Genomic DNA, 53,820 nt, shown 5'->3' on the forward strand with positions numbered 1-53,820 from the left:
GCCCGCCCGTCTGAAACCAGAACGGACAGTCTCACCGAAACCGGCTCAAGGGGGTCAAAGTTGGACGCCGATCCCCCGCCTCAAGGGGTCAAACTTGCACGCCGAAACACATCCTCCCTAGTTTGATCCGCATGAACGCACCATTCGGATTATCGTTCGGGAGAAGTTCGCGGCGCTACTGAAGTCGAATGCTTTATCTGGCGGATGTCCGCTCGCCTTGCCCGCCTCGACGCGCAGGATGGCCCTGAGAAACCGAGGCGCACACATTGGACGCAACCCACGCAACGAACCGAGTTGCCAGCGGACGGCCGGATGAATCGTTCTTGGAACCGTGTGCGCCCCAGTGAAGTTGGCTGCGGATCAAAGGGAGATCCGGCTATGCCGTTCGAGCACGTCACTACGCCGAAGCCAGCAAAGCCCGCCAACGACCGAGGCGCTCAACGGATCACCTCCATTGATGAGTATGAGGCTGCGACGCAACGTGTGCGTGAACTGGCGGACTACCCAGAAGGCTCGCCGCAGGCCGCTGAATTAGCTGCGCTCGTGCAGGTCATCACGCAGTGGGACGAAGCCCACGACGACGCAACCGCTTGGAAGTAGCCGCCGGAAAACTGCCTCATGCCGACCTATCGCTTTATCACTGACAACGGCGGCTCCCACTACGTCGACTTTGATCTACCAAACGACAAGTCTGCCAGAGCCGAGGGATGAAAGGCGTTCTCAGAAGCTGCTCATGACGCGCTCGCTGATGGAGACCACGGAGAGTTGACCTTCGAGGTCCAACAAGCAGAACGCATCATTTATCGGGGGGCACATAACATTTCAGAGCAAGGACGTTGAACCGCCCGTGGATGACGGTGAAAGTGAAGATTGAGGCCTGATGCGGGGAAGCCTACACTTTGCTTTCCAGGGCGAACGCTTGGCTCGACAAGCCATATAGGCCGACTGCGAGCGAGCGGATAATGCCTTGAGCGCGCTATCGAATGGCGCAAAGCTTTGACGTGCGATCGAGTAGCGCTCGCTCGATCTGCGGCTTGGCCTACTGCCGGCAGCGTGGTCAAGGCGCTGCCGCCGGTGGCAATCCTTCAGCTGGCAATCGCCCCCATATGGGGGGAGTCAGACTTCAACGTCTGAACCAGAATGTACCGAGCTGGAACTAATCGACATCTCGGGCCGTTGACGGCTCAGCTTTCGAAAGGTCGCAAGCACATGGCGCAGGTTTTGACGGTCTGCCGTCTTGGCTCGGAATGGGCGGTGCGAGATGCGACAGGCGAGCATTATGGCCACTCCCCTATCATCGACGAAGCCATTGAGACCGCACATCGGCTGTCGCGCCGGAATGGCAGTTCAGTCGTCATAAGTGCGGAAGCCGTCTTGCACATTCAAACTTCAGCAGGTTTGACGCACCACGACAGTGCCACAGCAAGCGCTCAGCACCCTACCTGCTGAGCTGTCACAGATCCCGGCCTCCAACGCGTCGCTTGTTCAATCGAAACCGGCGAGGGGATCCTGCCCGTCAAAGCATCATTTGACCAAGTGCGCGAAACCAACCTCTGATAGGAGCCGTATCACATGGGGGAGGCGCGATCCGAGGAGCCCTCCATGGCTCGCTACTATTTCGACTCGATGGTTTCCGGGGCTCTCGTAGAGGACGAGGAAGGGAAAGAACTGGCCGAGTTCGCGCTGGTGCGACACTATGCATTGGACGGGCTCGCGGACATCGCGCGGCACACAATCCCGCAAGGGGCCCCCTATGTCGCAATACACGTCAGAAGCGAGGCCGGTGAAATCGTCTACAGCGTTGCTGTATCGGTGACGGAAGAGACCGCCAGGCCGTGAGAGGTGACCATGGACATCTTTGCGCGCAAGCTGCGGAGCCTCTCCGATATCCGGGATAGCGATTTGGCCCCGCTACGCGATGCAGCGCGTGACCGTAAGACGATCACCCCAGGTGCGGACATCATCACCGAAGGGGAAGAACCCGAGGATGTCCATCTGATCCTGAGCGGCTTCGCATATCGCTACAAGCTGACGGAGGACGGCTTACGCCAAATCTTCGCCTATCTGCTGCCGGGCGACTTCTGCGACCTCCATGTCGCGTTGCTCAATTACATGGACCACAGCATCGGCACGGTCAGCCCCTGTGAGGTAGCGCTGATACCGCGGCGCAAGATTTTGGCGCTTATTGAAGACCATCCTCGTATCGCCAGGGCGCTATGGCTCTGCAATCTCGTGGATGCCGCCGTGCTCCGCGAATGGCTTCTCAACGTGGGGCGACGGTCCGCCGATACTCGCATCGCGCATCTGTTCTGCGAGATACATGAGCGGCTGGTTGTGGTTGGCATGGCTGAGCCTGACAGCTTTGAACTGCCTATCCCTCAAGCCGCTCTAGCAGATACCGTCGGACTCTCAGACGTTCACGTGAACAGGAGCCTGCGAGCACTGCGCGAAGCCGGGGTTGCGACTTTCCGCAATCACACGGTCAGCATTCCCAACATTGCAGCGCTGCGAGCCTACGCGGGGTTCGAAAGCTCTTACCTGCACTTACGCGCCCAACCCGTCGACTAGCGCCGAATTCCCATCAAAAGTTAACGCACCTCCGTTCGCGACATGCTCAATTGACTTCGCAGTTGTCTCCATGCCGCTTTTGGAAATGACCGCTGGCTGCGCACATTGACGCCGCCCAGGCGGAGACACGTTATGCATACCGGTAAGGGCCATCTGATCCTGCGCGACGGGCGCAGGCTTCCTCTCACGTTCCAGTTCGGTAGCGACTACGACGATATGCGCGCGGGCTACCTTTTGTGCGATACCTCTGGGCTGGATGCTGGAGCGCTGCTGGATCGCCTGAAAGTGTGCTGTGACGACGGAACGGACATCATCGTCGCGGTCATGCACTCCAGCGATCGATATCTAGCCGTCACGGGCCGGCTTCTGCCTGTTGCAGCCTGATCGAGGCCCAAGGACTTGGCTACCTCCATTCCCCAAACACGGAATGCGTTTCACGCGGAACTCCAGTCCGATTGTGTTGTTGCGTGCGATTGGGAACCAGGATCCGCCAATGTCGCAAACACTCAAGATCGATCGCGTCGGCGCCGAATGGGCCGCCCGCGATGCGACGGGGACGAGCTATGGAAAATCTCCCAACCTGTTCGAGGCAATAGAGGCTGCGGAACGTTTGGCGAGGCGGCTCGGGGCAAGAGTGGAACTCAGTCGCGAGGCTCAGAACCATCTTCTAACTCTGGGTTCGCGGAAGCCTCCGAGGGGTTAGAACCAGCCCCCTCGGGTATTGACGCCTCGCGCGGCGTTCGTTCTTTATCGTCCCAGTTGCCGATTTTTGGCGTGGATGGGCCATTAGCGGACGGCTGGTAAGAGATGAAACCGACTGTCGAGAATTATACGGTTGCGCTGCCGTGGTACGAGCGCGAGCACTTCGAACAGCTCTGGCAACTTGCCAACGACCAGAAGGAAATGCCCCGCGATTATGAAGTGTGGCACGCCGCCGCGCTAAAAGTGATCGATGAGTGGCTTGCCCGCGGCAAAGCGCTTCAGATCGTTACGATACGCCCCGACGAGTTCATCGCATGGTTGGCTGAACGACAGCTCTCGAACACAGCCGCGACACGCCGACAGTACGTTGAAGAGCGGGCTAGCGGGATAGCTGGGGTGGGCGGCGTGGCGGTCAACACTGGTAATGCCCGTTAGCGGAACCGGAATATCCCCGCGCTGTTGAATCTGCGTCAGTGCGTTGCGTGAGGTGTTTCCATGGTTGCCCTCAGAAAGCCGGCCGAGCAGCAGCCCTGTCGCCATAGCGCGGTGAAGCACGAGCTATACCGAGAGCGATGCAAGGACGAAGACGACAACCGCTATACGGTTATCGTCTGGCGGGATTATCCAGGCACCAACTTGACCTCGTACACGCTCGAAGACGGTACGCCCGTCCACTATGAGGACGAGTGCTATTTCCTGATCGAACCGACCCGTCAAATGCTAACGCGGTGCGACGATTGAAGTGCTCCATTCTATGGAATGAAAACGACACTAGAGCGAGCGTTTGAGCTGGCGGGCTCAGGAAACTACGTGACGATCAAAGAGTTGCAACGGGCGCTCGCAGCGGAAGGATATGCCCTTCACCAACTGACAGGTCCCCTCCTTTTCGAGCAGCTTCGCAAGCTCATGAAATCCGCTAAGGCCTCAAACGCGTAAAATGGCGCACGGGCATTTGGTCCATGGTCTTCGAACCTCTATGAGGCGCCATGACCAAATCAAAATCGAGTCCAGATAAGATGGCCGCGGGCTTTCCGCCCGGAACCTTCGGACGCATCGACGCAAGCCTTGATCTGGCGGAGACCAGAACCGATTTCATCCGCGATGCTGTGGAGCGCGAGCTCAAGCGGCGCGAGCGCGCGGTCAACCTACGCGAGGCACAAAAGAAGCCTTGCTAGCTGGAGTGAACCTCGCACGGCGTGCTCCAAGGGGCCGGGCCATTACCAGCTCTATTAAAAATCGTCGGAGGGATGCGAAGCTCGCTCGGCCGTGGAGATATTATCCGGCCGATTCGCCATCCGACTGCAGCTGCGACGAGCATCCCAGCGGTGACGAATATGGCGGTAATAGCTGGCGTCATGGGAGGCTCCGGCATAGGCATGGAGCATGTCCAACGCCTTCCGCCGAACTTGGTTCGCGCCAGATGATGTTGGGGTGCTCATTCGCAACGTCCTTGGACGAAGCAGCAGAGTTTGCCGTCGGTTGAGCGATGCGGCCCCCAGACAAGACAATCCCTAGAAAGAGCTAGGCGCACAAAGGCGACGGGAAGACCCGTGGAGCCTGCGGACACCAATCCCGCAGCTTCGAGCGTATCAAAATTGACAGGAAACGGTTCTTTGCCACGAGCGTCATGCAACATTGCCAAGATCGCCTCAATCGCCCTCTGCCGCGGCCGATCAATCCGTCCCATTTCACGACTGCGCTCGAGAGAGGTTAAACAATCTGTCCTGCTAAGAACTCAATGCAAAAGGCCCCGCCGGCTCCGGCTGACGGGGCCATCGGTTTCTGGAGTTACTGGATCACCTGAATGATCCGCCGGGTGCGCGGCTCGACCACGACAGGTGTGCCGTTCACGACCGTGTAGCGATATGTTCCGCCGAACTCGGCGGGGACTTCGCGGTAGGTGACGCCGCTTTCGGGAAGGACGGTGCCGACGCGAACGGTCTCGCTGTACTTGTACGACGGCACTTCGTTGGCCTGCACGTAGGTGCGGAACCTCGGCATCATAGTCGGGCCAATCCCCGCAGTGTCATTGGCTCCTGGCTGCGAGCTGTTGGCAGAACCGCCGCCTGCTCCGCCCGCCGCTCCGGGCGCGCCGGTTGACGAGCCTGGCGCAGCCCCTGTCGCTCCCGCCCCATTATTGCCTGACGAGCCACCGGGTGCTCCTCCAGCCGCTCCGCCGCCGGCTGCTCCGCCGCCCGCTCCTCCCGAGCCACCCGCGCCTTGGGCGAAGGCAAACGCCGGAAGCATGGCAACGGCGGCAACAAGAATAATCTTTCGCATAGGTCCATCTCCTCGATTGACCCCAGTTGGGGGGCTAACGGGAGCCGAACGGCACGGGTTCCATTGAAAAAGAAAAAGGCCCCGCCAGCCGAGGCCAACGGGGCAGTCCGAGGATTTCTGTCTGGCAAGACAGGCCGATGGAACGCGCCCAAATGTCAGCGGTTCCGATATAGGTCGCCGCCGCCAATCAGAGGCACGAGGACGAACCATGTCGTAAGCGTCGTCCTCAGGCCACGTCCCTGAGAGCGGCCTGAGCCGGATAGGCCCATGGCAGCAGTTCATCGATGCGGCTGTTGGGATGGCCGCTGACGATCCTGGCGATGACGTCGGCGAGATAGGCGTGCGGCTCGACGCCGTTGAGCTTTGCGGTTTCGACGAGCGAGGCGATGACGGCCCAATGCTCCGCACCGCCGTCGGAGCCGGCGAAGAGCGCATTCTTCCTGGTCAGGGCCAACGGCCGGATCGAGCGCTCGACGGTGTTGGAGTCGATTTCGACGCAGCCGTCATCGAGGAAGAGGCTCAAGCCCTGCCAACGCGAGAGCGCATAGCGGATAGCCTCGGCGAGCTTCGTCTTCTGGCTGATCAGGCTGAGCTTCTCGCGCAGCCATGGCTCCATGGCCTCGAGGATCGGCCTGCTCTTTTCCTGGCGCGCGACCCGACGTGCATCGGCATCATGGCCACGGATCGCGGCTTCGATGCGATAGAGCTCGGCGATGCGCTGGAGGGCTTCGCTAGCGATCGGAGCGGGGCCGGACCGAGCGAGTTCGTAGAAGCGTCGCCGCACATGCGACCAGCACAGGGCCAGGCGAACCTCGCCGCGTTCGGCCAGCACCTTGTAGCCACCATAGCCGTCGACCTGGAGGATGCCGCGGAAGCCGGCGAGATGAGCGATCGGCCGTTCCGCCTTGCGGTCGGGAGCATAGACATAGACGACGCCGGGTGGATCGGCGCCGCCCCAGGGCCGGTCATCGCGGGCATAAGCCCAGAGCTGGCCCGTCTTCGTCCGGCCCCGGCCGGGATCGAGCACGGGCGCCGTGGTCTCGTCGGCGAACAGCTTGGGCGAGGCCCTCAGCACCGCCAGCATCCGTTCATGCACGGGCCGCAACAGGAAGGCGGCGCGCCCGACCCAGTCGGCCAGCGTCGAGCGATCGAGCGCGACGCCCTAGCGCGCATAGATCTGGGCCTGACGATACAGCGGCAGATGATCGGCATATTTGGAGACCAGCACCTGGGCGACCGTCGCCTCGGTCGGGATGCCGCCCTCGATCAGCCGGGCCGGGGCCGGCGCCTGCACCACGACGTCTTCGCAGGAGCGGCAGGCATATTTCGGGCGGCGCAGCACGAGCACACGGAACTGGGCCGGCACGATATCGAGGCGCTCGGCTACATCCTCGCCGATGCGATGGAGCTTGCCGGAACAGCAAGGACAAGTGTCGCTCTCTATGTCGACTATCATCTCGATCCGCGGCAGATGCGGCGGCAGCGCGCCGCGGTTCGCGCGGCGCTGGCGCGCCCGGGTGGCCTTCTCGGCCGGCGCTGTCTCCTCGGACGCCGCGAACTCGGCGGCTTCGACCTGCTCGGCCTCTTCCAGCCCCAGCAGAAGCTGATCCTCCGGCAAGGTCTCGGCCCGGCGGCCGAAGCGGTGCCGCTGCAACTCCTTGATGATCTGGCGCAGGCGCTCGATCTCCGCTTCCCGCGCGATCAGCATCGCCTGAAGCGTCTCGGGGTCACGGGGAAGCTCTCGCGGGAGCGCGGCCATGACGCCGATTCAATCATATTCCTCAGATGCTTGCGAGCGCTTTCAGCTCGCGGCGACCGGTGCCGCCGCCCGCTGCGGTTCATGGACCCGGCGCCAGTCCAGCCCTTCGAACAGGGCCTGAAGCTGGGCCGCCGTCAGCCGCAGGGCTCCGTCCTCGATCTTGGGCCAGCGGAACTCGCCATCCTCCAGACGCTTCGAGACCAGCACCACGCCGGTGCCGTCCCAGAACACCAGCTTCACCCGGTCCGGGCGCTTGGCGCGGAACACGTAGATCGTGCCCGAGAACGGGTCGGCGCCCATCGTCTCGCGCACCAGCGCGGCCAGGCCCTCGGCGCCCTTGCGGAAGTCGACCGGCTTCGTCGCGACCATGACGCGGACCGCGCCGGTCGGGCCGATCACGATCCGGCCTTCAACGCGCCGAGCACCGCCGCGATCGTGACCGGCGAGGCCCCGTTCTCGATCGTTACCCTGACGCCAGCGACGTCGATCTCGATGGCTGCCGCGCGCCGCGACCGAGCGCGTCGCTTCAGGCGTAACGACTGCGCCGTCCGCTCCGATGTGGGTGCTGGTTCTGGCGCCACCACCGCCGGCACGAACGCGGGCATCGCTTCCGCGGCCTTGCGGATCTCGCGGCGCCAGGTGAACAATTGCTGCGGCGACAAGGCATGGCGGCGGGCGACGGCGCTCACCCTCGCGCCAGGCTCGAAGCTCTCCGCCACGATCCGCGCCTTGTCCTCGGCAGACCAGTCCCGACGGCGCCCCGCACCCGTGAAGACCTCAAACCGCCTAACCGGCTCGTCGATCTCGACGCTCGATTTAAGCGTAAGCTCTGAAATCGTCATATGTCCAAGCCCTCCAGGCTCGGAACATCAACGTTCATGCCCCATCCCGAAAGGTGGGGCCGGGACGCCGCTTACACCATGTCTGAAGACACCGACGACAATGTATCCCAAGCTTATGAAGCCGTGGCATGGCGCGGGTTGATGCTCGCGCTTCTCGCGCAGGTCATGGTTCCAGCGCCTAACGATGAGGAGGAGTGCGCTCAGTTCCTGGCAACAGTTCTTTCCGACATCATCGATCAGACCGTAAACAGTGAGGCCATGCCCGAAGAGCTCGATCGCGATGCCTTGCGAGCCGAACTGGACGCCGTGAACGAAAGCATCAAAGCGGACCTCGCTCAAGCTCGCTTAGACCGCGAAAAGCTTCGCGCAACCTATCTGCGGCCCAGCCATTAGCGTTAGCGCACACCGCGCCGTAACTGGAGTCCTTGGCCATCGAAGCGGCCTGAGTTTGAAGATCGGAGAGAGCGCTAGTGTGAGGGAACAGTCCTCTTTGGCAGACCGTTCATTGGAAGGGGGCAGCCGGGAGGCTTCCATGCGCGACGGTCAAGGCAACAAACTATCCCCGGAAGAGCAGCAAAAGGTCCGCTCGATCCAAGGCGCTCCCGATAAGGACTCTGTCAGCGGCATATCCATTGACCCTAACCGCGACAAGGACACGGGCGAAGCAGACAAGCCAGTCGTGAAGCCAAGTGAGAAGCCGGCCGCGGGTCCGGGTGAATAGGCGGCGGGCGACATATCTGCGGGCCGTCAGCGGCGAGGTTGCCGTTCCTGAAATCGCCGGAACGCTCGATGGGCAAGTTCGTCCGGCTCTTCCGCCCGCTCAATTGCGAGAGACACAACCACGTACACCATCCGCAAGCGTTGCCGCTCTCGCTCCGCAGAGGGGAGGCTGGCCTCGACGTAGCTCCAGGCAATTTCCGTGGCCCTCTCCGCGCGTGCAATTTCCTGCGCGTTCTCAAGGATGGCAAACGGGTTGGGCTTGGTCATCGCTGGCTTTCGGCGTCGCTAAACTCGCGCACTGAGGACGCGCTGCGGCGGCAAAGGTTCCGAAGCTTTCGAAACCGCCGAAGGCTCGCCTAAAGCCGTCGATTGCCTAAGCCGCTGACTGGATTTCAGACGCCCCGTGGCGAGATTCTGTTCCACGCTCATGTATTCAAATTCTGGTGCAATTGCCGACCCCGCGTGCGGAACATCAGGTGCTCGGGGCGGTTCACCGAGTCTACGGCTGGGGTCCCTTCACATCAGGAGGCTCCCAATGGGATGGTTCACCAAGGACATCGAGACAATGGACGACCTGTTCGTCCATACGCTTCAGGACATCTACTACGCCGAAAATCAGATCAAGAAGTCGCTTCCCGATATGATCGACAAGGCGACGAGCCCCGAGTTGAAGCAGGGCTTCCAGAACCATCTCCAGCAGACGGAAGGTCACATCACCCGCCTGCAGCAGGTCTTCAAGCAGCACGGCGCGGAGGAGAAGGGCGTCACCTGCCCGGCCATCGACGGCATTCTATCCGAGGCTAGCGATATCGCTGGCGACGTGGCCGACAAGCAGGTCCTCGATGCAGCCTTGATCGCTGCCGCGCAGGCCGTCGAGCATTATGAAATCACGCGATACGGCACACTCGTCGCGTGGGCCAAGCAACTTGGCCGGGAGGACTGCGCGTCGCTCCTCCAACAGAACCTCGACGAGGAAGACGCCACCGATAAGAAGCTGACCAAGCTTGCGACCGGCAGCATCAATCGCAAGGCTGCTTAAGGGCAAGGCCCTGCCGGAGATCCGGCGGGGCCTTTTACCCTGAGGCGAACACGGGAGGTAGCGATGATTCCGTCAAATCCGGTGGTTTCCGGCCGGGATCTAGCGCTGCGCATGATTGCAGCGTACCCGAACCGCGACTGGGTCGCGCTCCTGGCAATGAGAGCCGGTAAGAGCCGCGACTTCGTGGAGTGGCATCTTCAGGAAGATATGGCACCGCCGGCGGACCTGTTGCGAGCCATCTCCGAGCTGCTTCACGAAGTGGCCGCCAGCGAACCGGCTCAGGTGGAAGCGAAGCCATGACGCTCAAAACTCACGAGGAGTACGAGGCCGCCTTGCAGCGCGCCGCTGCCCTGAGCGACGCGCCCCCGGATTCGCCGCAAGCAACCGAGTTTCAGCAGCTCACCGCTGAAATCCGGCGATGGAACGAGGCGCACAAGGGAGAGAGCAGTCACGGCCCGGAACCGTCTGAAGGCTTGCTCAAGCCGGATGATCTTCCGTTCTCGGGCCTGCCGGGCAACCTCGGTAAGCTCAACAAGGATTGAGCCGTGCGTCGACTAGAGGATCGGGTGGCCGCCGGTCACGGCAATGGTGGCTCCTGACACGTAGCTCGAGAGCGGATCGGCCAGCATCACATAGGCCGTTGCCAATTCGGCAGGCTGTCCGGGTCGCTTCATGGGAACCTGCTTACCGAAGTTCGCGACGCTGTCCTCGGGCAGCGTCGACGGAATGAGCGGAGTCCAGATCGGCCCGGGAGCGACGGCATTGGCCCGAATGCCCTTCTCGGCCAACAACTGCGCCAAGCCGCCGGTGAAGTTCTGAATGGCACCCTTCGTGGTGGCGTAAGCCAGCAGGGTAGGATTGGGCTTGTCGGCATTCACCGACGCCGTGTTGATTATGCAGGCTCCCGGTTTCATATGGGGAACGGCGGCCTTGGTCAGGTAGAACATTGCATGGATGTTCACGGCGAAGGTGAGCTGCCATTCCTCGTCCGAAATCTCATCGATCGTGTCGAAGCTCGCCTGATGCGCGGCATTGTTGACCAGGATGTCGATCCCGCCGAACTCGGCTGCGGCACGTTCGACGATACGGCGGCAATGGGCCGCCTTCTGGATGTCGCCGGGCATCAGCACCGCTTTCTGCCCGGCTTTCTCAACCCACCGCCGGGTTTCCTCGGCATCGTCATCCTCGTTCAAATAGGAGATTAAGACGTTCGCGCCTTCCCGTGCGAAGGCGATGGCGACAGCTCGGCCTATCCCGCTATCCCCGCCGGTGATGATTGCGCGCTTGCCCTTGAGGCGGCCCGAGCCGGCGTAGCTTTCCTCACCGTGGTCCGGCCTAGGCGACATCGCGTCTGTTCGTCCAGGCATAGGCTGCTGTTGCTTCGGGAAAGGCGGTTCGAACCGTGCCGTCATCCCTGCCTCCTCAAAATGGTGTTCAGTTCTTGCTCTTGTGCTCGGGCTTTCCCTTGCGCTTGGTCGAAGCCATCTCCTCGAGCTCGGTTTCGCTCATCGATTTCTCCATCGATTTCGAGGCGCCCTTCAGCTCACTTTTCTTCATGTCCCCACGCTTGGCGGCGAGTGCGGCGCCGGCGGCCTTCTGCTGTGCGGCTGACTTTGCAGGCATGTCGTCCTCCTTCACTTGGATGAACGGGTGACGGCCTCGATCTTGTTGCCGTCGGGATCGAATACGAAGGCGGCGTAGTAGTGAGCATCATATTTTGGACGCACACCCGGCGCGCCCGCGTCGCTACCACCATGGGCGAGGGCGGAACGGTAGAAGGCGTCGACGATCACGCGGTTTCCCGCCGCAAAGGCAATATGGGTTCCGTTGCCACTGGAGGCCTTCATGCCATCGACCGGTGTCTCGATGCTGAAGAGAATGCTGCTCACGCCGTAATCGGCTGATCGGTCGCCGCTGCTCAGGAGCCGGATACCGAGCTCTGCAAAGACAGCGTCATAGAACCTGCGCGCCTGCTCAATATCGTTGGTGCCCACGGAGATATGGTCGATCATCGGTTTGGCTCCCCCCGTTGGGCGAGAACGTCCTGGTACTTGGGGTGCTGCCTGGCCCAGTCCGCGATGAAAGAGCATGCGGGGACGATCCGCTCGCCTCGGCTGCGCGCGTGCTCGAACAGCGCTTCCGCCAGCCGCGAACCGAGCCCCTGACCACGCAGGGCCGCGGGCACCTCCGTGTGCGACACCACGATGTAGTCATCGAGGCGCCGGTAAGTTGCGAAAGCCTCACCGCCAGGAACCGCCATCACGAAGCGGTTGCGTTGCGGATCGTCGCGGACGGTCGGCGTTTCCATCGGATTAAGCCGCTTCCTGGAAGAGGAGATGCTGGATGTTGAACCCCGGCGGCTGATCCGAGTTCCATCTCGGGAGCAATGCTTCTCGAAGCCTTGCGGAGCTGGGAGCAAGCAATGAAACGCTCAATCTGGACCCGTTACGGATTTGCCTGGGTCACCGGAGGCTTCTTCCTGATCAGCTTGGTGGGACACTGGGTGTTCGGATGGTTCGCCTATGCGCAGGAACAGGCGAGCCATGGTCAGGCCGCAGGCTTCGATGGTTATTTCGTCGAGATGATGCGTGACACGCTGGAAAATTGGCAGTCGGAGTTCCTGCAATTGCTGTGGCAGGTCGCCGGCCTCGCTATCCTCTTGCATGTCGGATCGCCCCAATCGAAAGAGGGCGACGACCGCATGGAAGCGAAGCTCGATGCGATTTTGCGGAAGGTCGACCCCGACGAAGCCGACCGGCTTATAAGCGAGATCGACGAGGACTACATGGGCCGTCACACGGATCACCGATATGTCCGAGAGCACCAGCATTGATCGCGAGGATCTCTCCAGGCTCGAAAGCGCCGAGAAACTCGCTGAGCGCCTCGTTTCGCTGTGCCTCACTCACAACGAGCGTATCGTCACTGCCGAGTCGTGCACGGCGGGGTTGCTCGGTCAGACCCTCTCATGTTGCTTCGGGGCAGCGACGGCGTTCGAGGGAGGCTTCCTGACTTATACCAAGGAAGCTAAAACGAAGATGTTGGGCGTTCCCACCGATCTGCTGAAAACCAGCACCGCAGTTCATGAACGGGTCGCCCTCGCTATGGCCGAAGGCGCTCTCGCTCAAAGCCCTGCGACAATTGCGCTTTCGATCACAGGGGTCACAGGTGATGCGCCTGATGATGACGGCAATCCAGTTGGCCGAGTGGTCGTCGGTTGCGCAACGGCTACTGAAAGCCGCGCGGTGCATTGTGAGTTTGGAAACCTGGCATCGCCTGCTCTGAATATGCTGGCGGTCTCCGCAGCGTTGGTCTTGGCACTGCGGCACTTGGGCGATGAAACTTCCGCTGGTCCTTCCAGCTCCGCATTCCTGCAGCGCCGCTAGGGATTATTTAGAACAGATCATCCTTGAACGGCTCGATGGTCGTCGGATCGTCGTCGCCTTCGCCGGCCTTGTTCACGCGCTTGGACACGATCCATTCGCGCAGCTCGCGCGGCGGCTGCTTCAGCAAATCCATACCGCCCGAACCATCCAGCCACGCCTCGAAATCCTGGCGCAGCAGCATGCATGGCATGCGGTCGTGATACTGCGCCGTCCAGACGTTCGCATCGCGGACAATCATCGTGCAGGTGGTGATGTCCTCGCCCGTCTCGGGATTGCGCCAGCTCTCCCAGAGGCCCGCGAAAGCCAGCAAGTCGCCATCGGCCGCTGAGAAGAAGTGCGGCACGCGATCTTTCTTCTCGCCTGTCCATTCGAAAAAACCGCTGGCCGGGATGATGCATCGCCGGCTCCGATAGGCATGCTTGAATGTGCCACTGGTCTCGACGGTCTCAACGCGGGCGTTGAAGGTCGCGAGCTTGAAATCCTTGAGCCCGCCTTTGTGCCAGCCGGGGATGAGACCCCATCGGGCTTTCTTCAGTTCGCGCCCGGCCTCGGTGTTCACGATGATATCGACTTCGGTTGTCGGCGCGATGTTGTAACGGGCGCGCAGGTTCGGCGTGGCTGCCGGCACTATCAGCGGCTGGCTGAAGGCTACAATCTCGTTCCAGCTATAGGCCTGGCTGAACCGCCCGCACATGAGTTCTGCTCCCGTTCGCTGCCTGCGTTTACCAACGATTAAGCATCTCATTCCGCTTCCGATGTCCGAAAGCTAAGGCAGCCTCGGGGGGCGGAGAGCGCGATAAATGCTGAGCGACGACGCCATTGGTTACGAAGATACCCAGTCAAGCCCGAGCAAAATGCTCTGGCGTGCGGCGTTGGTGGTTCTGGTGATGTTGCCTGCCGCTCTGATCGGGTGTGCGTTGCTGGCAGTGATGAAGTAGCCCCGATGGCTTGGTCGACGTTGCGGAAGATCCGAGGTTACAGCCTGTCCTACGAAGCTGTCGAGGCGTTGCTAGGCTGCGCTATTGCGGTGCTTCAAACCGCCTGGATCGGCATTCTAGGCTACGGCCCATGGTGGCTGATCTAAGTTCCACCCTGCACGCGCGGCTTTCCTATATTGGATGCCCATTCAGCGTACGGTGTGTTTTTCGCCATATGGCGGTTATAATCGGGCGCGCCATCGTCCCACCAGACTGGACCGCGCTCCCCGAGCGCCATCTTGGCGGCATCAACGGCGGCTCTAGCTCCGCGCAGATCGCCATTGCCAGCTTTCGCATCTCTCACGCTCGCCTGGCGTTCATCACCTCGTTGACCATTTCCTGGCGGCGATTCGGGAATGGTGGGATTAGTCGCCCACCAGAGGCTGCCGGCGACGATGAAGCGACCGTGCGGTGTGGTTGGTCGGCGCGTCGTCACTGATGGCCCACCACAGGCAGCTCATCGATCCGCGTCGTGTATCGAGGCGACCGCATATCGAATTTGGTGACCCACGCCTTACGTTGCCGATAGACGCCAGCAGCGGCCGGGAAAAGGGTGCCTCGACCATGCTTCGAATTCCAAGCATCGAGAGCGGCCATTAGGCGCCCAAACTTCTCGCGATCGAGAGCGCCAATCAAGGCTCGCTGAGACGTCTCCAGCGGTTGAGGACATTTGAAGAGGAACGCATCCGGTGCTGCTCGGTTGGTCTAAGGACGTCCTTCTCAACCCCGGAGAGCATCCATGAGCGCCCTTACCGGCAAACGCATCCTCATTCTCGCAACGCACGGTTTCGAGCAGTCTGAGCTCGACGTTCCGCATGCCTCATTGCAGAAGGCCGGCGCCACAGTCGACATTGTTTCGCCGGAAGCTGGTGAGATCAGGGGCTGGCAGAACAAGGACTGGGGCCGCCCCGTCGCTGTAGATCGAACGCTCGATCAGGCACGCGCAGAGGATTACGACGCCATTGTCCTCCCCGGCGGTCAGATGAATCCCGATACGCTGCGTGGCAATGACAAGGCCCTCAGCCTGATCAAGAGCTTCTTCGACCAGGGCAAGGTTGTCGCTGCCGTTTGCCATGGACCGTGGCTGCTGATCGATACCGGCATCGCCAAGGGCCGGAAGGTCACCTCTTACAAGACGATCAAGCAGGATCTGCTCAATGCCGGCGCAAACTGGCAGGACGCCGAAGTCGTAACTGACAAGGGAATCGTGACCTCACGTAAGCCCGGTGATCTGCCCGCGTTTGTCGCGAAAATTATCGAGGAGGTGAAGGAAGGTCGGCATGATCGGAAGGCGGCGGCCTGATCTGTTGGCCGCCTCATCGACACAGGTGAAGCCCGGCCATCGCGCCGGGCTTCTTCTTTAGGATTGCAAAAGTCCTTGGCTTCACCGCTGTCGCCGTCGCGGCAAAGGGATAATCCTATTTTCGGATCAATACGCTTACGCGGCGATTCAGCTGTCGGCCGTCCGGGTCGTCACTACCGTCTGGTTTGCGATTGGGAGCCACGGGATTTCTGGCACCGAACCCCGACGCTGAGAGGGCCTTAACCGCGACGCCCTCCCGAGAGACCAACCAGCTTTTGACTGCGTTGGCGCGACGCTCGGACAGTTTCTGATTGTAGGCTTCGGCGCCAAGAGCGTCAGTAAACCCTTGGATCGTCACCTGACCGCGCGCCTTGGTCCTGATAATTTCCCCAAGCTCGCGCAAGGCTTCCACTGCATCCGAGCGCAGTTCAGCCTTGTCGAAGTCAAATAGCACGTCTGCAGGCAAGGTGATTTCGATCGCGGTTGGCGTTTCCGTCTGAAGCGGCGCGCTCGGAAACACGATGCCCGCGGATGGAAAGCTGATTGGCGACGAACGGAAGACGATTTCGCTGCTCCGAAACTGGGAGGATGGGCTTGACTGTCCAACCGCAGCGAACGGCAACAACAGTGTTCCCGCAGCGAGTGAGGCGTATCGGACCAACCCTCGCCAGAGGTTTTGACTAGCGGACATCGATCGGCACGCCGGAGATGAGATCGACCTTCTCGTAGAACTGGATGTTGATCGTCTTTGTTGTTGCCGGTGGTGCGCCGAAGATTGCGTAGCACGAGGATATCTTGCCGGCCTGCGTCGAGCAGCTGGAGCCGGTCACGCCGGGCGTATAGCTGCGCCGGCCGACAAGGTCGATAAGCCGAATGTTATCGGCCACCATGCTGTAGTTGGCGTTGCCGCTATTGGTAACCCGGAGGCGTAGCGTGAGGGTTTCCGCTTCGGTTCGCTTCAGCGACACGATGTCGATGCGGACATCTGGATCAGCCCCTTTGATGCTCGCCAACGGCTGTTCCTGAGCGAAAGCAACCGTAGCTGTCGTCAGCCATGCCGAGCCGGCCAACACAGGAAGTACGTCAACTGCCGACCTGATTCTCATCGCCTGTCCTATTGCTGCGCGCACAATCACCGCTTTGCTGAGCACTGTGATAGCCGACCGGACGATACCGCTTGTCCCGCATTTGAAGGAGGGCGGTTTGATGCTCGGAAAAAACTCGTGCATGCCCAAAATCGCCGCAGCGTCGTCGTAGCGATGTGGGGTCCTGACTTCTTACTTTCCCAGGCAGCGCTGACTGAAGCCTGCAGCCTTAATCTCGGTTGGGAAGGAAAATCACACGCCGCTTGCCTAAAGCAAGCGACGCAACTGGGAACGGCATGCTCGCCCCCGCGTTGACCGTTCTCACAGCAACACTGGTTGCCGAGGATGAGAGATGATCAGAGCTGTTTTCTCCGGGGTAGCGGGCGCGTGGATCGCACGGAATGTCGAGCGCGGTGACATCCCCGAGAAGCTTGCTGTCCCTCTGGCATTTCTGGCTGCACGCATCCCGACGCCGGTGCTCGTTGCTGGGGCCCTTGGATATGGCTTGTACCGCTGGAAGCAGGAGATCCGGGCATATGCGGCCCAGGACATCACTCCGAAAAGTCCAGCGCGCTCCGCCCGCAAGACAAGGCCGGCAGCGCGTCGCAAAGGGCCAGTCCCCAAGACATCCAAGCCAACGGCAGCCGAAGACCAAGCTGATGCTTAAGCTCCTTTTCGAAATGTCGATGCTGGCATTCGAAGCGCAGCAGGCAATCTGGCTAAGGAGCATGAAGTTGGCAGCAGGCGGCACTGCGGCTGATCGCGAAGCGCGTCTGATGGTGAGCGAAAAGGTCTCCGCTGGGCAGAGTGCGATTTATAAGGCCGCAACAGGCAGCGCTCCCGTCAGCATTGTTCGGGGCTATCGACGGAAAGTACGCGCAAATGTCCGGCGCCTGGCGAAATAGGTTGGGTAGCTGATCGCGGTGCTCGCCAGAAGTCCTAAGGCTAACGCTCAAGGGAAAGAGCGAAGAATGACGATCAGAAACATGATGAGTGCGCTGGCGATCGGGTCAAGCCTTGCACTGGCGGCGTGCAATTCTCTGGTAAACCAGCCAGTTGGTAATTCCAGTGTTCCGCAGCCGGCGAAACCGGTCGAGCTGAATCGCTATCTCGGCAAGTGGTACGAGCAAGCGCGATATGAGGCTGGCTTTCAGAAGGACTGCGAGGCCGTCACAGCAGAGTACTCCCGGAAGTCGGATGGCGCGGTTGCTGTCGTTAATTCCTGCCGCCAAGGCGGCACCGCGGGGCCGTTGAAGACGGCAGAGGCGACGGCACGCGTCGTTGATGGCTCCAACGGTTCGAAGCTCAAGGTCACCTTCTTCTGGCCGATCGAGGGCGACTATTGGGTGCTGGATCGCGCGTCGGACTATTCGTGGTCCATCGTCGGCGAGCCTTCGGGTCGATATCTCTGGATTCTGACGCGAGGCCAAGTCCTTGGCCCGTACGAGTATGCGAAATTGGTGAGAAGGGCGAAGGCACTCGGCTACGATACCGATTTGCTCAGGCGAACTCGGCAATAGGGAGCCGGTTGAATGAGACCCATCAGCTGCTCCGCTGATGGCTCGTTAGACCGTCCGCACATGTCCTGATGTCCTACTGGATCGGCGAGACTTGGGCCTGCGCCTCATTGGCCTTGGCCATCATCGCTTCAAGCTTCGCGAACGTCTCCGGCGAGAAGACGAGGTTCATCACCTGGCCGCTGGCCATCTCGAAGCTGATCATGGTTTCGCCCTGCGGATCGGTCGTCAGCGCGATGCGCTTCACATCGGCCACGTCGAGATCGATTTCGGACAGCTCGCTAGGCTCAGCCATCAATCCCGATCCTTGACCGGTAGCCAAAGCTCGCCTGGATTGACTTGAGCGACAGCCGCGTCGCTGACGATATGCTGCTCCTGCAACTTGGCCTCTATGAGCGCTATATCGAGAAAGTAGGCGAGCGTGCCGAAGCCGCGGGCGGTCGCCTCACTCTTCAGCGCCCCAATCCTGTCCACCAGATCGTCAGCCCGGCGAAGCGGAACGCGCGGCACTACCGATCCTATCCTGACCACATCTGCCATGATGCCGGCCCTCCTCAGTCAGGGTAGTCGCGGGCAAGCCGATCATACAAGTCGACTTCCGCGGCATCCGCGGCGAGGGCTGTTTCGAGCTCGTAGGCAGGTGCAATGACACCACCGAAATGCGCATGGAAGGCTCGCGCGAAACGCGCTTCCTCGAAAGCCACGCGGATCAGGTCCTCAGCCATCGTGCCGAGAACGCGGAACCCGATTTGCCAATCGATGCACCATGCTTCGATCCGGCGGAGGCGTTCGGCCGCGGACGCCCTATCAAGCTTGATCTCGACCTGATGCGGCCAGTGCCCGGTCATCGCCACATGCCTCGCATCTTGGCCCTGACATCGACCTTCGGGCCTCCAGACGGTGCCCGCGAGGCTTCTGCGGCCGCGATGGGCCAGGCAGTCCGCTCGAACTGGCCGAGCAGCGCATTCGGGATGAAGCGGGTTCGATTGGCGTAGACTTGACGGTCGCCGGTCGCAGATTGGCCGTGCGTGAAGAAGCGCTGCGGCACGACGAGATGCAGATCGTCTTTCGCCCGCGTCATCGCGACATAGAGCAAGCGGCGCTCTTCCTCGATTTCATCACGCGCACCGGCGCCAAGGTCGATCGGAATGCAGCCGTCCACCGTGTTCATGACGAAGACCGACTTCCATTCCTGACCCTTGGCCGAATGGATCGTCGACAGGATCAGATAATCCTCGTCGAGATGAGGCACCCCGGCCTGGTCGCTGGTTGCGTCCGGCGGATCGAGCGTCAATTCGGTCAGGAAGCGCTCGCGTGACGGGTACCCGCCTGCAATCTGTTCGAGCTGCACGAGATCGGCCTGCCTTGTGCTCGCATCCTCATGGATGCGCTCCAGGTGAGGCTCGTACCAGCGGCGAGCAAGCTCGATCTCTGCCGGCCATCCAGCCGTGCCGACGCGCAGCTCGCTGACGGCGGAAACGAAGGACGTCCAGTCGTCGCCGGCCCTGGGCGGGACCGGCGCGTTCTCCAGAGCTTCGAGGGACGCCGACACCTGCGCAACATGCTCAAGGACGCGCTGCGCCGAGGTCGGGCCGACGCCAGGTAAGAGCTGCAGCACCCTGAAGCCAGAGACCTTGTCGCGCGGGTTTTCGACGAAACGCAGCAGCGCGAGCAAGTCCTTGATATGGGCGCTGTCGAGGAATTTCAGCCCGCCGAATTTGACGAAGGGGATGTTCCGACGCGTGAGCTCGATTTCGAGCGGCCCGCTATGATGCGATGCACGAAACAGCACGGCTTGCTGCTTCAGCGTCGAGCCGCCCTCCCGGTTCTCCAGAACCTTCTCTGCTATGAAACGCGCTTGATCGGCCTCGTCCCGCACATGCACGAGCTGCGGCGGCGACCCCGCTGCGCGATCAGTCCAGAGATTCTTGGTGAAACGCTCGGCCGCCAGATCGATGACGGCATTGGCAGCCGAGAGGATGGAGCTGGTCGAGCGGTAGTTCTGATCCAGCGTGATGACCTCGGCCGGCGGTACGAAAGCTGCCGGGAAGTCGAGGATGTTGCGAACCGTTGCGGCGCGGAACGAATAGATCGATTGGGCATCGTCGCCGACGACGGTCAGGCCACGCCCGTCCGGCTTGAGCGCGAGCAGGATCGAAGACTGGAGCCGGTTCGTGTCCTGATACTCGTCCACCATGACGTGATCGAAGCGGCCGCCGATGTCCGCTGCGATATCGGGATCGGTCACGGCCTGGGCCCAGTAGAGCAGCAGGTCGTCGTAATCGAGGACGTTCTGGCTCTGCTTGGCCTCGACATAGGCCGCGAAAAGCTCTTTCAGCTCAGCCGCCCAGGTGGCGCACCAGGGGTAGGACAGGCGCAGAACCTCCTCAATTGGAAGCTCGGCGTTCACGCAGCGCGAATAGATCGCCAGGCAGGTGCCCTTCGTCGGAAACCGCGACTCTGTTTTCGAGAAGCCGAGTTCGTGCCGGACCAGGTTCATCTGGTCCGCGGAGTCCTCCCGGTCATGAATCGTGAAAGCCGTATCGAGACCGAGCTGCTCGGCATAGTCGCGCAGCAAGCGCGCGCCGATGCCATGGAAGGTGCCTGCCCAGGTGAGCGCGTCGGCGAGTACGCCGGCACCATCGCCGAGCACCTTTCGGGCGATCCGCTCAACGCGCTTGGCCATCTCGGACGCCGCGCGCCGCGAGAAGGTCATCAGCAGGATCCGCCGCGGGTCGGCGCCGCTAACCATGAGATGGGCGACCCGGTGCGCAAGCGTGTTGGTCTTGCCCGAACCTGCGCCCGCGATGACAAGAAGTGGCGAGGACGCTACCGAGCCAACGCCATGGATCACCGCACGCCGCTGCGCCGGGTTGAGCGCGTCGAGATAGCTGATCGGCGCGATGACGTTCATGCCTTCGCTCCCGGAATCGGCCGAGCACCCTGTGAGAACAGGCCACGCAGATAGCCCCGCGAGACTGAACGATCGGCGTCGGCCAGAAGCACGATGAAGTCGTGGACCAGCGCCCGCAGCGCCGCGGTTTCCGAGCCGTGTTCCTCCATCAGCATGGACACGATGCCGCTGATTTCCGCGTCCAGCGATGTGTCTTCAACGTGCTGGTCGGCCGGCTGCGGTGACATGGCTTGCGTCCTCTGGAATGAGAACAGTAAGAGAACAAACGCCACCGAGGAGTCAAGCCATGAAGCGCAACCCGCGTCGCGCCTATGACAGAGAGGGGCGCGAAATCCAGCCGGCCACCGTGGCCAGCCAATTGGCCCTAGGCCGGCGGCATATCGAGATTTACTGCAACGCGTGCGGTCGCCATCGCGGCGGGATCGACGTCGGCGAACTCCCGCCCGAGACGCCTATTCCTGATATCTGTCTGCGTTATCGGTGCTCGGCCTGCGGCTCGAAAAACCTCATGTCGCGGCCCGATGTCTGCGAGGATCGCGCCGCGGTAGATACGCGCCGAAAGGAGCCGTCGAGCTGACGACCGGTTGAGCGCCCACGGCCCACCTCGGGATCCGCTGCGTGTGCACAACCTGCTTCGCCACCTATGCCAGCCTACCGTTGATGCTCAGACTACCCCGGCGATTTGTAGGGGCTGGCCATGACCGAAACGGCTGAAGATATCTGGGCTGCTGACACGCTCGGCCGGAAGGCCGATGCTGACTTTCTGATCAACTTTCTGACGGGCCGGATTGAACAGCGCGGGCGCCAGGGCCTTCCCCGATCCTATGTGCTCAACATCGACGCTGGATGGGGAGGCGGAAAGACGTTTTTCATGACGCGTCTGGCGAAGGAGCTTCGACTTCGAGGGAACGGTGTTGCTTTGATCGATGCCTGGGAAGACGATCACGCCGATGACCCCATGCTATCCCTCATGTCGGGAATTGAGGCTACGATCAATCCGCTGGTTAAGGCGCACCCGGCGCTCGATAGCACATACAAGCTAGTAAAAAAGGCGGGCCTGAACATTGCGGCCACTGCAGCCAAGGGCGCACTTAAGCAGGTAAGCCGAAAACTACTCGGCGATGGGGTGGATCTGATCGCTGAGCAATACGGCGAGCTTGCCGACAGTATCGCGAAAAAGGGCAGGGAGGGCCTTGCTGAAAGCCTGGATAAGACGATCGACAAGTCGGCGGAAAAACTCCTTGAGGGGTTCGAAGAAGGGAAAAAATCTATTAGGCAATTTCGCGAACAGCTCGGTAAATTGACGGAACAGATCAGGGTAGAACACACCGACTGGACGATGTTTGTTCTTATTGATGAGCTTGATCGTTGTAGGCCCACTCATGCGATCGCGCTTCTTGAGCGGGTTAAACATCTCTTCAATGTCGGTAACGTGGTGTTTGTAGTGGCGACCGACAGCCGGCAACTCTCAGAGTCTGTAAAGGCCGTTTACGGCGGCGGCTTTGATGGTTCGCGCTACCTCACGAGGTTCTTTGATCGCACCTACCACTTCCCACCCCCTGAGCTCGCGCGCTTCGTTCGTGCCGAGATTGAGGCGCTCGGAATTGCGAGCGACCCTCTGTCACTGCCTCCCGACTTCACACTCGACGATCTGGTCTTGGGTTCGATCAAGGCGTTCAACGCCACTCCGCGAGATACGAAACGGGCATTGGAGCTTTTGTCGGACCTTATTGCGGCGTGGCCTTACAAGATCAAAGTCGAGGCGGTCATAATGGTCCCGATGGTAATCGGGCATCAATCTGGCAGAATTGATGTTAGGAAACGAAATGTATTATCGGATTTGTCTGCGCTTACTAAGGATAGTCAATACGGTCTGTCGAAATTTATGAATAGCTCTGAGTATCATGGAGAGCCAGAAACGATGACAATTGGCGATCTAATTAATATTTTTTCAGATAATGTTCATGATTTAATGAATTCTATGAGGCATGAATATAAAAGATTTTCGTATAAATGGGTTCAGCGTCGTCTTGCAGATGAATATCAAATTATCCATCAGTCGACCTCGTATTCCGGATCGATCTCCCATCATTGATAGGCGGCTATCCTGCTTTGATCATGAGCGCAGGAAATCTTCAGGTCGAAATGGGCCAGAGGCCTAAATGAAAAGCCCGCCGCTTGGGAAGCGACGGGCCTCTGACTTCTGTCAGGACTAGGCGGTTCCGGCCATCGCCGGGAAACTGGCTTTGCCCTCCTGTCGGCTGCGGCCGGTACATCCGCGGCAACGCATCCAACCGGAGAGCAGGCAGGCATCGGGGGATGCCGCGCTGAGAACGAGATGGGGGCGCGTCTGGTTCCCTGCAAGGCGGCCTTCTGCGCGGAAAAGCGGTGCCGCGCCTCGAGACTTCGTCTGCGATCCTAAAACCCCTTCACGCGAGCTGCTCGCTCGCCGATTCTATTCTGCCATTCCGATCATCTGTCTTGCGGCAGCGCTGGCGCCGGTCAGTGCTTTCTCGCGCTCCTGGGCAAGGTCAGAATCCTTGGTTCCCAGGAACGATGTCCGGGCTGCGGCCTCTATCTCTGGCCGGCAGAGCTCCAGCATGCCCTCGTAGAGCTTCCGCTGGTCAACGAACTTGCCGTTTCGAGCTGTGGCGATCGTCGAAAGGCAGTCGCGAACCTCCTTTGGAAGGTCAGACGCTGCCGTCGTTGAAGGGCCTATCGGGGCGCCAGGCGCGACGGATGCAGGCGTCGTGGGGCTGGGGGAGGCAGTGGTGCGGGGGCCACCCGCCTTGAGCTGAACGGCATTCGTGATGACATTGTTGCGAACGGCTTTCAGCATCTCCTCACGAAAGCCCGGTTCGCTGGCGGAGGAATAGTTCGTTCCTACTTTGAAGCGGATGGTATCGATCCTGGCCTGAATCGCATCATCGATCTCGCGACGGCATATTGTCATGGCGGCGGTCGCAAGGACGTCTGCGCTTTCGGACGATGATACGAGCTTTTCCAGCTGAGGCGATGTGCATTGGTAGGCACGATCGCGCAACGTGTCGGCAGCCTTCTCGATGCTCTCCAGGTGTTGCTGCCGCTCGACCTCACGGCGGGCCTGTTCTGCACGAGCGACGGCTTCGGCTTGGTCGAGCGCCGCAATCCTGCGGTCCATTTCGCTCTGGATTCTAGTCCGGACTGCGCGGGGCAAGTCCTCAAAATAGGCTCCCTTGACGAAAATGAGACCCGTGCCGGCGCCATGAAGGCTGTCATGCATGACAGCGACTTCGGCCAATGCGTTGGTGCAGACGCGCCAACCCTCGCCAATCATCGGGCCAAGGTTGTTGTAGCGATAGCCATTCAGGATGTCTGGGTGCCGCGCTGCCTCACGAGAAATGCAATCTGTTGCAGCGCGGATGGTGGGCAGCAGGAGCTTCCGCTTCTGTTGCTCTGTGGTCTGAGCGAAAGTGCCGTGGGCGCTACCCAAGAGCACAGATGCAATGACTGCCAGATGAAACCACATCGCCACGACCTCGACACAATCTCGCAACTAAAGCGGGAAAGGAGAGCTTCTTCAAGGTCACTTTGCTGTGTCGTCGTTCTCTGGCTTCGAGCCAGTCGAGAGAAGCCGCATGATTTTCAAAGCCGTTTCCATGGGCATCACGCGGTCTATCGTCAGCCTGGCGGTGCCGTCTTCTAGCGAAAGCACATTCGGCCCTACAGAGACGGGGTTTGCTGGCGCCGGGGGCAACAGATGCTGGGGCTCGACGTCGAGCGCGCGCGCCAATGCCAGAAGGATATCACCCCGTGGAATATTCTCGCCCGCTTCGTAACGAGACATACTCGTCCGATCGAGTTTGGTGCCGGTCGTGATCAATTCGCGAGCGCGTCGAGCCAACTCGGCTTGGCTCAGCCCGAGTTCGGTTCGTCGCGAAACCAAACGTCGTGCAAAATCGAGCGCACGCGCTTTTCCCTCGCCGGTTCGACTCATTTACTGGTTGCCCTTCGCAGCTGCTGAGCTGTAGGCGCGGGGTGCAAATAATGCAATTGCCTCGCGCAACAGCTTTCACCTCGGGCGAGGCTTGCCTCCTGGCTTGCCCGATCAGTTCCGCGTCGGCCGAACCGTGACCTCGAGCGGGCGCCGTTCATCCTCAGACACCGACTCGCGAGTCGCGGCGGCGGCGCCTAGCAAACGCTGAACTGTATTCACGTATTGCGGGCTTCCTACTTTGACCTCTCGACTGGCCAGCAATAGCGCCAGATCAGGATCAATCGCCGCCCGATTGAGCAAATCGAGAGCCTGGCGTGAATCCTCTGGTGTCATGTTCCCGAGGAAGCGCCTTGCCGAGGCGATCATGCCGCCGCCCTTGAGCATACCAAATTTGAGGCGGGTCACGATTTCGGCTGCTCGACCGAGCGGCGTATCACGCGCGTTGTCGAAAACGCTGGCGCTCAGGCCCTTTTCGATCGTGTCAGATCCGCTTCTAACCCGCACTTGCTCGGTGCGCTGCAGTTCGAGCGCCTTCTGCACGACGCGCATTGCGCTCATCTCGGCCGGAGAGAAAACCGCAGTGAGGGCATTGGCGTGGTCGCCAAAAAGTGCCTGAACCTTTGCCGGCGAGAGAGGGCTGCGGCTATCTCCTGGTGGCAGCTTCTCGACTGCTGAGGTGGTGCCCCGGTCAATGAGATAGTCCCGCACTGCGGCTTTCAAGCCCGCGCGGGCATCGGGATTATTGGCGGTCAGAGCGGCAAGCTCGCGTAAACGACCTGCGGCATTGGCTTGGTTCTGCATGATGCTGTGGACGGCCTTATCCGGGTCCGCGTCGATTACCGCTCCAAGAGCGCCCTTGCTTATGCGATCGTCGATATCACGTTCGCTACGGCCAGCCGCCCGCTCAGTCTCGCGAAGGCGGGTCTGTGCGGCCTTGATCTGCTGCGCCAGGCCATCGGACACCCGTTCGCCCTTCTGGGCGCGAGCGATCATCGCGTCGACCTCGCTGCCGAAGCCGGGCGCCGCCTCGAGCTGATTGCCGTAGCTCTGACGCCAAGCACGCAGACGGTCCGGTCGGATCATCCCGGAGCGACTGTCTATCACACCCGAGGTTGCGAGATCTGAGAGCAGGTAATCGCGAACCGCAGCATTGCCCTGAGCGCCTGCCGGCGAGTCGTCGAGCACCCGACGCAGGGCTGCCGCCTTCTCGGGGGAGCTCAGGAAGCGCTTGGCCGTTTCGCTCGGCGGCGTGGTGCTACGCGTCGCGTCGCGATCGATCTCCTTGGTGAACTTGGCCATCTCATCGCCCGGGCCGGGGCGATATTTCGGCGCGAAGTTCTCCGCATAGTTGTTGTTCGCCTCGGCTGCCGCAGGCGAGCCTTCGACAGCCCGGGAAGCGCCCGCGCGAAGCTGGCCGATATTGTCGGCGAGATCGAAGTTGCCGGCCTGTCGCGCGGTTTCCCGGGCCTTGCCCGTGTATTTCTGCAGATCGACGATATCGCCAACAGCGGCTTGCCCGGTGCCGCCAGTGTTCACGTCGCGCATAACTGGCGCGCCATCCGGCCCGAGGACCCGCGAAGGCTGCTGCTCGATATTCGGTGCGAGGCGCTCCACACGCTGGACAAACTCCGCCGGGAGCTGCTGCCCCTGCGGACCAAGCTCGTTGATCTGCTGGCGAACACGAGTTGCCGCATCGATCATTGGCGTTGCGTCGACCATCTCCGTACGGTTCGGGTCGACGGCGCTATAGAGTTCGTTTTTCCGCGTGCGATCCGGCAGGTAGGTTTGATCCACGACGGCATTGTCGAGGCGCTGGCTGGCCCCGGCAGCCGCGTCCGCGCTCTGATACGGAGCAAGTGGCGCAGCATCGCCACGGCGCGCGGCATCAGCCGTCTGCGCTCGGCCTTCAACGGTGTCGACGCGCAACTGCCGCTGAGCGATTGCCGCGTCGTTTGCCGTTTGTGTTTCGGCGCGCAGGCGTGCCGCCTCCTCAGATGCGGCGAGCTGCAATTTCGCGGGATCCCCCTGCGGGGCTAGCCCATCCACGACGTCGCGAAGTCCAGCATTGATCGCTTGCTCACGCAGGATGGTTGGATTGCGGTCCCGCATAGCGAGCTCGCGTTCAAAGGCGACAATGCCCGGATCCTCAGCCAGCGCCCCGGGGGAAGGCAGCCGATCACCCAGGACGGGCCGCAGCTCGGCTCTATTGGCCTCCAGGCGAGCTGCTACCTCGTCGGGGCGCGTTGCCTTCCCCCGATAAATCTCGGCCGCCATGTCCGCTGCACGGCGGGTGACCGGATTCATCGTGCCGGGATTTACTGGAACGGAAGGATCGACCGAACTCAGATTGAGGGTCTTGCCGACGACGGGAATTGCGCCGACGGCCTTGGCACCCTGGCGCCCTGCTACCTGAACCGCCGATTGGCCGGCGAGTCCGCCGATGCCCCCCGCGAGGCTTGCTGCCGTATCGGCGACCACCCCCCGAGACCACCTCCAGCATCGCGGGCTGAGGGCGGAAGCTCTTTCGCCGCTGCAAGGCCGACCCCTGACCCGAAGCCCGCGGCCGCATCTCTTGCGACGGCTGCGCCGCGGCCGTCGGCATAGGATTTCATCGTTTGATCGAGGAAGCGCGGCAAGAGCGGCTCGCCCGCGGCGCGTTGCGCCGCCAAGGTCGCGGCGCGTCGCAATCCAAGCGCTAGTATTCCTCCACCCGCAGCAACGCCGCCCGACGCGCCCCCTATGCCTTCGAATACCGCGCGACGTGGGAAAGAAAGCTTGTCGGGGTCAACCGCTCCACCGGCCGCTTGGGCGGCGGGCCGAACCATCGTGTTCTTGAGAAATTCCGACCCGAAGGTCGGCTCTTTGACGAACGGCGTTTCGCCGCCAAAGAGTGTGTTCTTGGCGAAGATGGCTGGATTGACGAGCACTGCCGTTGCTGCATCCGTCGGGAAGCCGATCAAGTTGGCGATGCCTTCGCCGGCGGCCTGGCTGCCGAACCGAAGGTTTTCTCCTACCCGCGCCGCCAGCCCCGGAGTTGGCGTTATCCGCCTTGAGGATTCCGGGACAGGGCTTCGCTCATACCAATGTTCTTGGGTGCCGTCGGCTCTGTTGTTCGGGGCGGTTGGTCGAGCGTTTGCGTCGGTGGGAAAGCCGGGCGAGGGGCCCAGATCCCCGCCAAGGATCTCGGCGACCTCGGCATCGGAAGCATCGGCGGGAACGGATATCCGACGGCCCTCAAAGGCAATGATGCGATCGGCCATTACCGAGCCCTCCTCAGTTTACCGTCGGTTCCACGGACCCACGCTTCGTCGCTCCCGAGTGCAGCGCCGGGGGGTGTGGTTGCAGGCGTCTCGGAAGAAGGCACATACGATGGCGTTTGGCTTCGGGCGGGCGGAAGGCCCGCAGAGCGCGCTGACGTCGTGATGTCAGCGCTGTCGAGAGTGTTGACCAAATCCTCCATGGTTTGAAGGCGGGCGAGGTAGGACTGCTGGGATTCGAAAAGGGATGATGGATCGCCGGCGATTGTTTTGAACATCGCCAGATCCTTGTCGGTGACTGAACGCCCTTGTTGCCCAGCCAGTGCGGACGCAGCCTGATAAACCAGCAAATTCGCTGCAGACTGCATGCCCGGCAAGTGAGGGTCGAACATGTCTCCGATGAGCTTCGAGCTCACACCTCGCGATTTGAGCTCTGCAATGATCTCGTGCCGCGCTTGGGCGAAATTGTCTTTCCCAAAGACCTGCGCAAGGCCGTTCGCAATTTGCGCGCCTTCCTGGCCGATACGACGGATCTGACCGGGCAGCCCGAAGAGAGTGGGGTCCTTGGCCGCCAGCTCGCGCGTAAAGCCGAGCATGCCCCGGAAGCGTTGTCTGTCGACCTGGGCTTGCTGCAACGCTGTTTCGACGCTTGGACGGATGCCGACGTCTTTTGAAGTGCCCTGAGGCGCGACTATCGCGCCGCCGATGGGCAGCGGCTGCCCCGATTGGGCGTCTATCACGCCGTCGTAGGTGATGAAGCTCTTCCCGTCAGCTGCGTAGGTCCTGGGGGTCGGGGTAGGGGCCTGACCAAACGCAAAGCGGCTCTTTTCCGCATCGGAGGCAGAGGGAAGAAGCTGCTGAATGGTGGCGCCCCGAACCTGATCGGTGGAGAGAACCGGGCTCTTGCCGATCGCGTCCGGCCTGCGCAGCAGCACCGGTCGGTTCGTTGCCGGGTCGATGACCTCTACAGCCGCGTCGTCGGCGATGACGCGTCGGTTGGCGGCCTCGGTGTTAGCCACACGTACCCGGGTCTCTTCTTCGAGAGCCTTTTTCTGCAGCTCGTGTTGGAACTGCTGATCGAAATAATACTGGGTGTTCCGGCCTTCGCCACGGGCGAAGAGAGCGTTCGTGCCGAACGAGCTCGTCGGTCCGTCCTTCTGGTATCCAATAAGGGCTTGAGCGCCCGCAAGCTTTCCTGGATCCACGGCACCCGCGGCAGCAGCGCGGGCGAACCGCATGGCGTCGACGATCGTACCACCTTCGCCGACTGCTGCGTAGCCATCCGCTGTCGCGGCATTTTCATTGTCCAGCTTTTGCCGCTGAGCGTCGCGCAGGGCGTTCGCTGCTCCATTCTGATAGGCCTTTCCAAGGCTTGCGATTGCGCTGCCGATGTCGCCAGAAACCGGCGCGGGGCGCAGACCAGCAGCGCTAGGGGTTGTGTAAGGCGCGGGAGCGCTCGCCATAAACGAGCCCGTCGAAACACGGCGGCCGGTAAAGGTGGGCATCAGTCAGCTCCCAATCCAAGAGGACGCAGTCGACAGCCAGGATTTCGCGGTTGGCTGATAACCGGTGACGGTTTTTCCGTCGGATGCGTAGACAGGTGACTTCGACCCAGCCACCGAACCGGCCAACGACCCCAAGCCCTTGAGCAGCGAGCCTGTGTCAGACGTCTTCGGCTGGATCTGCGCCGGCCGGGCCAGACGGTCCTGAAGGAGCGTCGGCGGCGGCGCGTAGATCGGCGTGCGGACGAGCGAGCCCTTCAACTCCTGCTCGGCCGGCAGGAGGCTCAGGTCGCCCTTGGCGAAGTTGTTGGACAGCCCGATCTTGCCCATGAGATCGCCGATGCTTGTGTTCTGCGACTGGTCGACGTCCCCGTAGGCGCTGACGGCGGCGTCGGCGCGAGCGCGATCGGTCACGGTCGACCGGCCTTGCTCGAGTGCTGCGGCCAGCTGCCGCTTCACGAAATCGGGCGTGCTGCCCTGGAAGTTCGGATCAACCGCGCCGCCGGAATCGATGGCCTTGGCGGCGTAGTCGCCGCGGCTCTGCGTCGCTGCGCCGTGAGCGGCCGTCGTGCCGGCGGCACCAAGCGCCGGGACCGCGCCGGCCACAGCGGCCGCATTGGCGTCCGCAACGGCCCGCTGCCGATCGGTGAATTCCTTCAGCACCGCATTGCGGACGCGGGCTTCCTCGGCGTCCTGCTGCAGCGCCTGCCACTGGATGTCCTTGGCGGCCCGGATGTCGTTGTTGATGCGCTCGTTGTTTGCGTAGTCGATCTCGCGGTTCTTCGCGTCGACGATCGCCTCATTGAAGACGTTGAGCCGGTACGCCTTGTTGTTGGCGTCGTTCTGCATCTTCGTGCCGACGCCGGAGGCGGCCGCGCCGCCGATCGCCAACGCCGCGGAGAGAGGATCGAAGCACATCGCTTAGCTCCTCACTGTCATAGTGCCGTTGCCCGTGATTGGCGCGGAATTCTTCGCCCCCACGGTGTATTGCCCTGCCCCACGAGGCGCAGAAAGCGCCGTAGAAGCCGCGCCCGTCAGCGGCGCCAAAATGCTCGCGAACACGCTGCTGTTCTGCGGCTGCGAAACGCCGCTCGGCTGCGACTGTGACCCGTAACTCAGCACGGAATCGAACGGCACAACACCGCCGAGGTTGACCAGCGAAGTCGCCTCGCCAGTCGCGCGCGCCGCGAAGCCGGCCGGGTCTGCTGCGGTGCCGGCTGCGTCATAGAGAGAGTTCTTCTTGTTGCCGACGCTGGCGCGAAGCGAATTGGCAAAATCGAGGCCGCGCGACGCGACGCCGGCGCGCTCTTCGGCCGCCTTCTTCTCCAGATCGTTGATCGCGTTGATGCCGGCCGTGCTCTGCAGCGTACCGCGAGCGGCCAGGGCCGATTTCAGCTGGTCGAGTGCCTGCGCCCGCTGCTCCTCGAGCTTCGGCAGGTAGGCGGAACCGTAGCGGTCGGCGGCTTGGGTGTAATAGTCGTCGTTGAATCCGGCGAAGGCCGTATCGATCGCGCCGCGATTGTCGGTGATGAGCTTCTGGCGTTGCGCCTCGGCGGCCTTGGCTTCGTCCGAAGCAGCCTGCGCGGCCTTCTGCTGCTCAGCGAGGATGGTCGCTTCGCGTTCCTGTTGCAGCCGCAAGATGTCGGCCATCTGTTGCTGAGCGGCGATGCGCTGGCGCTCGTTCTCCGCAGCGACCTCTTCAGCCTTTTGGGCCTGCCAAATGGCAATGTTCTGCTGGGATTTCTTGCTGCCGCCGAGAAGATCGCCGCACATACGTCGCTCCGAGGGATCGTTTCAGATCACTTCGGCACGGCGAGACCGAGATAGAGCGCACGCTGGATGGTGAATTTGTATCAGATTGCCGACAGGATGTCAGCTAAAATTCATCAATTTTCACGTCCTCGTCCCCCTAGGGCGGAGATGCGACCCTGGTTTTCTGGCGCCGGAAAAATTGGCGAGAGCGCTTTGGGGGCTTCCGCATGAACCGCAGGCGGCCCCCGCCCCCGGGGTGCCGGGGTGTTCGCTGGCAGGGCGGAGGGGCGGTTGCAGCCCAAATAGGGCGACGATTAGTGTTCAATTGCAGCCACGTGGCCATCAACTGCTGGCGCGTTTGGTGCGCTAACGTCCTTAGCCCTGCTCGCCAGTTCGGTCTCAAGCTTGCTGACGATGTCCGCCAGCTCGCCTGGCGACATCTCGGCCAGCGTCTTCTGGGACTGCTCCTGGATCGCTGCTCGAGGGGCGATGATGCCAGCTTTTTCGATGAGATCACGGGCGATTGCTGCGCGGATGCGCGGTGAGATGGCCTCGTCGTCAAGGGCGTCGCTGAGATAACGAAGCGCTCGAGGGGCGAGCACAGTCTTGATCGCCTGCTTCATCCGCCACTCGATCGCGCGGGAAATCCGCGGCGTGCTGAGGAGGTGATAGGCTGATGTTTCAGCCGGATACCCCGAAAGCGCGAAAGCGATGTCGGCTTCAGTGCCTGCCGCGAGCAATTCGACGAGGCGATCCTCGCGATCCGACAGCAGATTCGGCAGGCTTCGATGGTCTGGGCTTCCCATAATTCAAAGTACACCCTTCGTGCGAGGTGAGGAACCACAGAAATTCATAGTGTTGTCTAATGTTGCATATGGTGCGTAAGATTGAGCTTATATTGATGTCATTATCAGGTTTTGCCGTTCAGTATTCGCGTATTTATTGGCAATTGAGTGCATTGTTTATTGTGTTTTTTGATGCGCTTGGTGTGCAACGTTCTGCAACAGATCTAAGCGGAACGAAAATTAACGATAGCTATAGTTAAATTCATCATTGACAGTCGGCCGCTTGGCTTTATCTTCGGCTGTGGGTTAAGAATCCGAGCTGCTCAGCTTGAGCGCTTCCGGGGTCTCCGCGTGCATGTCCAGGGCGACGGCCTAAAGACGCGCAGGACCGCCTCCGTACGGTTTCTTAGCCCCGGAAGTATGGCGCTCTAAGAAGGCGCCCCCTCAAGCGAGACGGAACGATTATCATGCGGAAATTCGGTGTAACTCGGACTTCGATCGAAGGCGCGGCTGAGCACGAAGTTCTTGAATTCGAGGTGACAATGCCTGACGGGCGGCGGATCGAGCTCTTGGCGACGAGCGATCCGCAAATCGGATGGAATGTTTCTACAAGTCTACCAAACGAGGGCTTATTGCATCTGGTTGAGGCAATAGCGCGCTTGGCCCCTTCAGATCCGGTAGCAGCGCTCGCGGTCAAGCACGTTTCGAGCGGCACAGCGTCATAGCTGGCGCAGTACGAGCACCGTCGCTTTTCGAGCGGGCTACTCGACGGCGGCCCGCTCATCCCTGTTTCACCATTCGCCGTTCCGCAACACCCTCATCCGTTAGGCGCCATAGCCAGCGGATGGGATCCTTCTGGCGTAGGCCGTGCTTGAGAGGCCCCTTGTGCGGCAAGCCCGGGGAAGCGGGCACGCGTTCGACCCAGCCGCGACGCCGGAAGGCTTGGCGAAGCCATGCACGCACCGAGTTCGGATTACAGCCGCTGGGCTTGATCAGGTCGTTCAGGACGTAGGCCTCTCCCGGTCGCATTGTCAGCAAGAGCCTGTCGAGCTCGCGAGCCTTGAGGCGCGCGCCGGCCTCGCGATCGGCTGCCTCACGCGCCGCGCAAACTTGCCTGGCCCGCTCCCTGCCGGCGGCCAAGACAGCTAGCTGTGCCGCGGATCGCGGAGCAACTGGCCTCTTTGCAGGGACGATATCGACCGGCGGCCTCGGATCGCTTCTCACGATCAAATCGCGAAGCCCCAGCCTATGCAGCACCCTCGCGTCACCGATAGGACGCGGGTCGACGCGACCGGCCTGTCCGACCTCAAGCTGACGAATTGATTTCGGTTTGCGCGGCCGCATTCCCTTACGCCTTCGGCTTGGAACGAATGCGGGCTCTCACGCCTGGCCTCTTGTGGAGGTCACAACGACGGTTGGGCTGGCGAAGCCAGGAGTCGCGGTTGCCCCTCGTGGACGTCCGATATGTGAAGGGCGCCCCGCACTTGGCACATGCGCTCTCCCATACTGCCAACCAGACAGTCCTGCCGTCCAAGCGCGTGTGCTCCTCGAGAGTATCGCAGCAATAGCGCTGCCCTCCGAGCCGGCGAATAATTCTCTCGATTTTCCGGCGCATATTGCGCTCCGAATTTTTGGCCTCAGTCTTCGGGTTGTTTCAACCTCGGGGCGGTCGGCGCCGCCGCCAGGCCGGGACCCCGGGGCCGCTGCCTCACGGCGCGAGCGGTCCCCCTTTAGGGGTGAGGCAGATGAGGCAGATGAGGCAGAAGGTTATCTGATTGAAATATATGCTGTTTTGGTCATCTGCCTCATCTGCCTCATCGGAAATTGCATGAGGCAGGTGACGCAGATCGCTATTCGTCTTTAATTTTCAATGGATTGAGCGCTGCCTCAGGCTGATTTTGAGGCAACGAATGAGCCAGTTTCGCCTCCGCCGAAGGCACGAGCCGGACCTTGGTCCCCGATCGCTCAAGCGAGATTTTCTCTAGTATTCCGAACTCGGTGAGCGCGCTATTTTCGCCGCAGAATATTGCGTCGATTTTTCTCGCTAGGTTTTTGGCCGGGCCGAATGCGCTCTGCATTTTCTGATCGAGCAGTTCGACCACCTTGCTCAGCCGATGCCACCCGCCACCCGGGAATTTGGCCGCGAGCACCTCGGCGAGGTGATGCGCCGGATCTTCCTTGAGCCGCATCACCTCCGCCATCGAGGCCTCCGGCTCATCATCCGGCAGCTTTTCCCGCTCAAGCTCGACCGGCACGAGGACGCCGATCTCCTGGCCATCGAACCCGCCAACCATGACGCCAGTCCGCTTGTACCAGGTGGTCTTGCCGTCCTTGGGGAACAGGTTGGCCTTCGCGTCGTCGAGGCGAACATAACGACCTCGGTCCTCGGCTTTCACCCCGAAGGCCTTGGCGTCCTTCACCGACATGTCGAACATGGTGACGGCAGTTCGGACGACACCGGCCTGGGAGCCGCCGCCGCGCAAAGTGTGGATGTCACCCGCGTGGCCTTCCGAGGAAGCCCCATCTGGCTTTCTGGTGTGTGCGCCTGCGGCGGTCGCGCAATCGCACTCGACGGCAATACGCCGGAGGATTTCCCAGACCTGCCGCATCTGCTCGTTGGAGTTCTCCTTGACCCGATGGAGCTCAGCCAGCGGGTCGACGACGAACAGGCCGATGCCGCGCTCCTTGATCGTACGCTTGATGCGAGCGATTTCGGGCGTGGCGCTAGCTTCGTCCTCATGCGCACCGCGGATAGCGATGGTCAGCGGCCGCTCGACACCGGAATCGATGTAGAGCATCGGCTTGCCTTCGAGCAGGAGGTCATCCCACGTCACGCGGAAGTACTGCATGATGGCAGCGATACGCCGGCGGAGCTCGTCTAGGTCGTCTTCCTGGTTCCAGTACCAGACCGGCGTCCGTTCGATCACCTTCCGGCCAATGATATCACTGCGCCCGGCGGCAACAGCAATCGCGGTCTGAAGGATGAATTGCGTCTTGCCCATGCCGCCCGGGGCGATGATCGCCGAGGTGAACCGGCGGCCGAAAGTGTTCCGCACGATCCACTGTCGCCGCGGTAGCGCAACCGGGTCGAAGGGCGTGAGAGGGGTGGCGGACGGCCAATCGGCTAAGGCTGACGTGGCCGATGGCTGCTCCAGTTCGATCACATCGAACTCAGCGGCCGGCGATGCGACGCCCGGCGCGTTCTGGCCGTGTCGATAGGCGTTTTCGACCTTCTTCTCCCAAAAATCGCGGCCCTGCGGCGGATGGCACTTGTTCAGGTCATGGTGCTCCAGCAGCAAGAGGACAGCTTCGCCCTCGGAGACGCCGAAATCTTTCACCCGGCAAGCAATACGGTACCCAGTATGATCGCCGTTTCCGCTGTCTGCGACGACCTCGGGCGCTTGGTTCTTGAGCCACTCCACCGCCCTTGCGATTGCCGCAGGTTCGTCGAGCTCGACCAGCGCCTGTTGAGTGTGGCTCGGAAGAGCTGCCACTCCGCATCGATCAGCGAGCCAGACAGGGATCGGCTTCAAAGCCCCGTCCGTCTCAACGAGATAAGAATTTGATCCTATATCAGAGCCTGGGCCGACGACATACCCGCCTTGGCTGCGGACATCCAAACCCTCGGCAATCGCGCTGACGCTGTTTCGGATCCGGTGATCTGGGCTCGCGTAATAGAGGTGCTTTCCTCCCGAGGCAGTTCGCACCATGAAGGTGCTGACGTCGAGATCCATGAACGTCACGAGGTCGTTCAGGCTCTGCTCGCCGAGGCGGCCGTCTTTCACGTCCACATCGAGAACCGTCAGGCCATTCCCGGTGGCGACGCCGATATTGTAAGGGACGAGCTCGCCGAATGGGTCGCTCCACATTGCCCGGACCCGGTCGGGATGGCTGCTGGCGGCATCCTGCCAGCCCTCATGTGCGGGCGTCTTGCCATCGACCTCCAGCGGGAAGACGCGAAACCCTCTCGCAGAGAGCCGGAGGGCCGACGCCAGCAGCCGATCGGCAATTGGTACGGATGAGGTATCCGGCTGCATGGTGGAGGCGATCCGCTCGGCGTGTGAAAATTGATGAATACACAATTGCACATTTCGCAATATCAATCTACTATGCCCGCTATGAATTCTCCCGATGATCGAGTTCAGCCCATGCAAAAGCCCGTTCCCTCAGACGAAGGCGGCCTGGAGGAGATTCGCCGGCAGGCCAAGGAAGCGCGCGAGGCACTCGACGCGTTCGATGCGACCGTGGAGGCGTTCTTACGAGCGTCAGAATCGCGGGTCGATTTCTTCGGAATGGCCGCTGCAGGCAGCGCGACCTTCGTTTTCGAGATGCGCAAGGGGCGAAACTTTCGCCGTAACAGGCTTAAGCGTGTGCTGGCGTTCATAGAGAATTTCGAAGGCAACGAGGGTCTGCGCCGTCGATCCGCGGGCCGTGGCGGTGCACCTGAAAGTGACGCGGCTCTGGTCGGAGCCAAGCGAAGTGGGGCAATTCGTGAAAGGTGAAATTCACCGCTCCTCTCTTCGCGAGTTCGGCTTGCCTGCGCGCGAGAGGCTTCAGCGTGATCTGACCATCGCAACGGTGGCGCGCCTTCTTGGCTTCCCCAGCGCTCGAGAGTTCGCGCCGCATCTTAACGATTATCTCGCGCGCGGCCTGCCAGCGCCCGATCCCATTACAGGGCGCGTCGATCCCGTCGGCTTCGAGCGTTGGCGCCGTCTTCGTGCGCCGCACCTGTTTCCCGAGCTCACCCCGCCGAGTGCAGCTCTCGACCCCAGGAAAGTATGGGCGGAGCGGAGGGGAGCATGGCGGGACGACGCGGCGTAAAGATCCCTTATTCCCGGGTGAAGAAGAACGGCCGCCGCTATTGGGAGCCGACGCCCGAAATGCAAAAGGCTGGCTTTCGGCCCAAACCCCTTGGCCTCGAAGGGCCTCAGTCTCGCGACGCCGCCCTGAGGCTGTTCCAGGCTTGGGAGACGCATCGGACGGGTAAGCCTGACCCCACCATCAAGGCGCAGGTTGGAAAGGGGCGTGAGGCCGCTGAGGTCGCTCGTGTTTGGCCGCGAAACTCAATCGGTGACGCCTACCAGCGGTTCATGCGCACGCCAGAGTGGGGAAAGCTTGCGCACTCGACTCGCAACCGGGACATCTTGCCGTCCTGGGCCTACATCCGCGACGCATGGGGCGCCACTGATCCCAACCTCATGACCCTAGACATCCTCTCAGAATGGCGAGAGGAGCTCAATGAGCGGCATGGAGCCGGTGTTGCGCACAAGGTCATCAAAGAGTGGCGTCGGCACTGGCGAGTGATGCTGGCCCTTAGGGTAGCGATCGGCGCTGACCCGTCCATAGGCATTCGGAACTCGGCTCCTCCGCCTCGCTGGCAGACGTGGCGGGAAGGCGAGGTCGTGCGTCTGGTGAAGGCGGCGATCAGGCGTAAGAGCCTGCGACTGGCCGTCACCATTGCCGCGATTTGGGACACGCAATTTCAGCCCGGCGACGTGCGCACCCTCAAGGCTCGCCACATGCGGATCGTCGGCACGAGCGGGGAGGTGATCTTCGACCGCACAGCCGACGGGCGCCAGAAGACCGGCAAGCCGGCGATAGGTACCCTGTCGAAGCGCTCCCGTCGCCTGCTCGAGGTTTACCTAGCCAAGATGCCAGCGTTGACTCCCGAGGCCTGGCTGCTTCCGCTATCCACGAAACGTGTGCCTGCCATTTCGGAGCTGACGCGTGAGTTCCGGGAGCTGTGCGAGGTCGTATTCCCCGGCGACGAGCGACAGCTTCGCGATATGAGGCGCTCGGGCTCGGTCGAGGCCTTCGCCGGCGGCGCCACGCCCGCGGATGTTGGGACGAAGATGGCCAACTCCATCGCGCAATCGAACAAGCTTTTCTCGACCTACAATCCTGTGGATTTGGCGAGCGTCAGGCGTGCCGATGAGGCCCGTCTGAAAGGCCGCAGAGCTCGCCGCGATGGAACGTGAAAAGAACGGAAGTTGGAATTCCAACCGCGTCAACAGCTAGGAAAGTTGGAATTGGCTGGAGGGCCATCCCTTAACGTCCTGAGCATGCTGGAGAATTTTGGAGCGGGTACCGGGAATCGAACCCGGGTATTCAGCTTGGAAGGCTGCTGCTCTACCATTGAGCTACACCCGCATCGGGCGCCAAATTCCCCATCGGACCCGCCAGTGTCAAGGGGGCGCGCTCGGGTTGTCCGCCGGATCTGGTCCCGGCGCGCGCTCCGTGCGGGCGCCGGGCTGTTCCGTGGGATTCAGAAGCCGAAGTTGAAACCGGCCTTGAGGATGTCTCCCGAGGTCCGGGCCCGCATGACCGCGTATTGCGTGGGGGCGAGCCCGGTATAGTCGAGCAAGTTCAGCTTCTGGTTGCCCAGGTCGTAATGCGTATAGTCCAGCCGCAGCGTCATGCCGGGCAGGATCGCGTATTCGACACCACCGCCCAAGGCCCAGCCGCTGGCCATACCGGAGCGCGAGCCCGCCGCGCCCGACACGGTCGCCGGAGTGTCGGGAGCGATGGAACCCTTCTGGTCGATCAGGCCATAGGCGTAGCCGCCGCTGCCATAGATCATGAAATCGCCGAGGACGAAGCCGGCGCGGGCGCGGACCGTTCCCAGCATCGAGAGCTCGTTCTGGGCGCGCGTCGTGAAGCGGGTGCCGGCGGGATTGGCAGCGCTCGTCTGGCTGCCGCCGAGGCGCGTCGCCGAGAGGTCGGTCTCGGCGCCGATGACGACCGCGCCGATCTGGTAGTTGAACCCGAACTGCCCGCCGCCGACCGCGCCGCTGCCATCGGTCGAGAGGCGGCCCGGCACCGCGGCCGGATCGATGGCGTAGGGCGCGAGAATCGTGATCGGCGTGGGGGTGCCGACCTGGATCGTCGGGCTGCCATAGGGGCCGGCGACGGTTGTCCGGCCGCTCTGGCGGCCGCCGCCGAGCGAGCCGCCGGCATAGAAGCCGGTCCAGCGCGGGCGTTCGGGCAGGAGCACGGGCATGTCCGGCGCCTGGGCCTGCGGGCCGGGCGGCGGGGGAGGCGGATTGTAGGGCGGCACGGTGGGGGACCGGGCCGGGGAGACGCCACGCGGCGTATAGTCGGCGCGGCGGGTGCGGGGTTGCTGGACCGCCGGGCAGACCGGGCAGGTCTGCGCGACCTGGACGCGGTTGCGGCTCGGCGCGGCGGCGGCCAGCCGCAGGGCCGCGGCGGTGTGCTCTGAGACCGGGTAGAGCCGGGCATAGAGCCTGAAGGATTCGGCGTCGCCGGCCAGCACCGCTTCGGCCCAGGCGCGCTCGTCGGTGCGCTGGGCCAGGATGCGGTTCAGGCGCAGCGCGGTCTGGTCCTCCGGGTTGATGGCCAGCGTATTGCCGTAGATGTCGCTGCGGTCCCAGGCGATGGCGGTGCGGGCGGCGTCGGCCGGCGACATGGCGCGCAGCGACGCCAGCGTCGGGCGCGCCGTTAGCGGCACGTTGCCGGCGGTGGCCGGCTGGGGCGCGGATGTACCGGCCGGGCGCTGGAAGAAGCTGAATTCGGTGATCAGCGAGGAGGTATCCCAGGGAATCTGGGTGCCGTTGGTGGAATCGTAGACGGCGAGGCGGATGCGCCGGAAGATCTGCTCGACGGCAAGGCCCGGCTCGCGCGCCTCGCGCAGGAAGGCCGTTGTGAAGGGGCTGTTGCTGCCCGTGCCGTCCGCCGCGGTGGAGCCCGGCGAGGTCGCGAAGGCGACGAAAGTGCCGCTGCCGGAATCGACGCGGGCGAGACCGGCCTCGTTGCTGATGCCCTCATTGGCGCCGTCGACGATCTGCAACGCGAGGCCGCGGGCGACCTGGCGGTTGGCGAAGGGGTTGTCGCGGCAGGCGTCGAGGATCGCGATCTTCGACTTCGCTCCGGCGCCGTCGAGGCGGCGCAGGATATCGCCGAGCGAGAGCGACTGGTCGGCGATGCTGCTCGCGATCTGCGGGCGGATATCGGTCGGCAGGATGTAGTTGGCGCCGTCGAGCTGCACGGCATGGCCGGCGTAATAGACCAGCGCCGTGGCGTCGGGGCCCCCGCGACGGACCTTGTCGACGAAGACGTCGAGTGCGCCGCGCAGTCCGGCGAGCGACATGTCGAGCGCCGGGGTGATGTCGAAGCCCGCTTCCTGCAGCATGGAGCGGGTGGCATTGGCGTCGTTCAGGGCATTGGGCAGCTTGGTGACATTGGCATAGGCACCGTTGCCGATGACGAAGGCGAAGCGCTTCTGGGCAAGGGCGGGCGTGGCGCCAAAGCTCAGTGCGGCGAAGGCCGCTGTCCACGCGACGATGAGATACGCATAGGCCCGGGCATGTATCCGCATGCTGCTTCCCCTGGGCGAGAAGAACGACTCGCTGGACCCTGTCTGAGGCCGGCGACTCGAATGGGCGTCCGCCATATGATGGAGGTTCCCAGAAAGCCGGCCGACGAAGCAACACCAAATCGCCACTGGAAAGCCTTGATCCAAAACGGGTTCCGGCGCGTTCTTTCTTCAGGTTTCGCTTGATGTTGCCGGCGCCGATCGCAGCGATTTCTCAGGCGTAATCTTGCGGGTGTGACTTAATTGTCCGGCCTCCCAGGGCTTGTTGCGGCAGCTGCGCGGGAGCAGGCTCAGGGCGGCGCTCCTTCAAATGAATGAAGCGCCGGGGCGGTGCTTCGGCTCGAATACCGGGATGAAGCCGGCGGTAGCGGTGATGACGAGCAACTCAGCCATCAATCCCTACGATGCCGTGGCCTATCCCGGCCATTCCTTCGCGCAGACCCATCCCTCGCGGCTCGCGACCATCGCCCATTTCCACGGCATGACTCCGGCCTTGCCGAGCGCGATGCGCGTGCTCGAACTGGGCTGCGGGCGCGGCGGCAACCTCATTCCGATGGCTGCGCAATATCCCGGCAGCCGCTTCCTTGGCATCGACCTCAGCGGCGACTCGATCCGGCAGGCCTCCGCCAATGCCGCCGAACTGGGTCTGGGCAATCTCGCCTTCGAGCAGCGCGATATCCTCGCGGTGGGGGAGGAGATCGACACCTTCGATTACATCACCGTCCACGGCGTCTATTCCTGGGTGCCGGACGTGGTGCGCGAGCGCATCATCGCGCTGTTCGGGCGATTGCTGGCGCCTCATGGCGTCGCCTATGTCAGTTACAACGCCTTGCCCGGCTGCCGTCTGCGGGATCTCGCGCGCGACGTCATGCTCTTCGCGGTCAAGGACATCGAGGACCCGCGTGAGCGGGTGAAGGTCGCCCGCGCCGCCCTGAAGGAGATCGCCGAAGCGAGCGATCCCGACAGCTTCCATGGCGCGGCGCTGCGGCAGCGCCTGAAGCAGATCGACGAACTACCCGACAATGTCCTCTATCACGACGACCTCAATCCCGGCGCGCGGGCCTTCGCGCTGCACGAGGTGCTGGCGGTCGCGGAGCGGAACGGCCTGCAGTTCCTGGCCGAGGCCTCGTTCCCGAACCTCTATGGAGCCGCCAAGGGGCCGGCCCAGCAGATGCTCGAAAAACTGCCGCTGGAGCAGATGGCCTTGCGCGAGCAGATTCTCGACCTGCTGATCGGCCGGGCCTTTCGCGAGACGCTGCTGTGCCGGGCCGATGTCGCGCTCAGCCGCGGCGTCCGGCCGGGCTCGCTGAGGCCGTATCATCTTGCCGCCAATGCGCGGCAGGCGCCGGCCAAGGAGGACGAGAAGCCCGGCGTCCAGCGCTTCAGCTTCGACGAGGGCGTGCAGCTCGCGGTCGACCTGCCGCTGTGCAAGGCGGCGCTGGGAATTCTCAGCACGATCTGGCCGGCGAGCATCGCCTGGGACGAGCTGGTCGAGCGCTCCTGCCGTGCGGTGGCCGATGAACTGGGGCCCGACCGGGCGCATGAGATCGCGCGGCTGGACGAAGCCCTGATCGCGATCTTCAAGGCGGGGTTGCTCGACATCCGGCTGGAGGCGCCGCCCTTGACGACGGCGATCAGCGAGAAGCCGGCCGCCAGCGAGATCGCGCGCTGGCAGGCCTTGAGCTCCGCCGAGGTCACCGATCTGCGCCACCGCACCGTGCAGCTGGATGGCGTCGTCGTGCGCAAATTCGTCAGCCTGCTCGACGGCTCGCGCGACCAGCACATGCTGCTCGATGCGATGAACGCTTTCCTCGACGAGACCCGAAGCTCCGGCATCACGATCCCCGGCCTGCCGGAGCGGGCGACGGCGGAGGAGGTGGCGATGCATCTGAAGGATGTCGCACGCCTCGGGTTGCTGCGGGCGTGACGATTGTGAAGCGCCCGTGCCGGGCGTAACCTTGCGGCAGGGGGCGATGGAGCGCGGGCCAGCGGAATGAGCGAGCGCTTCCGGCAATTTCAGGCGCTGTTTCCGGAGGAGGATTGCCTCGCCGCGCTGATGCGCCTGCGCCATGGCGGGGCGAGCATGACATGCCCCGCCTGCGGCCGGCCGGCGCGGTTCGAGCCACGCCCGAAACTGCGCGGCTTCGCCTGCCAGCATTGCAACTACATGATCCATCCGGCCGCGGGGACTCCGCTGGAAAGCCGGCGCACGCCGCTGCAGCTCTGGTTCTATGCGCTGAAGACGGTGTCCGAGCAGCCCGGCAAGGCGGCTGTCGGCACGATCGCGCGCGAGGCAAGCGTGCCGCAGGTCATGGCGCAGCGGTTGGTGGACGATCTCGCGGCGCTTGCCGGGCGGGGCGATGCCGGCTGGCTGGAAAAGCTGCGCAGCCTCGTGACCGGGAAGCCGGAAATGGCCGCGGCGCCGGTCGCTGCTGTCTCGTCGCCCGCGCGTCCATCATCCGCTCCGACCCCACCCGCTGCGGCTCCCGTGCGGCGGGAAGTAGCGGAACCGCCACGACCGGCTCCGACGCGGCCAGCTGTGGCCGCTCCGGCTCCGCCACAGGCTCCACGGCCGATAGCTGCTCCTCCGGCCGCCCCACGAACGGCCCCCGCCGAGCCTGCCGACATCGCGGAGGCGAGCGATGCACGCGCGAAGAAGGCGTCGTCAGGCGGCAAGGCGATCGCGGCCGTTGCAGCCGGTGTCGCCTGCGTGGCCGCTGCCGTGCTCGGTCTGGCCTATGCACGGCTCCAGCAGCAGGAGCGGCCGGAGCCGGAGCGTGGCGTCGAGATCGCGGCCGTCGAAGCCCCGGCGCTGAAGGATGCGCCAGCACGGCCCTCGCTGATCCTGTCCTCGGTCGAGCAGGACCTGGAGGGGGCGCGGCAGGCGGCCCAGTTCGCCCTCGACAACGATCCCTCGCTGGCGGCGATCAAGCCGCAGGAGGAGGCGCCGACCCAGCAGGTGCCGGTCAACCAGTTGCAATTGCCGTCCAATATTCTGCTGGTGCCGCCGAAGATGCAGGGCGGGCCGCCGCCCGGGCCGGTTTCGTCCAGCGGCGCGCCGCAGCCGCCGCCCCAGATATCCAGCGGCGATCCCGATCAGGTTCTGACCTTCGGGCCGATCAAGATCCGCCGCCACCTCGTCGATACCATCGTGCGCGCCAGCAAGGTCGTCGGCGCCGACCCGACCTTGCTGATGGCCGTCGCCGACAAGGAATCCTCGTTCTCGACGGCGGTGAAGGCGCAGACCTCCTCGGCGACCGGGCTCTACCAGTTCATCGAGCAGACCTGGCTCGGCGTGATCTACGAGTTCGGCGCGAAGCACGGGCTTGCCGCCGATGCGAAGCTGATCGGCCGGTCGGGCCGGCAATTCGTCGTCGGCGATGCCGCCCAGCGCCAGCGCATCCTCGACATGCGGCGCGAGCCCTATATCTCGGCGCTGCTGGCGGCCGAGATGCTGAAGCGCGATACGCTCCGGCTGGAGCGGGCGCTGGGGCGCCATCTCACCGGCGGCGAGATCTACCTGATCCATTTCCTCGGGCCGGACGCGGCGCAGACCTTCATTGAGACCATGGAGGAAACGCCCGGCGTCAAGGCGGCCGAGCTCCTTCCGAGGCCGGCCCAGGCCAACCGGCCGATCTTCTATGCCGATGCCGGGGGCGAGACCAAGGTGCTCACGGTCTCCGAGGTCCACAAGAAGTTCAACGAGATGATCAAGGTCAGGCTCGACCGCTACAGCGCGGTCCGGCCGGGGCAGGGGCCGGGCATCGCCCGGCCGCAGCCGAAGAAGTGACGTTCCGCCGCAGCATGCGGCCATCCGCTCCCAGCGAGCCTCGAAAGGAGACGATCCATGCCGGCCAACCGTTTCGAACAGGTCGACGAGCCGCCGACCGATGCGATCACGCTCAAGCTGTCGGAGCGCGGTGGCGAAGCCTTCGGGCATGTGCTCTGCCCGGCCGATCTCGCCGGCGGGCATCTGGTCAACGATTTCGTCAGCGACGAGCTGGCCGCGAAGGAGGCCTTCCGCACCGCGATCCGGCTCGCCAACGAGATCCGGGCGCCGATCGTGGTCGAGGACAAGGCCGGCGTCTGGCAGGAGGAATGGGGCGTATTGTATCGCGAGGATTGAGGCGGACTGCCAAACGCCGTCATGCTCGGGCTCGACCCGAGCATCTCCTCCGTCCGTTGTCATTCCGGGGCGTGCCGCAGGCGCGAACCCGGAACCCACGACTGGGTTGAACCGCCTATCCCGATTTTGGATACCTCACCCAGTCGTGGGTTCCGGGTTCTTCGCTGCGCGAAGCCCCGGAATGACAAGGGTGGTGCTGCAAGCCATTGCAGCCAAGTGTGTTAGCGCCCGCTGATGCCTCACTCGATGCGGAAATACTTGATCCCCAGCCCCAGCTTGCCGTTCTGGCGAGCGAGGTCGAGTTTGAGATTGGCGAAGAACTCGCTCGCGGGCGAGGGATTGGGGCCTGAGAGCGCCGGCAGCGGCTCCTTGGTGACGAGCGCGAGCACGGTCTGCGGACGCGCCGCGCCGCCGGTCGACTCAAGCTTGAGGTTGAAGGTCACCTTGTTGCCCTCGCGCTTCATGAAGTTCGCGAGATTGTAGACGAGGCCGTCGTCGCCGATCAGCACGACGTCGAGATTCTGGCCGCCGCCGGCCTCGACCGAGCCGTTGAGGATGTCGCCGCTCTTCATGGCGAAGGAGCCGATCTGGACACGCGGGCTGCGGTCGATGCCGACACCGGGCCGGCGCAGGAAATCGACCATGGGGCATTGCGCCTCGGTCATCGGCCGCAGGCTGATCTGCGCCTCGAAGCCCTGCGCGGCCTTGAAGGCGCTGTCGAAGGTGACGAAGGGCGCCGACGCGTTGCCGAATCCTTCCAGCGTCGCCTTGCGGTCGCCGATCTCCAGCGGCCAGAGGAAGAAGCAGGAGCCGCCGTCATAATCGCGGACATAGCGCTCGATGCGCTCGGCCGGGGTACGCGGCTCGGGCTCCGGCACCATCGCCGCGACCTGCGGAGGCGCGACGCTTTGGCTGGCCGGAGGCGTCGGGATAACGACGGCGACGGGCGGCGGTTCGGGCGGCTTCACCTCGACGGCCGGGGGCGGCTTGGAGGGTTCGGGGGCAGGCGGACGGGCCGGGGCCTGCTGAGGCGGCTCGACATTGACCGCGACCTGCGAGCCTGATGTCGGCCGCTGCGGCCGTGAAGGCTGCTGCCCCGCTTGCGATGGCGTGGCCGGAGGTTGCGCAGCCGGCGGCGGCGAGGGCGGGTTCTGCGAGGCGGCAGGCTTCTCGGTCGCCGGAGGCACGGATGCCGGTGGCTGTGCCGGCGCTTCGGCCTGCGCAGCCGGCGGGCTTGTCGTGGGTGATTGCGCCGCGGGAGCCTCGGTCAGGGCGGGCGGCGCGTTCGCCGTCGGCGCGCCGGCCGAGGGCTGCTCCGAGAGCGGCGGCGGATCGTTGGTTGCGACCCGGGCCGGTTGTCCCCCGCCCATCGTCGTCCAGGCATAGTAGCCACCGCCGGCGAGCAGCGCGAGCGCGGCGATGCCGGCGACGAGCGGCAGGGGCGAGCGGCCCGATTTTTCCGGGGCGGCCTTGCCGCTCGTCGCCTTCGCGGCGGCCTTCTTGCCTGCAGCGGGGGCCTGCCAGGTCGCGACCTCGGCCATGTCGGCGGGGCGGTCCTTCGGGTCGGGCGCGAGCATGCGGGCCAGCAGCGGGCGCACGCGCGCGTCGACGCCGGAGAGATCGGGCAGGCGGCGGCGCTTGTCGATGATGTCGACCTGGGAACCGCCCATGTCGATGGCGCGCCCGGTCAGGGCCTGCGCCAGCACCAACGCGAAGGAATACATGTCCGAGCGGCCGGAGACTTCGCCGCCATAGAGGCCGAGCTGTTCGGGCGAGACATAGTTGTACTTTCCGGCGAAGCCGGAGCCGATCACCGTGCCTTCGCCGAGGATGCTGGAGCGGGCGATGCCGAAGTCGATGATCTTGGCGCGGGAGGGATCGCCGCCCGGCAGGATGATGTTGTCGGGCGAGATGTCGCGATGGATGATGCCGAGCCGGTGCGCGGCATGCAGGCCCGGCGCCACGCGCTGGCGCAGGATATCGGCTTCCTCAACGCTGAGCGGCCCCTGCTGGATGCGCTCGGAGAGCGGCTGGCCGTCGACGAACTCCATCGCGAGATAGGGGGTCTCGCTCACCGGATCGATGGCGAAGACGTAGTAGCGGACGATGGCCTCGTTATAGAGGTTGTGCAGGGCGGCCGCCTCGCGCCGGAACAGGGCGAGCACGGCGTCGTCGCGCGCCATGTCGGGGCGGATCATCTTGATCGCCACGGCGTCGCCGGTCTGGATAGCGCGGCCCTTGTAGACCTCGCCCATGCCGCCGACGGCGATCAGGCTCTCGATCTCGTAGATGCCGTTGAGCTTCGTGCCGATGCGGGCATTGGCGCGGGGTGCGAAGACGGTGCGCTCGGAGTCGTCGCTCATGGCGTTGTGCTCCCTGGCGTCGTGCCCCCCCGCACCGATCGGTTCGGCATCCAGCGTGTCCTTTCGCTCGTCCCCTGTCGATAGCGCACGATCACGACGGTGACATTGTCGCGCGCGCCACGCTCCAGCGTCAGCGCCAGCAGGGCGTCGCAGGCGGCCTGCGCGCTGCCGGCCTGGACGGCGGTCAGGATTTCCGCATCAGTGACATGCTCGGTCAGCCCGTCCGAGCAGAGCAGGAAGGTGTCACCATCGGCGATCTCGCCGTTCTCAAGATCGAGTTCGGGCGTTTCGTGGACGCCGATCGCATGGGTGATGACGTGCCGGCGCGGCGAGCGCCTGGCCTCCTCGGCGGTGAGCAGGCCGCGATCGACCATGTCCTGAACCTCGGTATGGTCGCGCGAGACCTGTGCGATGATGCCGCCGCGGATCAGGTAGATGCGGCTGTCGCCGGACCAGAGGCAGGCGAAATGGCGTTGGTGGATCAGGAGGCAGACCAGCGTCGCGCCCATGGTGGCGCCGCGCCGGTCGATCTCGGCGCGCAGGTCGTCATTGGCCTTGAGCACGCCGGCTTCCAGCATGGCGAGCAGATCCGGCGCGGACCCGGCGGCGCCGACCGCCTCCAGCGCCGCGACCACGGTCGCGCTGGCGAGCGCGCCGTTCTCATGCCCGCCCATGCCATCGGCGACGGCCCAGAGGCCGATCTCCGGCCGCAGGATGAAATTGTCCTCGTTGGCGGTGCGGACCTTGCCGGTATGGCTGATGCAGCCGGTCTCGAAATCGGGGTTCCGGCGCGGGGCGTCGTTCATGGCATCGCCCTCATGACCCGGCGCGCTCGGGCGCGAGATGGCCGTCGAAACGGCCGGTGAGCAGGCCGGCGAAGAGATAGGGATCGGGCAAGGCGTGGCCGGTCAGGGCCAGCGGTTCGAAATTCGGGCCGCCGACCGTCCAGAGATAGCATGCATGGGCATAGGCGCGGGCATGATCCTCGACGCGCAGGGCCGCCAGCCGCTCCGGGAAACCGGAAGCGATCGCTGCGCTGACGATGGTGCCGTCGGCGAGGCGGACCATGTCCTGCGGCGGCGCGGCGAGGAGATGGTCGTTGGGGACGGGCAGGGCGGCGAGGCGCTGCACTACCGCCTCGTAGCTCGCCTGCGGTTCCAGCGCGTGGAGCAGGAAATCCTCGATCGCCTCGAACCATTGATCCTGTGGGTCGAGTTCGGGCGGCGGGATCGCGGCGCCCGGGCTCGCGGCGGCGAAGACCGTCAGCGGGAAATAGCGGCCGACGCCGTCGACCGAAGGCATGAAGGCGCCGGCGACCGTCTGCCCGCCATGGGCGCCGCCCAGCCAGAAGCGCCAGATCGGGGCGTTGAGATAGGCTTCCTGCCAGCGGTTGCCGAGTTCGAGCCGGCTCGCGGTCAGGCCGCCCTGCAGCCATTTCTCGTAAGTTCCGAGGAAGCCGGAGGGAGCGTTCAGCGCGATGAAGTCGCGCTTGGCCGGCAGCTTGCCGAAGAGGCCGCAGCTCAAGGCTCAGATCCCGGTGGGGCAGCGGATTTCCCGCAGCGCTGGCAGGATCAGCGGGTTCTTGAGCGAGCCGACGCCGAAGGAATAGCCGACCTGCCGGCCGCCGGCATTCAGGTTGAAGCCGACATTGTCGCCCTGTTTCAGCACCGAGCCGGCATCGAGCAGGCGGAAGAAAGACCAGGTGCCGTCCTTCTCGAAAAGCTTCGCTTCGCCGCCCTGCGCGCCGCCACCCTGCTGGCCCGAGGAGAAGAAGCCGCCGCTGAACATGCCGCCGGACGCGTTGCCGCCGCCCCCGCCCAGCGTCAGCGTCACCGCCGTCTTGCCGACGCCGCCGCCCGGCCACATCACCGGGGTCGGCGTGTTGACGCCCTGCTGGCTCGTCACGGTGAAGCCGTTGATCTCCAGCTTGGCATTGGCGGCATCGGCCGAGAGCGCGGTCGGCGTCACCACCATCTGGAAGGAGGGCAGGTTGCCGCCGGTCGGGAAGAAGGCTTCCTTGATCTCGCTGGCGCGCTGGAATTCGCGCAGCGTCGTCGGCGAGAGCGCGCGGGCGACGCGGCTGTCGACGCGCCAGTTCCATTGTGGCTTCGAGGTATCGACGAAGGGCTCCAGCCGCTCCTTGTAGAACTTGTCCATGATCTGGCCGGGCGCGAAGAGCCGGGCGAAATCGGCGAGCGGCACGTCCCGCGTGCTCGCCTTGGTGAAGGGGTAGCGGTTGTTCATCACCTCGGTGCAGACGCGGGTGACCTGTTCGGCCAGCGCCTGCCGCAGCAAGGCAACGGTCGCGCCGGTGGCATCGCCCTCGAAGTCGTTGACCGCCTGGATCACCATGCCGTCGAAGGGGGCGGGATAGCGCGAGGAATTGGCGCGCAAGGTTGCGATCAGCGGCACGAGCGCGGCATTCGCGGCAGCCGACTGCGCCGGGTTGGTCGCGGCGGTCGCGAGGTTCTGGTTGATCTCCGAGAAGGTCTGCAGGAGCTGGTCCACGGGCCGGCGGCCGAGATCGCCATCGACGAGGACGTGGAAGGGCTTGAACTGGCTCTCGATATCCGCGCCGAGCGCAGTATCAGCCCCGCCGCCCGCCAGCACGCGGTCGACGCCGGGCGCCGCCAGCGGCAGGTTGGTGCCGAGGCGGCTCAAGGCGTTGCTGGCGCGCTGGGCCAGCGTATCGGCGGCGGCCTGGGCCGCAGCCTGCGCGACGGCCTTCTTGGCGTTGGGACGCTCCTTGGTGAGCTGCGTCTCGTCGCGCAGAGCCTCCAGCACCTGCTTGAAGGGCGAGGTCGCGGCCGAGATGGCGCTGAGCGCGACATAGCGCGGCTTGTCGGCATTGAGCGGCCTGAGCTTCAGGCGCTTCAGCATGCGCTGCCAGCTCGCGGCATAGTCGCGGCTGTAGAGCTTCATCAGGTCGGGGAAGAGCGTGGCGTATTGGGCGGTGATCGCCTGCTGGTCGAGGTTTTCGCCGAGCACCCAGCGCTCGCGCTCGATCTGGTCGCCGATATCGCCGAGCTTGGCGATGAAGGCGTTCTGGAAGCCGTCATAGGTGTAGAAATAGGGCACGCGGATCTGGTCGAGATCCTCGCCGGTGACGCCTTCGAAGACGAGACGCACATCCGAGCCGCCGCGCTGCGAGACGACCCAGTCCTTCTGGCTCTCGCTGCGGGACTGGGTGCGCAGGAGCTCATAGGCGCGCTCGGCGATGCTCAGGCGGCGCAGCGTGCGCTGGCTCTGCTCGATCAGCGACTGGTTGAGCTTGACGATCGGCTCGCCCGTGCCCTCGTCGAGATCGAGCATGGCAGCGAGATGTTCCTCCAGCGCCTCGCGGCCCTTGGCATTGGCCGGGCCGGGGAAGAGGTTCTCGGCCCAGTCGAGCCGCATCCAGGACGTCACGAGCTCGCGGTCCATCTTCGCCTGCCCGCCGACCATCATGTAGACCTTCAGCGCCTCGTAGACGAAGCCGGGATTGTTGGCGTTGGCTTCGAGCTGCTCCTCCAGCCGGAAGATGATGCGCGAGCGCAGCATGCGCTCCAGCGCCTGCTGATAGGTGATCTCGGTCGCGTTCTGCAGGCGGTCGCGCTGGCTCAGGCCGAAGGTGGCGAGCGTCGGCGTCGGCTCGGCCTTCGTCGCATAGCCCGCCGGCATGTTCCGCAACTTGTGCAGCAGCGGCAGGATGCGGCTGAAATTGCGGTCCGAGATCGTGGTTTCCTGCAACACGGGCGCTGCGGCGCTGCGATAATCCGAGAGGCCGTAATTGGTCGCGGTGATCAGGTCGCTGTTGCGCGAGAAGCTCGTCCACCAGAGGCCGAGCGCGGCCAGCGACAAGAGCGCGACCGTGGCGAAGCCGGCGATGCGCAGCGCTGTGGTTCGACGGGCGGCGCCGAGATCGGTCGAGACCCAGCCGGATTCGCCGATCACGACCTTCTGGATCAGCTCGGTCAGGAAGTAGCTCTTGCCCTTGCCGGAGAAGGAGGCTGCGCCGGCATGATCCGAGCCGAAATTGCGCGAGAGCGCGCCGATCAATTGATCGATCGGGGTGCCTTCCTGCGTGCCCGAAGTGAAATAGAAGCCACGCAAGGTCGCATTGGCGTGGTAGCGCGTCGGCTCGAAGACGCGGGTGAGGAAATCGACGATCCCGCGCTTCAGCGTCGCCATCTGGCTCGGGAAGCCGAAGATCTGGGCGCGCGCGGTCGGGTTGTGCTCGTCCTGCAGGCGGTCGGGCAGGCGCTCGTTCAGCCGCTCGATCAGCGCGTCATATTCCGGCGGCACGTCGCCGATCATGTTGCGGGTCTTGTCGGCGGTCTGGAAGGTATGGCCCCAGACCATGCGCCGCTGCGGCTCGGTCAACTGGCCGAAGAACTCGTTGAAGCCGGCGATCAGGTCCGCCTTGGTGAAGACTGCATAGACCGGGAAATCGACTTTCAGGCGCTCATGCAGTTCGAGCAGGCGGGCGCGGATCGCGTCGGCATGGGCGGCGATCTCCTCGGGCGAGGACGTCAGCAGATCCTCGACGCTGATCGCGACGAGCACGCCGTTGATGGGTTGGCGCGGGCGGTTGGTCTTGAGCAGGTCGAGGAACGAAAACCAGCTCGACTTCTCGGCCCTGGTGTCGGTGTCCTGCGTCGTATAGCGACCGGCGGTATCGATCAGCACCGCATCCTCGGCGAACCACCAGTCGCAATAGCGCGTGCCGCCGGAACCGGCGACGGCGGCCGGCGTCGTGCCGCGCGCGAGCGGGAATTTCAGGCCGGAATTGACCAGTGCCGTGGTCTTGCCGGCGCCGGGCGGGCCGATGATCACGTACCAGGGCAGGTCGTAGAGATAATCGCCACCCTTGCCCCGCGCGCTTTTCAGCGTCGCGAGCGCATCCTTCATCGCGCTGGAGAGGGCGGCGCCATCGCCGGTCGATTCTTCCTTTTGCAGCGCCTCGGTCAGCGCGGCGGTCGCCTTGCGGCGGCGGATGACGATGAGGGCGATCCAGGCGAGGGCGCCCACCAAAAGAAGCACGGCGACGGTTAAGCGCACCCAGAAGGATTCGAGCGGCCGGACCTCGCCAAACGCGACGAAGGGGCCGCCGAACCAGAACAGCGCGGCGAGCGCGAGCGTGCCGACCAGGATGGCCACGATACGGAGCCAGGTGGCGAGATTCATAAGATCGCCCTCCTAGTTCTGACGCTGGATCAGGATTTCGACGCGCCGGTTCTGGGCGCGGCCGTCGGCGGTGGTGTTGGGCGCGATCGGCGTGTCGGCGCCCTTGCCCTCGAAGCTGATCCGGTCCGGCTTGCTGAGCTTGGCCCTCAGCCCGTCGCCGACCGCCTTGGCGCGGGCCTGCGAGAGCTCGACATTGGAGGGGAAGCGGGCGGTGCGGATCGGCACGTTGTCGGTATGGCCGACGACCTTGATGGCGCCGCCCTCCTGCTCCAGCACGGCGGCGATGCGCTCGATCAGGGGCTGGAACTCGGCGCGCACGGCGGCTTGCCCCGGCTCGAACAGGGTGATGCCGACGAGGCGGACGATGACGACGTTCGGCGTTACCAGGCAGACGATCGGTGGCTGCACGGCGGCGCAGACCTTGGGCGGCTGCGGCGGAGGCGGGGGAGGCGGCGGCGGGGCCGAGAAGACCTTGCGCATGATGCCGATCTCGCCCTTGGGATGGACCGAGAGCAGGGCGGTCGAGGCCGCCTCGGCATTGCCGGCGAGCAGCGCGCGGAAGACGAAATAGACGCCGAGCAAGGCGACGGCGGCGATCGCCGCCACCGACCAGACCGGCACCTTGAACCCGGCGACTGCCTGCGCGATCGCCTGTCCGCGCCAGCGCGGCGACAATTCGGGATCGGGCTGCTTCACCCGGCGCAGCGTCTCGAACAGGTTGCGCTGGATCATCTGGAGATTGTTGGCGCCGCCGGCAGAGGTCCGGTGGATGCCCTGGAAGCCGAGTGCCAGGCAGGCATGCATCAATTCGAGCAGGTCGTAATTGACCGATGGGTCGGCCTTGGCCTTGTCGAGCATTTCGAAGAAGCGCACGCCGCCGATGCGTTCGCCGAAGAAGCGCGAGAGCATGCTGTATTGCGTCCAGACATGGCGGTCGTCGCCGGGAATGTTCTGGACGATGTCGTCAGCCGTGGCGGCGATGACGTATTTCGCGGTCTGCGCCGTATCGGCCGAGACGCCGGCAGCGCGGACCTCATGCTCGAAGGCCTCGATCGTCTCGCCGACCTGCCCGAGGAGCTGGGCGAAGGGCGCGTTGGAGAGATTGGCGCGCATCCGCCCGAGCAGGAGCAGGAGCGGGCCGGCCGCGCGCAGCAGCGGGTTGGCATTGGGTGTCAGCAACTGGTCGCGGCGCGGCAGGGCTTGGCCGCCTCCCGAAGGCGGCGGAGCCTGCTGGCGCTGCGGGATCGGCGCAGCTTGAGACATCCATTCGTCGCCGGTGCCGGGCACGCCGGGCGAGGGCACTTGAGGAGGCTGATAGGGCTGGGGTGTCTGCGGCGCGCTTGGGGCCGGCGTGGCGGGAGCGGGCGGCAGGGGCGCGCGGCGCCCGCCGGGGTTCGGCCTGATGATCGTCCGCTCCGAGCGGCCGAACGGATCTGAGGGCGAACCCGGATCGCTCATCGCCTGCCCTCCAG

Annotated in this window: 57 protein-coding genes, 1 tRNA gene and 1 pseudogene (1 of these 59 only partly in view); 24 read left to right on the forward strand and 35 right to left on the reverse strand. The window is 63.6% G+C overall.

Features of this window, described 5'->3' with window-relative positions; all coding sequences use genetic code 11:
* The first annotated feature begins 378 nt into the window (after window positions 1-378).
* The 6 genes from WFK61_RS13295 (at window position 379) to WFK61_RS13320 (ending at window position 4,445) form a co-directional block, all read left to right on the forward strand.
* On the forward strand, window positions 379-600 hold the full coding sequence (locus WFK61_RS13295; RefSeq protein WP_336812366.1) for a hypothetical protein: 222 nt from the start codon (window positions 379-381) through the stop codon (window positions 598-600).
* Between the two features lie 1,002 nt (window positions 601-1,602).
* Window positions 1,603-1,839 carry a DUF6894 family protein gene (locus WFK61_RS13300; protein WP_336812368.1) on the forward strand — a complete coding sequence of 79 codons (237 nt, stop codon included), beginning with the start codon at window positions 1,603-1,605 and terminating at the stop codon, window positions 1,837-1,839.
* Window positions 1,840-1,848: 9 nt separating this feature from the next.
* The gene (locus tag WFK61_RS13305) at window positions 1,849-2,568 is read left to right on the forward strand and encodes a Crp/Fnr family transcriptional regulator (protein WP_336812370.1); all 720 of its coding nucleotides are present in this window, start codon (window positions 1,849-1,851) and stop codon (window positions 2,566-2,568) included.
* Window positions 2,569-2,700: 132 nt separating this feature from the next.
* Window positions 2,701-2,952, forward strand: a complete 252-nt coding sequence (locus WFK61_RS13310) for a hypothetical protein (protein WP_336812372.1) — start codon at window positions 2,701-2,703, stop codon at window positions 2,950-2,952.
* 423 nt (window positions 2,953-3,375) lie between these two features.
* A complete protein-coding gene (locus WFK61_RS13315; RefSeq protein ID WP_336812374.1) occupies window positions 3,376-3,705 on the forward strand; it encodes a hypothetical protein in 330 nt (109 codons plus the stop codon).
* Between the two features lie 551 nt (window positions 3,706-4,256).
* Window positions 4,257-4,445, forward strand: coding sequence for a YlcI/YnfO family protein (locus tag WFK61_RS13320; RefSeq protein WP_336812375.1), 189 nt, complete (start codon window positions 4,257-4,259; stop codon window positions 4,443-4,445).
* A gap of 613 nt (window positions 4,446-5,058) precedes the next feature.
* Here WFK61_RS13320 and WFK61_RS13325 read toward each other — a convergent pair.
* The 4 genes and pseudogenes from WFK61_RS13325 to tnpA form a co-directional block, all read right to left on the reverse strand.
* Window positions 5,059-5,274: a DUF1236 domain-containing protein gene (locus tag WFK61_RS13325; RefSeq protein ID WP_336812377.1), complete on the reverse strand. Its 216-nt coding sequence runs from the start codon at window positions 5,272-5,274 to the stop codon at window positions 5,059-5,061.
* A 502-nt stretch (window positions 5,275-5,776) separates the two neighbouring features.
* Window positions 5,777-7,309: pseudogene (gene tnpC / locus WFK61_RS13330) on the reverse strand (IS66 family transposase).
* A 42-nt stretch (window positions 7,310-7,351) separates the two neighbouring features.
* Entirely contained in the window at window positions 7,352-7,708 is a 357-nt protein-coding gene (gene tnpB / locus WFK61_RS13335; RefSeq protein WP_336812378.1) for an IS66 family insertion sequence element accessory protein TnpB, read from the reverse strand.
* On the reverse strand, window positions 7,705-8,151 hold the full coding sequence (gene tnpA, locus WFK61_RS13340; RefSeq protein ID WP_336812379.1) for an IS66-like element accessory protein TnpA: 447 nt from the start codon (window positions 8,149-8,151) through the stop codon (window positions 7,705-7,707). The genes tnpB and tnpA overlap by 4 nt, the downstream gene beginning before the upstream one ends.
* 78 nt (window positions 8,152-8,229) lie before the next feature.
* Here tnpA and WFK61_RS13345 point away from each other — a divergent pair, with 78 nt between their 5' ends.
* On the forward strand, window positions 8,230-8,544 hold the full coding sequence (locus tag WFK61_RS13345; RefSeq protein ID WP_336812380.1) for a hypothetical protein: 315 nt from the start codon (window positions 8,230-8,232) through the stop codon (window positions 8,542-8,544).
* A gap of 139 nt (window positions 8,545-8,683) precedes the next feature.
* Entirely contained in the window at window positions 8,684-8,872 is a 189-nt protein-coding gene (locus tag WFK61_RS13350) for a hypothetical protein (protein ID WP_336812381.1), read from the forward strand.
* 26 nt (window positions 8,873-8,898) lie between these two features.
* Here WFK61_RS13350 and WFK61_RS13355 read toward each other — a convergent pair whose 3' ends face one another.
* Window positions 8,899-9,138, reverse strand: a complete 240-nt coding sequence (locus tag WFK61_RS13355) for a hypothetical protein (RefSeq protein ID WP_336812383.1) — start codon at window positions 9,136-9,138, stop codon at window positions 8,899-8,901.
* A gap of 268 nt (window positions 9,139-9,406) precedes the next feature.
* Here WFK61_RS13355 and WFK61_RS13360 point away from each other — a divergent pair, with 268 nt between their 5' ends.
* From WFK61_RS13360 to WFK61_RS13370, 3 genes are all read left to right on the forward strand, one after another.
* Complete coding sequence (locus WFK61_RS13360; RefSeq protein ID WP_336812385.1) at window positions 9,407-9,910, forward strand: YciE/YciF ferroxidase family protein; 504 nt, start codon at window positions 9,407-9,409, stop codon at window positions 9,908-9,910.
* A 63-nt stretch (window positions 9,911-9,973) separates the two neighbouring features.
* Window positions 9,974-10,210 (forward strand): hypothetical protein, encoded by a 237-nt coding sequence (locus WFK61_RS13365; RefSeq protein ID WP_336812387.1) that lies wholly within the window; start codon window positions 9,974-9,976, stop codon window positions 10,208-10,210.
* On the forward strand, window positions 10,207-10,452 hold the full coding sequence (locus WFK61_RS13370; protein WP_336812389.1) for a hypothetical protein: 246 nt from the start codon (window positions 10,207-10,209) through the stop codon (window positions 10,450-10,452). Before WFK61_RS13365 ends, WFK61_RS13370 begins: the two co-directional genes overlap by 4 nt.
* A 12-nt stretch (window positions 10,453-10,464) precedes the next feature.
* Here the strand turns inward: WFK61_RS13370 and WFK61_RS13375 are convergent, their stop codons facing one another.
* The 4 genes from WFK61_RS13375 to WFK61_RS13390 are packed head-to-tail and all read right to left on the reverse strand — an operon-like array spanning window position 10,465 to window position 12,218.
* A complete protein-coding gene (locus WFK61_RS13375) occupies window positions 10,465-11,322 on the reverse strand; it encodes an SDR family oxidoreductase (protein ID WP_336812391.1) in 858 nt (285 codons plus the stop codon).
* A 22-nt stretch (window positions 11,323-11,344) separates the two neighbouring features.
* Window positions 11,345-11,533 carry a DUF3008 family protein gene (locus tag WFK61_RS13380; RefSeq protein WP_336812393.1) on the reverse strand — a complete coding sequence of 63 codons (189 nt, stop codon included), beginning with the start codon at window positions 11,531-11,533 and terminating at the stop codon, window positions 11,345-11,347.
* 11 nt (window positions 11,534-11,544) lie between these two features.
* Window positions 11,545-11,922, reverse strand: a complete 378-nt coding sequence (locus WFK61_RS13385; RefSeq protein WP_336812395.1) for a VOC family protein — start codon at window positions 11,920-11,922, stop codon at window positions 11,545-11,547.
* Window positions 11,919-12,218 (reverse strand): GNAT family N-acetyltransferase, encoded by a 300-nt coding sequence (locus WFK61_RS13390; protein WP_336812397.1) that lies wholly within the window; start codon window positions 12,216-12,218, stop codon window positions 11,919-11,921. The genes WFK61_RS13385 and WFK61_RS13390 overlap by 4 nt, the downstream gene beginning before the upstream one ends.
* Window positions 12,219-12,332: 114 nt before the next feature.
* Here WFK61_RS13390 and WFK61_RS13395 point away from each other — a divergent pair, with 114 nt between their 5' ends.
* Together WFK61_RS13395 and WFK61_RS13400 are read left to right on the forward strand one after the other, a co-directional pair.
* Complete coding sequence (locus WFK61_RS13395; protein WP_336812399.1) at window positions 12,333-12,743, forward strand: DUF6766 family protein; 411 nt, start codon at window positions 12,333-12,335, stop codon at window positions 12,741-12,743.
* The gene (locus tag WFK61_RS13400; protein ID WP_336812401.1) at window positions 12,721-13,293 is read left to right on the forward strand and encodes a CinA family protein; all 573 of its coding nucleotides are present in this window, start codon (window positions 12,721-12,723) and stop codon (window positions 13,291-13,293) included. The genes WFK61_RS13395 and WFK61_RS13400 overlap by 23 nt, the downstream gene beginning before the upstream one ends.
* A gap of 7 nt (window positions 13,294-13,300) precedes the next feature.
* Here the strand turns inward: WFK61_RS13400 and WFK61_RS13405 are convergent, their stop codons facing one another.
* The gene (locus WFK61_RS13405) at window positions 13,301-13,987 is read right to left on the reverse strand and encodes an SOS response-associated peptidase (protein WP_336812403.1); all 687 of its coding nucleotides are present in this window, start codon (window positions 13,985-13,987) and stop codon (window positions 13,301-13,303) included.
* A 106-nt stretch (window positions 13,988-14,093) separates the two neighbouring features.
* On the opposite strand from WFK61_RS13405, the gene WFK61_RS13410 reads away from it, so the two are divergent.
* Complete coding sequence (locus WFK61_RS13410) at window positions 14,094-14,231, forward strand: hypothetical protein (protein WP_336812405.1); 138 nt, start codon at window positions 14,094-14,096, stop codon at window positions 14,229-14,231.
* A gap of 471 nt (window positions 14,232-14,702) precedes the next feature.
* Here the strand turns inward: WFK61_RS13410 and WFK61_RS13415 are convergent, their stop codons facing one another.
* Window positions 14,703-14,867 (reverse strand): DUF4113 domain-containing protein, encoded by a 165-nt coding sequence (locus WFK61_RS13415; RefSeq protein WP_336812407.1) that lies wholly within the window; start codon window positions 14,865-14,867, stop codon window positions 14,703-14,705.
* A 142-nt stretch (window positions 14,868-15,009) separates the two neighbouring features.
* Here WFK61_RS13415 and WFK61_RS13420 point away from each other — a divergent pair, with 142 nt between their 5' ends.
* Entirely contained in the window at window positions 15,010-15,573 is a 564-nt protein-coding gene (locus WFK61_RS13420) for a type 1 glutamine amidotransferase domain-containing protein (protein WP_336812409.1), read from the forward strand.
* 115 nt (window positions 15,574-15,688) lie between these two features.
* On the opposite strand, the gene WFK61_RS13425 is transcribed toward WFK61_RS13420, so the two are convergent.
* Together WFK61_RS13425 and WFK61_RS13430 are read right to left on the reverse strand one after the other, a co-directional pair.
* Window positions 15,689-16,198 carry an OmpA family protein gene (locus WFK61_RS13425; protein ID WP_336812411.1) on the reverse strand — a complete coding sequence of 170 codons (510 nt, stop codon included), beginning with the start codon at window positions 16,196-16,198 and terminating at the stop codon, window positions 15,689-15,691.
* Between the two features lie 55 nt (window positions 16,199-16,253).
* Entirely contained in the window at window positions 16,254-16,802 is a 549-nt protein-coding gene (locus WFK61_RS13430) for a hypothetical protein (RefSeq protein WP_336812412.1), read from the reverse strand.
* 515 nt (window positions 16,803-17,317) lie between these two features.
* On the opposite strand from WFK61_RS13430, the gene WFK61_RS13435 reads away from it, so the two are divergent.
* Complete coding sequence (locus WFK61_RS13435) at window positions 17,318-17,563, forward strand: hypothetical protein (RefSeq protein ID WP_336812414.1); 246 nt, start codon at window positions 17,318-17,320, stop codon at window positions 17,561-17,563.
* Window positions 17,564-17,629: 66 nt separating this feature from the next.
* Window positions 17,630-18,178, forward strand: a complete 549-nt coding sequence (locus WFK61_RS13440) for a lipocalin family protein (protein ID WP_336812416.1) — start codon at window positions 17,630-17,632, stop codon at window positions 18,176-18,178.
* Window positions 18,179-18,251: 73 nt separating this feature from the next.
* Here WFK61_RS13440 and WFK61_RS13445 read toward each other — a convergent pair whose 3' ends face one another.
* The 5 genes from WFK61_RS13445 to WFK61_RS13465 are packed head-to-tail and all read right to left on the reverse strand — an operon-like array spanning window position 18,252 to window position 21,316.
* Window positions 18,252-18,470: a hypothetical protein gene (locus tag WFK61_RS13445; protein ID WP_336812418.1), complete on the reverse strand. Its 219-nt coding sequence runs from the start codon at window positions 18,468-18,470 to the stop codon at window positions 18,252-18,254.
* A complete protein-coding gene (locus WFK61_RS13450; protein ID WP_336812420.1) occupies window positions 18,470-18,715 on the reverse strand; it encodes a hypothetical protein in 246 nt (81 codons plus the stop codon). Before WFK61_RS13450 ends, WFK61_RS13445 begins: the two co-directional genes overlap by 1 nt.
* A gap of 14 nt (window positions 18,716-18,729) precedes the next feature.
* Entirely contained in the window at window positions 18,730-19,023 is a 294-nt protein-coding gene (locus tag WFK61_RS13455; protein WP_336812422.1) for a hypothetical protein, read from the reverse strand.
* Window positions 19,020-21,089, reverse strand: coding sequence for an ATP-dependent helicase (locus tag WFK61_RS13460; RefSeq protein WP_336812424.1), 2,070 nt, complete (start codon window positions 21,087-21,089; stop codon window positions 19,020-19,022). Before WFK61_RS13460 ends, WFK61_RS13455 begins: the two co-directional genes overlap by 4 nt.
* Complete coding sequence (locus WFK61_RS13465; protein ID WP_336812426.1) at window positions 21,086-21,316, reverse strand: hypothetical protein; 231 nt, start codon at window positions 21,314-21,316, stop codon at window positions 21,086-21,088. The genes WFK61_RS13460 and WFK61_RS13465 overlap by 4 nt, the downstream gene beginning before the upstream one ends.
* 59 nt (window positions 21,317-21,375) lie before the next feature.
* Here WFK61_RS13465 and WFK61_RS13470 point away from each other — a divergent pair, with 59 nt between their 5' ends.
* Entirely contained in the window at window positions 21,376-21,666 is a 291-nt protein-coding gene (locus WFK61_RS13470; RefSeq protein WP_336812428.1) for a hypothetical protein, read from the forward strand.
* A gap of 120 nt (window positions 21,667-21,786) precedes the next feature.
* Window positions 21,787-23,184 carry a KAP family P-loop NTPase fold protein gene (locus WFK61_RS13475; RefSeq protein ID WP_336812430.1) on the forward strand — a complete coding sequence of 466 codons (1,398 nt, stop codon included), beginning with the start codon at window positions 21,787-21,789 and terminating at the stop codon, window positions 23,182-23,184.
* 360 nt (window positions 23,185-23,544) lie between these two features.
* Here the strand turns inward: WFK61_RS13475 and WFK61_RS13480 are convergent, their stop codons facing one another.
* The 9 genes from WFK61_RS13480 to WFK61_RS13520 form a co-directional block, all read right to left on the reverse strand.
* A complete protein-coding gene (locus WFK61_RS13480; protein ID WP_336812431.1) occupies window positions 23,545-24,597 on the reverse strand; it encodes a hypothetical protein in 1,053 nt (350 codons plus the stop codon).
* A gap of 57 nt (window positions 24,598-24,654) precedes the next feature.
* Window positions 24,655-25,065: a helix-turn-helix domain-containing protein gene (locus WFK61_RS13485; protein WP_336812433.1), complete on the reverse strand. Its 411-nt coding sequence runs from the start codon at window positions 25,063-25,065 to the stop codon at window positions 24,655-24,657.
* Between the two features lie 111 nt (window positions 25,066-25,176).
* The gene (locus tag WFK61_RS13490) at window positions 25,177-27,543 is read right to left on the reverse strand and encodes a hypothetical protein (protein ID WP_336812435.1); all 2,367 of its coding nucleotides are present in this window, start codon (window positions 27,541-27,543) and stop codon (window positions 25,177-25,179) included.
* Window positions 27,471-28,325: a hypothetical protein gene (locus WFK61_RS13495; protein ID WP_336812437.1), complete on the reverse strand. Its 855-nt coding sequence runs from the start codon at window positions 28,323-28,325 to the stop codon at window positions 27,471-27,473. Before WFK61_RS13495 ends, WFK61_RS13490 begins: the two co-directional genes overlap by 73 nt.
* The gene (locus WFK61_RS13500; protein ID WP_336812439.1) at window positions 28,325-29,827 is read right to left on the reverse strand and encodes a hypothetical protein; all 1,503 of its coding nucleotides are present in this window, start codon (window positions 29,825-29,827) and stop codon (window positions 28,325-28,327) included. Before WFK61_RS13500 ends, WFK61_RS13495 begins: the two co-directional genes overlap by 1 nt.
* Window positions 29,828-29,830: 3 nt before the next feature.
* The gene (locus tag WFK61_RS13505) at window positions 29,831-30,742 is read right to left on the reverse strand and encodes a hypothetical protein (protein ID WP_336812441.1); all 912 of its coding nucleotides are present in this window, start codon (window positions 30,740-30,742) and stop codon (window positions 29,831-29,833) included.
* A 3-nt stretch (window positions 30,743-30,745) separates the two neighbouring features.
* The gene (locus WFK61_RS13510) at window positions 30,746-31,597 is read right to left on the reverse strand and encodes a hypothetical protein (RefSeq protein WP_336812443.1); all 852 of its coding nucleotides are present in this window, start codon (window positions 31,595-31,597) and stop codon (window positions 30,746-30,748) included.
* 293 nt (window positions 31,598-31,890) lie between these two features.
* The gene (locus tag WFK61_RS13515; RefSeq protein ID WP_336812445.1) at window positions 31,891-32,382 is read right to left on the reverse strand and encodes a hypothetical protein; all 492 of its coding nucleotides are present in this window, start codon (window positions 32,380-32,382) and stop codon (window positions 31,891-31,893) included.
* A gap of 1,829 nt (window positions 32,383-34,211) precedes the next feature.
* On the reverse strand, window positions 34,212-36,398 hold the full coding sequence (locus WFK61_RS13520) for a bifunctional DNA primase/polymerase (RefSeq protein WP_336812446.1): 2,187 nt from the start codon (window positions 36,396-36,398) through the stop codon (window positions 34,212-34,214).
* 111 nt (window positions 36,399-36,509) lie between these two features.
* On the opposite strand from WFK61_RS13520, the gene WFK61_RS13525 reads away from it, so the two are divergent.
* Window positions 36,510-36,863, forward strand: a complete 354-nt coding sequence (locus tag WFK61_RS13525; protein WP_336812448.1) for a hypothetical protein — start codon at window positions 36,510-36,512, stop codon at window positions 36,861-36,863.
* A gap of 297 nt (window positions 36,864-37,160) precedes the next feature.
* Window positions 37,161-38,339, forward strand: a complete 1,179-nt coding sequence (locus WFK61_RS13530; RefSeq protein WP_336812450.1) for a hypothetical protein — start codon at window positions 37,161-37,163, stop codon at window positions 38,337-38,339.
* A gap of 98 nt (window positions 38,340-38,437) precedes the next feature.
* On the opposite strand, the gene WFK61_RS13535 is transcribed toward WFK61_RS13530, so the two are convergent.
* Together WFK61_RS13535 and WFK61_RS13540 are read right to left on the reverse strand one after the other, a co-directional pair.
* Window positions 38,438-38,511: transfer RNA gene (locus WFK61_RS13535), tRNA-Gly, on the reverse strand.
* Between the two features lie 115 nt (window positions 38,512-38,626).
* The gene (locus WFK61_RS13540) at window positions 38,627-40,696 is read right to left on the reverse strand and encodes a caspase family protein (RefSeq protein ID WP_336812452.1); all 2,070 of its coding nucleotides are present in this window, start codon (window positions 40,694-40,696) and stop codon (window positions 38,627-38,629) included.
* A 370-nt stretch (window positions 40,697-41,066) separates the two neighbouring features.
* Between WFK61_RS13540 and WFK61_RS13545 the strand changes: the two genes are divergently transcribed.
* From WFK61_RS13545 to WFK61_RS13555, 3 genes are all read left to right on the forward strand, one after another.
* Window positions 41,067-42,620, forward strand: coding sequence for a methyltransferase regulatory domain-containing protein (locus tag WFK61_RS13545; protein WP_336812454.1), 1,554 nt, complete (start codon window positions 41,067-41,069; stop codon window positions 42,618-42,620).
* A 66-nt stretch (window positions 42,621-42,686) separates the two neighbouring features.
* Window positions 42,687-44,483 carry a transglycosylase SLT domain-containing protein gene (locus tag WFK61_RS13550; protein ID WP_336812456.1) on the forward strand — a complete coding sequence of 599 codons (1,797 nt, stop codon included), beginning with the start codon at window positions 42,687-42,689 and terminating at the stop codon, window positions 44,481-44,483.
* 57 nt (window positions 44,484-44,540) lie between these two features.
* Window positions 44,541-44,819 (forward strand): hypothetical protein, encoded by a 279-nt coding sequence (locus WFK61_RS13555; RefSeq protein WP_336812458.1) that lies wholly within the window; start codon window positions 44,541-44,543, stop codon window positions 44,817-44,819.
* 239 nt (window positions 44,820-45,058) lie between these two features.
* On the opposite strand, the gene WFK61_RS13560 is transcribed toward WFK61_RS13555, so the two are convergent.
* The 6 genes in view from WFK61_RS13560 to tssK are tightly spaced (at most 12 nt apart) and all read right to left on the reverse strand, a layout consistent with a single transcriptional unit that may run on beyond the window.
* Window positions 45,059-47,182, reverse strand: a complete 2,124-nt coding sequence (locus tag WFK61_RS13560; protein WP_336812460.1) for a protein kinase domain-containing protein — start codon at window positions 47,180-47,182, stop codon at window positions 45,059-45,061.
* Window positions 47,179-47,988 carry a PP2C family protein-serine/threonine phosphatase gene (locus tag WFK61_RS13565; RefSeq protein ID WP_336812462.1) on the reverse strand — a complete coding sequence of 270 codons (810 nt, stop codon included), beginning with the start codon at window positions 47,986-47,988 and terminating at the stop codon, window positions 47,179-47,181. The genes WFK61_RS13560 and WFK61_RS13565 overlap by 4 nt, the downstream gene beginning before the upstream one ends.
* Window positions 47,989-47,998: 10 nt before the next feature.
* A complete protein-coding gene (gene tagF, locus WFK61_RS13570) occupies window positions 47,999-48,706 on the reverse strand; it encodes a type VI secretion system-associated protein TagF (protein ID WP_336812464.1) in 708 nt (235 codons plus the stop codon).
* Between the two features lie 3 nt (window positions 48,707-48,709).
* The gene (gene tssM, locus WFK61_RS13575; protein WP_336812466.1) at window positions 48,710-52,348 is read right to left on the reverse strand and encodes a type VI secretion system membrane subunit TssM; all 3,639 of its coding nucleotides are present in this window, start codon (window positions 52,346-52,348) and stop codon (window positions 48,710-48,712) included.
* A gap of 12 nt (window positions 52,349-52,360) precedes the next feature.
* Entirely contained in the window at window positions 52,361-53,806 is a 1,446-nt protein-coding gene (tssL, locus tag WFK61_RS13580; RefSeq protein ID WP_336812469.1) for a type VI secretion system protein TssL, long form, read from the reverse strand.
* A protein-coding gene (gene tssK, locus WFK61_RS13585) for a type VI secretion system baseplate subunit TssK (RefSeq protein ID WP_336812470.1) crosses the window boundary here: on the reverse strand, window positions 53,803-53,820 show its final stretch. 1,320 nt of this gene lie beyond the right edge of the window; only the last 18 of its 1,338 coding nucleotides appear in the window; its start codon lies off the right edge, out of view — the gene reads right to left on this strand; the stop codon is at window positions 53,803-53,805. The genes tssL and tssK overlap by 4 nt, the downstream gene beginning before the upstream one ends.

Origin of the sequence: Allobosea sp. MMO-172 (genome assembly GCF_037147855.1) — a bacterium.
In the GTDB taxonomy this organism is placed as follows: Bacteria; Pseudomonadota; Alphaproteobacteria; order Rhizobiales; family Beijerinckiaceae; genus Allobosea.

What these genes read in the sequence shown, in the direction of transcription:
- WFK61_RS13295 (WP_336812366.1), top strand. Translation starts at nt 379, where the DNA reads ATGCCGTTCGAGCACGTCACTACGCCGAAGCCAGCAAAGCCCGCCAAC.
- WFK61_RS13300 (WP_336812368.1), top strand. Translation starts at nt 1,603, where the DNA reads ATGGCTCGCTACTATTTCGACTCGATGGTTTCCGGGGCTCTCGTAGAG.
- WFK61_RS13305 (WP_336812370.1), top strand. Translation starts at nt 1,849, where the DNA reads ATGGACATCTTTGCGCGCAAGCTGCGGAGCCTCTCCGATATCCGGGAT.
- WFK61_RS13310 (WP_336812372.1), top strand. Translation starts at nt 2,701, where the DNA reads ATGCATACCGGTAAGGGCCATCTGATCCTGCGCGACGGGCGCAGGCTT.
- WFK61_RS13315 (WP_336812374.1), top strand. Translation starts at nt 3,376, where the DNA reads ATGAAACCGACTGTCGAGAATTATACGGTTGCGCTGCCGTGGTACGAG.
- WFK61_RS13320 (WP_336812375.1), top strand. Translation starts at nt 4,257, where the DNA reads ATGACCAAATCAAAATCGAGTCCAGATAAGATGGCCGCGGGCTTTCCG.
- WFK61_RS13325 (WP_336812377.1), bottom strand. Translation starts at nt 5,274, where the DNA reads ATGATGCCGAGGTTCCGCACCTACGTGCAGGCCAACGAAGTGCCGTCG.
- tnpA (WP_336812379.1), bottom strand. Translation starts at nt 8,151, where the DNA reads ATGACGATTTCAGAGCTTACGCTTAAATCGAGCGTCGAGATCGACGAG.
- WFK61_RS13345 (WP_336812380.1), top strand. Translation starts at nt 8,230, where the DNA reads ATGTCTGAAGACACCGACGACAATGTATCCCAAGCTTATGAAGCCGTG.
- WFK61_RS13350 (WP_336812381.1), top strand. Translation starts at nt 8,684, where the DNA reads ATGCGCGACGGTCAAGGCAACAAACTATCCCCGGAAGAGCAGCAAAAG.
- WFK61_RS13355 (WP_336812383.1), bottom strand. Translation starts at nt 9,138, where the DNA reads ATGACCAAGCCCAACCCGTTTGCCATCCTTGAGAACGCGCAGGAAATT.
- WFK61_RS13360 (WP_336812385.1), top strand. Translation starts at nt 9,407, where the DNA reads ATGGGATGGTTCACCAAGGACATCGAGACAATGGACGACCTGTTCGTC.
- WFK61_RS13365 (WP_336812387.1), top strand. Translation starts at nt 9,974, where the DNA reads ATGATTCCGTCAAATCCGGTGGTTTCCGGCCGGGATCTAGCGCTGCGC.
- WFK61_RS13370 (WP_336812389.1), top strand. Translation starts at nt 10,207, where the DNA reads ATGACGCTCAAAACTCACGAGGAGTACGAGGCCGCCTTGCAGCGCGCC.
- WFK61_RS13375 (WP_336812391.1), bottom strand. Translation starts at nt 11,322, where the DNA reads ATGACGGCACGGTTCGAACCGCCTTTCCCGAAGCAACAGCAGCCTATG.
- WFK61_RS13380 (WP_336812393.1), bottom strand. Translation starts at nt 11,533, where the DNA reads ATGCCTGCAAAGTCAGCCGCACAGCAGAAGGCCGCCGGCGCCGCACTC.
- WFK61_RS13385 (WP_336812395.1), bottom strand. Translation starts at nt 11,922, where the DNA reads ATGATCGACCATATCTCCGTGGGCACCAACGATATTGAGCAGGCGCGC.
- WFK61_RS13390 (WP_336812397.1), bottom strand. Translation starts at nt 12,218, where the DNA reads ATGGAAACGCCGACCGTCCGCGACGATCCGCAACGCAACCGCTTCGTG.
- WFK61_RS13395 (WP_336812399.1), top strand. Translation starts at nt 12,333, where the DNA reads ATGAAACGCTCAATCTGGACCCGTTACGGATTTGCCTGGGTCACCGGA.
- WFK61_RS13400 (WP_336812401.1), top strand. Translation starts at nt 12,721, where the DNA reads ATGTCCGAGAGCACCAGCATTGATCGCGAGGATCTCTCCAGGCTCGAA.
- WFK61_RS13405 (WP_336812403.1), bottom strand. Translation starts at nt 13,987, where the DNA reads ATGTGCGGGCGGTTCAGCCAGGCCTATAGCTGGAACGAGATTGTAGCC.
- WFK61_RS13410 (WP_336812405.1), top strand. Translation starts at nt 14,094, where the DNA reads ATGCTGAGCGACGACGCCATTGGTTACGAAGATACCCAGTCAAGCCCG.
- WFK61_RS13415 (WP_336812407.1), bottom strand. Translation starts at nt 14,867, where the DNA reads ATGGCCGCTCTCGATGCTTGGAATTCGAAGCATGGTCGAGGCACCCTT.
- WFK61_RS13420 (WP_336812409.1), top strand. Translation starts at nt 15,010, where the DNA reads ATGAGCGCCCTTACCGGCAAACGCATCCTCATTCTCGCAACGCACGGT.
- WFK61_RS13430 (WP_336812412.1), bottom strand. Translation starts at nt 16,802, where the DNA reads ATGCACGAGTTTTTTCCGAGCATCAAACCGCCCTCCTTCAAATGCGGG.
- WFK61_RS13435 (WP_336812414.1), top strand. Translation starts at nt 17,318, where the DNA reads ATGCTTAAGCTCCTTTTCGAAATGTCGATGCTGGCATTCGAAGCGCAG.
- WFK61_RS13440 (WP_336812416.1), top strand. Translation starts at nt 17,630, where the DNA reads ATGACGATCAGAAACATGATGAGTGCGCTGGCGATCGGGTCAAGCCTT.
- WFK61_RS13445 (WP_336812418.1), bottom strand. Translation starts at nt 18,470, where the DNA reads ATGGCTGAGCCTAGCGAGCTGTCCGAAATCGATCTCGACGTGGCCGAT.
- WFK61_RS13450 (WP_336812420.1), bottom strand. Translation starts at nt 18,715, where the DNA reads ATGGCAGATGTGGTCAGGATAGGATCGGTAGTGCCGCGCGTTCCGCTT.
- WFK61_RS13455 (WP_336812422.1), bottom strand. Translation starts at nt 19,023, where the DNA reads ATGACCGGGCACTGGCCGCATCAGGTCGAGATCAAGCTTGATAGGGCG.
- WFK61_RS13460 (WP_336812424.1), bottom strand. Translation starts at nt 21,089, where the DNA reads ATGAACGTCATCGCGCCGATCAGCTATCTCGACGCGCTCAACCCGGCG.
- WFK61_RS13465 (WP_336812426.1), bottom strand. Translation starts at nt 21,316, where the DNA reads ATGTCACCGCAGCCGGCCGACCAGCACGTTGAAGACACATCGCTGGAC.
- WFK61_RS13470 (WP_336812428.1), top strand. Translation starts at nt 21,376, where the DNA reads ATGAAGCGCAACCCGCGTCGCGCCTATGACAGAGAGGGGCGCGAAATC.
- WFK61_RS13475 (WP_336812430.1), top strand. Translation starts at nt 21,787, where the DNA reads ATGACCGAAACGGCTGAAGATATCTGGGCTGCTGACACGCTCGGCCGG.
- WFK61_RS13480 (WP_336812431.1), bottom strand. Translation starts at nt 24,597, where the DNA reads ATGTGGTTTCATCTGGCAGTCATTGCATCTGTGCTCTTGGGTAGCGCC.
- WFK61_RS13485 (WP_336812433.1), bottom strand. Translation starts at nt 25,065, where the DNA reads ATGAGTCGAACCGGCGAGGGAAAAGCGCGTGCGCTCGATTTTGCACGA.
- WFK61_RS13495 (WP_336812437.1), bottom strand. Translation starts at nt 28,325, where the DNA reads ATGGCCGATCGCATCATTGCCTTTGAGGGCCGTCGGATATCCGTTCCC.
- WFK61_RS13500 (WP_336812439.1), bottom strand. Translation starts at nt 29,827, where the DNA reads ATGCCCACCTTTACCGGCCGCCGTGTTTCGACGGGCTCGTTTATGGCG.
- WFK61_RS13505 (WP_336812441.1), bottom strand. Translation starts at nt 30,742, where the DNA reads ATGTGCTTCGATCCTCTCTCCGCGGCGTTGGCGATCGGCGGCGCGGCC.
- WFK61_RS13510 (WP_336812443.1), bottom strand. Translation starts at nt 31,597, where the DNA reads ATGTGCGGCGATCTTCTCGGCGGCAGCAAGAAATCCCAGCAGAACATT.
- WFK61_RS13515 (WP_336812445.1), bottom strand. Translation starts at nt 32,382, where the DNA reads ATGGGAAGCCCAGACCATCGAAGCCTGCCGAATCTGCTGTCGGATCGC.
- WFK61_RS13520 (WP_336812446.1), bottom strand. Translation starts at nt 36,398, where the DNA reads ATGCAGCCGGATACCTCATCCGTACCAATTGCCGATCGGCTGCTGGCG.
- WFK61_RS13525 (WP_336812448.1), top strand. Translation starts at nt 36,510, where the DNA reads ATGCAAAAGCCCGTTCCCTCAGACGAAGGCGGCCTGGAGGAGATTCGC.
- WFK61_RS13530 (WP_336812450.1), top strand. Translation starts at nt 37,161, where the DNA reads ATGGCGGGACGACGCGGCGTAAAGATCCCTTATTCCCGGGTGAAGAAG.
- WFK61_RS13540 (WP_336812452.1), bottom strand. Translation starts at nt 40,696, where the DNA reads ATGCGGATACATGCCCGGGCCTATGCGTATCTCATCGTCGCGTGGACA.
- WFK61_RS13545 (WP_336812454.1), top strand. Translation starts at nt 41,067, where the DNA reads ATGACGAGCAACTCAGCCATCAATCCCTACGATGCCGTGGCCTATCCC.
- WFK61_RS13550 (WP_336812456.1), top strand. Translation starts at nt 42,687, where the DNA reads ATGAGCGAGCGCTTCCGGCAATTTCAGGCGCTGTTTCCGGAGGAGGAT.
- WFK61_RS13555 (WP_336812458.1), top strand. Translation starts at nt 44,541, where the DNA reads ATGCCGGCCAACCGTTTCGAACAGGTCGACGAGCCGCCGACCGATGCG.
- WFK61_RS13560 (WP_336812460.1), bottom strand. Translation starts at nt 47,182, where the DNA reads ATGAGCGACGACTCCGAGCGCACCGTCTTCGCACCCCGCGCCAATGCC.
- WFK61_RS13565 (WP_336812462.1), bottom strand. Translation starts at nt 47,988, where the DNA reads ATGAACGACGCCCCGCGCCGGAACCCCGATTTCGAGACCGGCTGCATC.
- tssM (WP_336812466.1), bottom strand. Translation starts at nt 52,348, where the DNA reads ATGAATCTCGCCACCTGGCTCCGTATCGTGGCCATCCTGGTCGGCACG.
- tssL (WP_336812469.1), bottom strand. Translation starts at nt 53,806, where the DNA reads ATGAGCGATCCGGGTTCGCCCTCAGATCCGTTCGGCCGCTCGGAGCGG.